The organism is Phormidesmis sp. 146-33 (assembly GCF_052939515.1).
In genome coordinates this window covers 1-57,671 of record NZ_JBJPHU010000016.1, presented here as the reverse complement: position 1 = coordinate 57,671, position 57,671 = coordinate 1, and the positions used below count along the sequence as shown (strand labels likewise).

The 57,671-nt window shown below is 48.5% G+C and carries 45 protein-coding genes, 1 tRNA gene and 1 pseudogene; 21 read left to right on the top strand and 26 right to left on the bottom strand.

Going from position 1 to position 57,671, the window contains the following annotated elements; genetic code table 11:
* The first annotated feature begins 315 nt into the window (after positions 1 to 315).
* Positions 316 to 2,526: a phosphoketolase family protein gene (locus ACJ2PR_RS09055; protein WP_446876784.1), complete on the top strand. Its 2,211-nt coding sequence runs from the start codon at positions 316 to 318 to the stop codon at positions 2,524 to 2,526.
* Positions 2,527 to 2,829: 303 nt separating this feature from the next.
* On the opposite strand, the gene ACJ2PR_RS09050 is transcribed toward ACJ2PR_RS09055, so the two are convergent.
* The 12 genes from ACJ2PR_RS09050 to ACJ2PR_RS08995 all read right to left on the bottom strand — a co-directional run bounded on the left by ACJ2PR_RS09050 (position 2,830) and on the right by ACJ2PR_RS08995 (position 21,557).
* Positions 2,830 to 3,690, bottom strand: coding sequence for a restriction endonuclease (locus tag ACJ2PR_RS09050; RefSeq protein ID WP_446856471.1), 861 nt, complete (start codon positions 3,688 to 3,690; stop codon positions 2,830 to 2,832).
* A gap of 161 nt (positions 3,691 to 3,851) precedes the next feature.
* Positions 3,852 to 5,714, bottom strand: a complete 1,863-nt coding sequence (locus tag ACJ2PR_RS09045) for a tetratricopeptide repeat protein (protein ID WP_446876783.1) — start codon at positions 5,712 to 5,714, stop codon at positions 3,852 to 3,854.
* A 210-nt stretch (positions 5,715 to 5,924) separates the two neighbouring features.
* Complete coding sequence (locus tag ACJ2PR_RS09040) at positions 5,925 to 6,950, bottom strand: glutathione S-transferase family protein (protein WP_446876782.1); 1,026 nt, start codon at positions 6,948 to 6,950, stop codon at positions 5,925 to 5,927.
* A gap of 1 nt (position 6,951) precedes the next feature.
* The gene (locus tag ACJ2PR_RS09035; RefSeq protein WP_446876781.1) at positions 6,952 to 7,956 is read right to left on the bottom strand and encodes a glycosyltransferase; all 1,005 of its coding nucleotides are present in this window, start codon (positions 7,954 to 7,956) and stop codon (positions 6,952 to 6,954) included.
* Positions 7,957 to 8,246: 290 nt separating this feature from the next.
* Entirely contained in the window at positions 8,247 to 8,753 is a 507-nt protein-coding gene (locus ACJ2PR_RS09030; protein ID WP_446876780.1) for a chemotaxis protein CheW, read from the bottom strand.
* Positions 8,754 to 8,796: 43 nt separating this feature from the next.
* On the bottom strand, positions 8,797 to 11,964 hold the full coding sequence (locus ACJ2PR_RS09025) for a response regulator (RefSeq protein ID WP_446876779.1): 3,168 nt from the start codon (positions 11,962 to 11,964) through the stop codon (positions 8,797 to 8,799).
* Positions 11,965 to 12,073: 109 nt separating this feature from the next.
* The gene (locus tag ACJ2PR_RS09020; RefSeq protein WP_446876778.1) at positions 12,074 to 16,330 is read right to left on the bottom strand and encodes a GAF domain-containing protein; all 4,257 of its coding nucleotides are present in this window, start codon (positions 16,328 to 16,330) and stop codon (positions 12,074 to 12,076) included.
* A 34-nt stretch (positions 16,331 to 16,364) separates the two neighbouring features.
* Positions 16,365 to 16,961, bottom strand: a complete 597-nt coding sequence (locus ACJ2PR_RS09015) for a chemotaxis protein CheW (RefSeq protein ID WP_446870946.1) — start codon at positions 16,959 to 16,961, stop codon at positions 16,365 to 16,367.
* Between the two features lie 11 nt (positions 16,962 to 16,972).
* Positions 16,973 to 17,335, bottom strand: coding sequence for a response regulator transcription factor (locus ACJ2PR_RS09010; protein WP_446856463.1), 363 nt, complete (start codon positions 17,333 to 17,335; stop codon positions 16,973 to 16,975).
* A gap of 85 nt (positions 17,336 to 17,420) precedes the next feature.
* Positions 17,421 to 18,632, bottom strand: coding sequence for a response regulator (locus ACJ2PR_RS09005; protein ID WP_446876777.1), 1,212 nt, complete (start codon positions 18,630 to 18,632; stop codon positions 17,421 to 17,423).
* 897 nt (positions 18,633 to 19,529) lie between these two features.
* A complete protein-coding gene (locus ACJ2PR_RS09000; protein WP_446856461.1) occupies positions 19,530 to 20,261 on the bottom strand; it encodes a DUF4347 domain-containing protein in 732 nt (243 codons plus the stop codon).
* Positions 20,262 to 21,032: 771 nt separating this feature from the next.
* Positions 21,033 to 21,557 (bottom strand): pentapeptide repeat-containing protein, encoded by a 525-nt coding sequence (locus ACJ2PR_RS08995; RefSeq protein ID WP_446876776.1) that lies wholly within the window; start codon positions 21,555 to 21,557, stop codon positions 21,033 to 21,035.
* Positions 21,558 to 21,656: 99 nt separating this feature from the next.
* Between ACJ2PR_RS08995 and ACJ2PR_RS08990 the strand changes: the two genes are divergently transcribed.
* The 3 genes from ACJ2PR_RS08990 (at position 21,657) to ACJ2PR_RS08980 (ending at position 24,711) form a co-directional block, all read left to right on the top strand.
* The gene (locus tag ACJ2PR_RS08990; protein WP_446876775.1) at positions 21,657 to 21,989 is read left to right on the top strand and encodes an arsenosugar biosynthesis-associated peroxidase-like protein; all 333 of its coding nucleotides are present in this window, start codon (positions 21,657 to 21,659) and stop codon (positions 21,987 to 21,989) included.
* A gap of 108 nt (positions 21,990 to 22,097) precedes the next feature.
* On the top strand, positions 22,098 to 23,192 hold the full coding sequence (gene arsS / locus ACJ2PR_RS08985) for an arsenosugar biosynthesis radical SAM (seleno)protein ArsS (RefSeq protein WP_446876803.1): 1,095 nt from the start codon (positions 22,098 to 22,100) through the stop codon (positions 23,190 to 23,192).
* A 154-nt stretch (positions 23,193 to 23,346) separates the two neighbouring features.
* Positions 23,347 to 24,711, top strand: coding sequence for an aminopeptidase P family protein (locus ACJ2PR_RS08980; protein WP_446876774.1), 1,365 nt, complete (start codon positions 23,347 to 23,349; stop codon positions 24,709 to 24,711).
* A gap of 102 nt (positions 24,712 to 24,813) precedes the next feature.
* Here the strand turns inward: ACJ2PR_RS08980 and ACJ2PR_RS08975 are convergent, their stop codons facing one another.
* The 3 genes from ACJ2PR_RS08975 to ACJ2PR_RS08965 form a co-directional block, all read right to left on the bottom strand.
* Entirely contained in the window at positions 24,814 to 25,761 is a 948-nt protein-coding gene (locus ACJ2PR_RS08975) for a bifunctional helix-turn-helix transcriptional regulator/GNAT family N-acetyltransferase (protein WP_446876773.1), read from the bottom strand.
* Between the two features lie 170 nt (positions 25,762 to 25,931).
* Positions 25,932 to 26,675 (bottom strand): SDR family oxidoreductase, encoded by a 744-nt coding sequence (locus ACJ2PR_RS08970; protein ID WP_446876772.1) that lies wholly within the window; start codon positions 26,673 to 26,675, stop codon positions 25,932 to 25,934.
* Between the two features lie 431 nt (positions 26,676 to 27,106).
* Positions 27,107 to 27,307 carry a hypothetical protein gene (locus ACJ2PR_RS08965; RefSeq protein ID WP_446870018.1) on the bottom strand — a complete coding sequence of 67 codons (201 nt, stop codon included), beginning with the start codon at positions 27,305 to 27,307 and terminating at the stop codon, positions 27,107 to 27,109.
* Between the two features lie 190 nt (positions 27,308 to 27,497).
* Here ACJ2PR_RS08965 and ACJ2PR_RS08960 point away from each other — a divergent pair, with 190 nt between their 5' ends.
* Positions 27,498 to 28,343 (top strand): alpha/beta fold hydrolase, encoded by an 846-nt coding sequence (locus ACJ2PR_RS08960; protein ID WP_446870019.1) that lies wholly within the window; start codon positions 27,498 to 27,500, stop codon positions 28,341 to 28,343.
* 63 nt (positions 28,344 to 28,406) lie between these two features.
* Positions 28,407 to 29,270: a peptidoglycan DD-metalloendopeptidase family protein gene (locus ACJ2PR_RS08955; protein ID WP_446876771.1), complete on the top strand. Its 864-nt coding sequence runs from the start codon at positions 28,407 to 28,409 to the stop codon at positions 29,268 to 29,270.
* 94 nt (positions 29,271 to 29,364) lie between these two features.
* On the opposite strand, the gene ACJ2PR_RS08950 is transcribed toward ACJ2PR_RS08955, so the two are convergent.
* Complete coding sequence (locus tag ACJ2PR_RS08950; RefSeq protein WP_446876770.1) at positions 29,365 to 30,372, bottom strand: 1-acyl-sn-glycerol-3-phosphate acyltransferase; 1,008 nt, start codon at positions 30,370 to 30,372, stop codon at positions 29,365 to 29,367.
* A gap of 830 nt (positions 30,373 to 31,202) precedes the next feature.
* On the opposite strand from ACJ2PR_RS08950, the gene ACJ2PR_RS08945 reads away from it, so the two are divergent.
* From ACJ2PR_RS08945 to ACJ2PR_RS08930, 4 genes are all read left to right on the top strand, one after another.
* Positions 31,203 to 32,558, top strand: coding sequence for a CmpA/NrtA family ABC transporter substrate-binding protein (locus tag ACJ2PR_RS08945; RefSeq protein WP_446876769.1), 1,356 nt, complete (start codon positions 31,203 to 31,205; stop codon positions 32,556 to 32,558).
* A 112-nt stretch (positions 32,559 to 32,670) separates the two neighbouring features.
* Positions 32,671 to 33,516 (top strand): nitrate ABC transporter permease, encoded by an 846-nt coding sequence (gene ntrB, locus ACJ2PR_RS08940; protein ID WP_446870023.1) that lies wholly within the window; start codon positions 32,671 to 32,673, stop codon positions 33,514 to 33,516.
* Between the two features lie 202 nt (positions 33,517 to 33,718).
* A complete protein-coding gene (locus ACJ2PR_RS08935) occupies positions 33,719 to 35,722 on the top strand; it encodes a nitrate ABC transporter ATP-binding protein (RefSeq protein ID WP_446876768.1) in 2,004 nt (667 codons plus the stop codon).
* A 56-nt stretch (positions 35,723 to 35,778) separates the two neighbouring features.
* Positions 35,779 to 36,618, top strand: coding sequence for a nitrate ABC transporter ATP-binding protein (locus ACJ2PR_RS08930; RefSeq protein ID WP_446856446.1), 840 nt, complete (start codon positions 35,779 to 35,781; stop codon positions 36,616 to 36,618).
* A 201-nt stretch (positions 36,619 to 36,819) separates the two neighbouring features.
* Here the strand turns inward: ACJ2PR_RS08930 and ACJ2PR_RS08925 are convergent, their stop codons facing one another.
* Positions 36,820 to 37,299, bottom strand: coding sequence for an Lrp/AsnC family transcriptional regulator (locus tag ACJ2PR_RS08925; RefSeq protein ID WP_446876767.1), 480 nt, complete (start codon positions 37,297 to 37,299; stop codon positions 36,820 to 36,822).
* 155 nt (positions 37,300 to 37,454) lie between these two features.
* On the opposite strand from ACJ2PR_RS08925, the gene ACJ2PR_RS08920 reads away from it, so the two are divergent.
* Both ACJ2PR_RS08920 and ACJ2PR_RS08915 read left to right on the top strand, forming a co-directional pair.
* Positions 37,455 to 38,225, top strand: coding sequence for a TauD/TfdA dioxygenase family protein (locus tag ACJ2PR_RS08920; RefSeq protein ID WP_446876766.1), 771 nt, complete (start codon positions 37,455 to 37,457; stop codon positions 38,223 to 38,225).
* Positions 38,161 to 38,883, top strand: a complete 723-nt coding sequence (locus tag ACJ2PR_RS08915) for a TMEM175 family protein (protein ID WP_446876765.1) — start codon at positions 38,161 to 38,163, stop codon at positions 38,881 to 38,883. The genes ACJ2PR_RS08920 and ACJ2PR_RS08915 overlap by 65 nt, the downstream gene beginning before the upstream one ends.
* Before the next feature lie 222 nt (positions 38,884 to 39,105).
* Here ACJ2PR_RS08915 and glgA read toward each other — a convergent pair whose 3' ends face one another.
* The gene (gene glgA / locus ACJ2PR_RS08910) at positions 39,106 to 40,524 is read right to left on the bottom strand and encodes a glycogen synthase GlgA (protein WP_446876764.1); all 1,419 of its coding nucleotides are present in this window, start codon (positions 40,522 to 40,524) and stop codon (positions 39,106 to 39,108) included.
* Between the two features lie 228 nt (positions 40,525 to 40,752).
* Entirely contained in the window at positions 40,753 to 41,289 is a 537-nt protein-coding gene (locus ACJ2PR_RS08905; protein WP_446876763.1) for a hypothetical protein, read from the bottom strand.
* A gap of 381 nt (positions 41,290 to 41,670) precedes the next feature.
* On the opposite strand from ACJ2PR_RS08905, the gene ACJ2PR_RS08900 reads away from it, so the two are divergent.
* Both ACJ2PR_RS08900 and ACJ2PR_RS08895 read left to right on the top strand, forming a co-directional pair.
* Entirely contained in the window at positions 41,671 to 42,171 is a 501-nt protein-coding gene (locus tag ACJ2PR_RS08900) for a hypothetical protein (protein WP_446856443.1), read from the top strand.
* Between the two features lie 464 nt (positions 42,172 to 42,635).
* The gene (locus ACJ2PR_RS08895; RefSeq protein ID WP_446876762.1) at positions 42,636 to 43,301 is read left to right on the top strand and encodes a hypothetical protein; all 666 of its coding nucleotides are present in this window, start codon (positions 42,636 to 42,638) and stop codon (positions 43,299 to 43,301) included.
* A gap of 118 nt (positions 43,302 to 43,419) precedes the next feature.
* Here ACJ2PR_RS08895 and ACJ2PR_RS08890 read toward each other — a convergent pair whose 3' ends face one another.
* Together ACJ2PR_RS08890 and ACJ2PR_RS08885 are read right to left on the bottom strand one after the other, a co-directional pair.
* Entirely contained in the window at positions 43,420 to 44,163 is a 744-nt protein-coding gene (locus tag ACJ2PR_RS08890) for a PIG-L deacetylase family protein (protein ID WP_446876761.1), read from the bottom strand.
* 125 nt (positions 44,164 to 44,288) lie between these two features.
* The gene (locus ACJ2PR_RS08885) at positions 44,289 to 45,440 is read right to left on the bottom strand and encodes a glycosyltransferase family 4 protein (RefSeq protein WP_446876760.1); all 1,152 of its coding nucleotides are present in this window, start codon (positions 45,438 to 45,440) and stop codon (positions 44,289 to 44,291) included.
* Between the two features lie 594 nt (positions 45,441 to 46,034).
* Between ACJ2PR_RS08885 and ACJ2PR_RS08880 the strand changes: the two genes are divergently transcribed.
* The 3 genes from ACJ2PR_RS08880 to ACJ2PR_RS08870 all read left to right on the top strand — a co-directional run bounded on the left by ACJ2PR_RS08880 (position 46,035) and on the right by ACJ2PR_RS08870 (position 48,583).
* A complete protein-coding gene (locus tag ACJ2PR_RS08880) occupies positions 46,035 to 46,700 on the top strand; it encodes a TIGR04282 family arsenosugar biosynthesis glycosyltransferase (protein ID WP_446876759.1) in 666 nt (221 codons plus the stop codon).
* Positions 46,701 to 46,773: 73 nt separating this feature from the next.
* On the top strand, positions 46,774 to 47,469 hold the full coding sequence (locus tag ACJ2PR_RS08875) for a TIGR04283 family arsenosugar biosynthesis glycosyltransferase (protein WP_446876758.1): 696 nt from the start codon (positions 46,774 to 46,776) through the stop codon (positions 47,467 to 47,469).
* A 250-nt stretch (positions 47,470 to 47,719) separates the two neighbouring features.
* Complete coding sequence (locus tag ACJ2PR_RS08870) at positions 47,720 to 48,583, top strand: class I SAM-dependent methyltransferase (RefSeq protein WP_446876757.1); 864 nt, start codon at positions 47,720 to 47,722, stop codon at positions 48,581 to 48,583.
* 20 nt (positions 48,584 to 48,603) lie between these two features.
* Here the strand turns inward: ACJ2PR_RS08870 and ACJ2PR_RS08865 are convergent, their stop codons facing one another.
* The 4 genes and pseudogenes from ACJ2PR_RS08865 to ACJ2PR_RS08850 form a co-directional block, all read right to left on the bottom strand.
* A complete protein-coding gene (locus ACJ2PR_RS08865; RefSeq protein ID WP_446876756.1) occupies positions 48,604 to 49,278 on the bottom strand; it encodes a Uma2 family endonuclease in 675 nt (224 codons plus the stop codon).
* Between the two features lie 48 nt (positions 49,279 to 49,326).
* Positions 49,327 to 50,676, bottom strand: coding sequence for a pentapeptide repeat-containing protein (locus ACJ2PR_RS08860; protein WP_446876802.1), 1,350 nt, complete (start codon positions 50,674 to 50,676; stop codon positions 49,327 to 49,329).
* A 23-nt stretch (positions 50,677 to 50,699) separates the two neighbouring features.
* Positions 50,700 to 50,966 carry a hypothetical protein gene (locus ACJ2PR_RS08855; protein WP_446876804.1) on the bottom strand — a complete coding sequence of 89 codons (267 nt, stop codon included), beginning with the start codon at positions 50,964 to 50,966 and terminating at the stop codon, positions 50,700 to 50,702.
* Between the two features lie 244 nt (positions 50,967 to 51,210).
* A pseudogene (locus tag ACJ2PR_RS08850) lies at positions 51,211 to 51,339 on the bottom strand (pentapeptide repeat-containing protein); the annotation flags it as partial.
* A 158-nt stretch (positions 51,340 to 51,497) separates the two neighbouring features.
* On the opposite strand from ACJ2PR_RS08850, the gene ACJ2PR_RS08845 reads away from it, so the two are divergent.
* The 3 genes from ACJ2PR_RS08845 to ACJ2PR_RS08835 all read left to right on the top strand — a co-directional run bounded on the left by ACJ2PR_RS08845 (position 51,498) and on the right by ACJ2PR_RS08835 (position 53,046).
* A complete protein-coding gene (locus ACJ2PR_RS08845) occupies positions 51,498 to 52,208 on the top strand; it encodes an HAD family hydrolase (RefSeq protein ID WP_446856434.1) in 711 nt (236 codons plus the stop codon).
* Positions 52,209 to 52,231: 23 nt separating this feature from the next.
* Positions 52,232 to 52,304: transfer RNA gene (locus tag ACJ2PR_RS08840), tRNA-Ala, on the top strand.
* A 226-nt stretch (positions 52,305 to 52,530) separates the two neighbouring features.
* Positions 52,531 to 53,046 (top strand): hypothetical protein, encoded by a 516-nt coding sequence (locus ACJ2PR_RS08835; RefSeq protein ID WP_446856433.1) that lies wholly within the window; start codon positions 52,531 to 52,533, stop codon positions 53,044 to 53,046.
* 524 nt (positions 53,047 to 53,570) lie between these two features.
* Here ACJ2PR_RS08835 and ACJ2PR_RS08830 read toward each other — a convergent pair.
* Positions 53,571 to 55,451, bottom strand: a complete 1,881-nt coding sequence (locus ACJ2PR_RS08830; RefSeq protein ID WP_446876755.1) for an AAA family ATPase — start codon at positions 55,449 to 55,451, stop codon at positions 53,571 to 53,573.
* A 45-nt stretch (positions 55,452 to 55,496) separates the two neighbouring features.
* Here ACJ2PR_RS08830 and ACJ2PR_RS08825 point away from each other — a divergent pair, with 45 nt between their 5' ends.
* Positions 55,497 to 57,377 carry an ArsA family ATPase gene (locus ACJ2PR_RS08825; RefSeq protein ID WP_446876754.1) on the top strand — a complete coding sequence of 627 codons (1,881 nt, stop codon included), beginning with the start codon at positions 55,497 to 55,499 and terminating at the stop codon, positions 57,375 to 57,377.
* The last annotated feature ends 294 nt before the right edge of the window (positions 57,378 to 57,671 follow it).

Genomic DNA, 57,671 nt, shown 5'->3' with positions numbered 1-57,671 from the left:
AGGGGGAGGGAGAAGAGGGGAGGGAGAAGAGGGGAGAGAGGAGGGAGGAGGGAGGAGCTAGGAGTGTGAAGTTAGTTCTTAGCAAGCCCCAAAAGGTGGAAGCGATCGTTACTCCATGCTAATCGCTATTCTCAAAGTTCTGGTGACTAAACTCTCAACTACCCAACTCAAACGCTCAATCACACCTTTCATCCCTCTTCCCTCCTCCCTCATCCCTTTTTCTAATCCCTTCCATCAGCGACACGATTTCTTTTTTGCACACCCCTCTATGTAGTATGAGTAAGAGTTAACTCACTCATCACAGGTATCTGAAGCATGACCGCAGTCACCCCAAACCCTCAGTCAACCGCTCCCTTCTTTTGTGAAGGCATTCAGTATTTTGGTGAAGCGCTCCCTGGTTTTGAAACGCACGGTAAAGCTGCGGCGATCGTATCCGGCAAAGGGGCGATCGCTGACCCTACTGATCCGACTGCGGCTTATCAAACGTTGTTAGCGGCGGATGCGTTGCGCTATTTGATTTTGCAAGTGACGGCGAGCAAGGCATCGGGGCACCCTGGCGGATTTGCAAGTCAGGTCGAGGCGTACGCAGCCCTGGTCATGCTTGGCTACAAAAATATCATGACCGAAGTGGGCCACCATGCTCCCGGTTTCTACAGTGCGATGTTTTTGGATCGATCGCTTGAAGATATGGGCATTCAAACCGTACAGCAGTTGCGCGATCGCTTTCGAGAAAAGCACGGGCTGTTAGGACATTTGTCGGGCTTTATTCCAGGCATTTTGGCCCCGGCCGGCCCGTTGGGTCAGGGTCAACACTTTGCGATGGCGGCGGCTCTGTTGCATCGTGACAAGCTATTTCCCTTTACGGTGGGCGATGGGGGATTGGGCGAGCCGTATATCGTCAGCGCGATGGCGCATTTTCACACGGCTTATCCGACGGTGACCAATTTCTTGCCCGTTTTGGTGTGGAATGGTTTTTCGCAAGAGCATCACAGTATGGTTTCGACCAAATCCAACGAGGAAATGCTGACTTACTGGCGCGGCAATGGGTTTGAAGAGGTAGTTCTAATTGACGCAAAGGACTATGACGATCGCAATCAGCCCGGAGCCTATGTAGACAGTACGGCGTTTTCGTTCGATCGCCGATTGGAATTCACGCAGGCAGTTTTGGTAGCCACCGATCGCGCAGCAAAATCGGCTCTCGGCGGCAAACTCACCGTTCTGATTATCAAACAACTCAAGGGTGCGGGCGTTCATGCTAGGGGCGCAAAATCCCATAACCTGTATGCTCAACATACGTTAGAGAATGCCGACATTATTTCGGCGCTCAAAGCTCGGGCCCTCTCACCCGCCGCCTGGGATATTGTGCGAACCAACTGCGAACGATCGGGGGGCGGGCCAGCCAGCAAAACGGTCGTCACCGAATCGATCTTACCGTTGCCAGATTTGGGACAACTGCCGCTCGAAGAATTCGCAACTGGAGACTCCAAAGTTTCGACGACAGCAATGGGCTTGTTAGTGGGAGCGGTGGGACAGCGCGATCGTGCGTTTGTCGTCACGAATGCGGATGGGAATGAAGCGTCTGGAATCGCCAACATCAACCAGGCTTTACGAATCATTCACCCTGTCGAAGATGCGCTGTATAACCAGGCTCCCAAAGGACAGGTTTATGAACCATTGAGTGAAGATGCCTGTGCGGGATTGGCGGCCGGTTTGGCACTGATGGGGGGGCGATCGCTCTGGTGTTCGTATGAATCGTTTGCGATCAATGGCGTTCCGATTTGGCAAACGGTGACCCAGGCGATGGCCGAATTGCGCCGTCCGACTCCTTCGACAATTACGCTATTCACGGCTGGGGCCCTCGAACAAGGTCGTAATGGTTGGACTCACCAACGTCCTGAAATCGAAGCCTATTTTGCCAGCATGATGCGAAATGGCAATGTGTTTCCGCTGTTTCCACCGGATGCTAATAGTATTCAGGTGTGCTATGAGTGGGCGTTGTCTACCCAAAATAAGGGCGTTGTGATCACGGCGAGTAAGTCTCCGTTGCCGATTCGCACGACGTTTGAGCAGGCGCGTCAGGCTTTGAAAGAGGGCGCGATCGTCCTTCACGAAACGCCGAATACGGGTAAAAAAGTCGTGTTTGCGGCGATCGGCGATATGACGTTGCTGCCTGTTTTAGAAGCCGCTTCTCAGCTAGAGGCACAAGGCCTGTCGGTGCGAGTCGTTTCGATCGTCAATCCTCGTCGGCTGTACCGTTCTCACGATGTCGCGTGGGATCTGTGTTCTCAACCAGATGGCGAATTTTTGGATGACGCTAAGTTTGAGGCGATGTTTGGTGGAGATGCGCTGATTGGGGTGACGGGAGGCGCAAGTGGAATGCTAGAACCTTTGATGTTGCGGAGTTCTGCCAATCGTGACACCTTTGCTTGGAAGCGGGGCGAGACGACTGCCAGTGCCGGGGAATTGATGGCTGTGAATGGCATTACCGCTGATGCTTTGACCAAACGCGCCCTGGCCCTCGTCTAGTAGTCAGCGAATGGTCGGTTAAAGCAGTCGTGACTGTCAGCCTTGTCAGTTTAACGTGAATTCGATGAGATTTCTCGCTTCGTTGTTCTGAGCTTCTGCCCCAACCCCCCAATTCTGTAGGACTTTGATTTGATCTATTCGATTCAAAGTCCTCCATTGATGGAGAATTTAGGAAATAGTCAAAATCTACTCCCCCTTGTAACTCGAAGCGATCGGAGTCAAAAATCTTGTTGGACTTGCGTTAAAAAAGATGGTTCAACTAGGTGACTGAGGGGTGCGATCGACACCTAGATCTCGGCAAAGTTAGATCTTGGCAAACCAATTTTCATCAACTTCAACAGACTCGATCATGGTTATCTTGACACCGAGACCTAACTCTTTTAATCGTTGAACTAACTGCTCTCCATCTATCAAATCAATGGGCGGCGCACCATCTCGTGTGGCCTCTTTGATAGCATCTCTTGTAAATGTACCAGTCGTGATAAATAAACCTTTATCAGTTCGTCCTTGCATTGCTCCACGAAAATCTCGAATTTGACCCGCTGTTACCGACCCCTGATAACGCTTGCATTGAAAGAGAACGTGAAAGCTCAGAAAGCCATTTATACGAGCAATCCCAACACCATCAATTCCACCGTCACCAGATTTGCCTGTGACCTGTACTTGGATAAACCCAGACTCACGTAATAAACGTTGTGCCAGACGCTCAAATGCAAATGGATCTAGAGACAGCAATGTTTTGTGGAGTTGCTGATGCCATGCAAGCTCTTCTAAAGTTTCTACCGCTCCAACAGTTTCATCTAGTGCATTTGAAGGAGAAACCTTATTTTTGTCAGCATCTCGAACCGCCTTAACAATCTCTTTGGCATCAAGCTCATCGAGATTAATGGAAGTGGAAACCAAAGACCATACACCGCGTGCTGAATTCTGCAAAAGCCCATATTTCTTTAGATAAGTCCGGCTCCAGGCAAGTCGGTATTCAATTTCGCTTTGTGACGTGCTGCCATGCAGGATTTCAAGCACCTTGTCCGATACGTTGAGAATCTGCACTACTTTTTCATAAATTTCCTCAGTTGTACCAGACCCACCCAAAATTTGTAGAGCCTGAATTGTCGGCAAAAGCATTGAGTCAAATGTTGGAACTGAGGAGGCAGATCGCTTCATGCACAAACTGAGTAGATATACAAAAATGCTGCTTTATCAAATATAAATCGCTACTCAGAATACGCAAAAGTTTTGCAATTTCTCAATTTGCGCCATCCAACAACTAATCTCGTAATATTGCCCTAACCTGGAACATAGCCAAATAATGAGTATCCGTTTGCTTAAGAGGTGCGATATTGTTCTAGAAGTTTTGGGATGTGGTCATAGCCGTCAACACCAATTACGTCGATGATCATGGATTTTTGTTCTTCCATTTGTTGATCAAAGGTGGCTCCCATTTGTCCTTGTAAGACGGTGAGTAGTCCGGCAGGTTGTCGCCAATCGCTAGAGCCGAGTTGTTCTAGATGGTACATAGCAAGACTGCCAGAAACGATCGCTTTGTCAAAATTTTTCATCTGATAAAACGCCTCGGTCAACTGAGCTAAATTGAGCGATTGAATATAGAGATCGCCCGTGTAAGTGGCCGACTTGACTCCTTTCTCCAAAAACGGCAGCGATTTTTCGGCTTGCCCCAACGTCACATATGCACTGCCCAAACTGGTGTAGCACAGCGCTTTACTTTGTCCGTCGTTCAGCCGTTCTGAGAGGTCTAGCCCTTGTTCAAGGTAGGCGATCGCTCGTTCGTAGACATCCGGATCAGATTCAAGCTGCTGCGCCAAAAAGACTTCGGCATACCCTAAGTTTGCCAGCGCGTTGGCTTCTCCAAATCGATCGCCCGACTGCCGACTAAACATCAACGCCCGTTGACTGTAGCCGATCGCTTCTGGATAATTCTTCTCAGTGACAGCGATGCGGCTGAGGTGGTTGAGGTTGGCAATCTCACAGGGACGATCGCCCGCTTCTTGAGCAATTTCTCGCGCCACATCGTGCATTTCTTTAGCCAAATCTAACGGGCCCCGAACGCGCTGCGACGATCCTAACAAGGTGAGAATTCGAGCTTTTTCTTGCGTACCGGGCGATCGCTTCAGCGGCTCACTCAAATAATTCATGGCATTGCGAAAATAACCCCCCGTAAACGTGGCAAAAACGGTGCCGTATAGCGGAAAGTAATCGCGTTGGGCAAAGACGCGCAGCCATTGTAAAGTAACTCGAAACGCGCCTTCAGAATAGCGCCCCTGATTGAGGGTATTGAGAAACGTCGATCGACCAAATCCATTCGCCAACTCTGACCAGACAACGCTAAACGTGAGAAATAATGTAATCGCCACTTTAGAGCCGGACTTGGAACTGTAGATGAGATTCTCGACCCAGTGGATCAAACCTTGTTGCAGGGATTGCAGCACGATCATCAACTCGACCCAGGCTGCCAGGGTAATGTCTGACTGACTTGCGGCCCAATCATTGCCGGACTGCTGCTCATAGAGCGCTCGAAAAAGGGATTTGGGAACGCTGCCGATCGCTTGTTTTGACCAGAGTGCCCAGGGGCTGTTTTGTTCAGTGGAACTGCCAAAGCCCATTTGATCGGGGTCATAGATCCAACTGACGAGGTGAGGCTGCAAGGTTCTCCAGGAGTCGAGTCCACGGGTGATACCTTCGGCAATTTGGGTCAGTTCGTCTCTGGTGTCGGGGTCGGAGATGGGCTGTTGGCGCAGGGTGGTGGCCAGTTGTTGGAGTTGGTCAGGTTTGAGGCTTTGGGGATGGTTGGGGTCGGTGACTTTGAGAAAAATGAGCGTGCGTTGAGCGGGTTCGGACTGAGTGAGTTGGTGAATGGCAGTGACGATCGCCGATCTTGCCTGATTTTGAGCTTGCCAGCGGCTCCATTCTCCCTGAATTGTCTGAAGTGCCCTCATGCTGCGGGTGGCTCTCGCCTGTTTTGCCTCGTTTGCCGAATCGCTGGCTTCTTGCTGAGTGGTGGAGAGACGATCGCGCAGGCATTCCTCAAAAATTTCCTCGGTGTCGGGTTCGAGTTCTTGCACCAGCATTTGATAAACCTGCTCTTTGGAGCGAATGTTGCCCTTGAGCGTTAACTGCACGATTTGAGTGATGAAGTCGAGGTAGCGATCGCGGGTAGAGGTCTCTGGCATGGAGGATTGGCGGTTGAGGTAGGGGTATCCTGCGGCAATTTTGAATGCTTTTTATCATAGAAGCTTCTTGCAAAAATCTCCGCTCTACTATTCTAAAAGTTCGCAATAGGCAACAGATTTGGTCTTTGATGTAACAGATGGTAACAAGCTCAAGCGAGAAAGGTGTCTTTGGGGCGTTATTTGAATGCTACTTGAATGTCTACCTGAAGATTAATGAAGCTCGATCGCTCTCCCCAGATTTTCTCGTCCGTGTGGCTCAAGTAAGTGAGTCGAATCGGGATCTAAAGGAATGATGCCGCCTGGATTAAGCGGAAACAAGTTGCCGTAATAGTCTCGTTTGACGCTCTCTAGATCACAAGTTTCAGCCACGCCCCGAAGCTGATAGAGGTCACGCAAATAAAGCCCCAGATTGGGATAGTCTTGAATTCTACGACGGCTGCACTTAAAGAGGCTGTAATACACGACATCAAAGCGAAACAGCGTTGTAAACAAACGAACATCTGCAAGCGTAACGTGATCGCCGCACAGGTAGCGAGTGGTTGCTAAGGCGGTATCAATCTCATCTAAAGTTGTGAATAATTCATTACAGGCAGTGTTATAAGCTTCTTGCGTTTGAGCGAATCCGCAGCGATACACCCCATTATTCACAGCGTTGTAGGTTTTCTCATTCCAGTAATCGATCTTTTCTTGTAACTCAGTCGGATAGAGATCACAGTTGGGATGTTTTGCAAATTCATTGAACGCGGCATTTAGCATGACGATAATTTCTGAACTTTCGTTGTTGACGATCGCGTTCTCTTGACTATCCCAAAGTACCGGAACCGTCGATCGTCCCGTATATCCTGGTTGAGCGAGTTGGTATAATTCGGCCAGCGTGTTGCAGCCTAATTCGGGTTGGTCAAACGTCCAGCCTGCGATCGGGGAGGGAGACACGATCGAGACCGAAATGACATCTTCCAAACCCTTGAGCGCTCTGACGATCAGCGTTCTGTGGGCCCACGGACACCCCAAGCCGACCAGGAGTTTGTAGCGAGCGATCGCGGGTTGATACGAATTGCCTTCCTCAATGCTAACTACGTCGCGAAACTGACTGCTCGGCCGCAAATACTCGCCAGACTTGCCAGGAGGAGCCAGCTTTGACATCATCACTTTCCACATCGTCGTCCAGACAAATCGGCCAAACCAGATAATCAGCTTGGGGGGCAATGTTTTCTTTGTGGGTGGAGATTGGGACATGTCATTTAGCGCGAGGCAGCAATTTCTTCTTCAGCTTACCGAAGATTCTTTGAGCCGAGAGCTTGGCAATTCCTAGATTGGTTAAGTTTTTGATCGGGGATGAAGGGTGTTTTTTGTGATCAAAGAAGTCATTGATTTCGGTCAAAATCACCTGTAATCGCTGAATAATGGTCTCGGTGCGATGGTTTGTAAAGAAGGCTTCCGGAAGCTCGATCGGCTGACTTTCCAACACTTTAAGAATTCGCTGCACGTCATATTCTTTGCTATATCCCGCAATTTTGTGACAATTAAATCCTGGATCGAGATAGTCCGACAATCCGCCGTTGACGCTTGAGAAAACCTGACATCCACAGGCCAGTGCTTCCATCGGTTGTAGCCCAAATCCCTCGCTGACTCTCCGTTGTTGCCAATACTCTGCGGAATCGTAAAGATAAACTTTGGCACGGTTAAATAAACCCGGAAGATCATCTACATAAGAATCTACGACACAGACTCGACAACACTTTTGCAATGCTGGAATTAATTCTTGAACTAAATATTTAGAAGACTTGCGAGATTGTACCAACACATCAATATCACGCGCTAGATGTTGGTTTTGAAACTCGTTTGAGATCTGATTGGGCAAATAGTAAAGCAGTGAATGGGGCGATCGCTGTCCCCAGTATCCAAGTGTGTTGCGACTGACGGAGACGATCGGAATATCGGAAGGCAAAGTGAACCCATATCCTGAGCTGTGAGCATGATAAACCAGGTGATACTGTCTCAATCGAGCCGCAAGCTCGGCCACATCAAATCCCCAGCTAAGAACAAAAATGGCTTCTTCTGAAGCTATCTTTTCGCGCAGCAGATCATCTAGAAAAATGGTTTCTTTTTCTCGCTGTCGATAAGTGACAACCTCGGCATCACAGACTTGTTTCGCCAAATTGAGTGTTTTTAACTCTGCCCACAATCCACCACAGGCAAAATTTTCGTCCGTTCCGGGAAGCAAGAAATAGAGTTTTCTCATAACACTCCTCAACAAAAAACGCCCTTAGATTGGTTCTCTCTACAGGCGCTAATCCTATCGGAGTCTGAGGCTAAATGGTGCGATCTGTGAGAAGTTTACTGGAATTCAACGTGAATTCGACCCCTTGCGGGTCACTCGAAAAGATCCGGCTCTTTCGCTTCGTTGCTCAGATCTTCTGCCCCCCAAGCTGCCAATTCTGAGGGACTTTCAGACAAGAGTTTCGGTTCAAAGTTTTCTCTTGCTCGGAGAGTTGAGAAATCGTTAATCTATCACCAGCAACGCCCAAGATGCTACTTATCAGTGGCTATCACACGGTCTAAAACTCGCTTCATGTCTAATAAAAAGATCGCAACGGTTGCCTTGCCTTGAGGTAAAACAGCTACCCGACTGGCGATGTTTAAGGGATGCCCTTGTCGATAAGGTTCTGGGAGCTTGCGGATTGTGGAAGGCAGTAGCTCCATCAGGTCAGGCGGACTGTCCACTCGAATGGCACAAACCTCTTGCAAAACTTTTGTCACAACCAAAAACTGTCCCGCGTTGGGATGAGGATTGATCTGCTTGAGCGCCAAATGAGAATACAAATTTAGCACCGTGATCGCCTGATGTTTGAGATGCACCAGTTCGACAGCAGTAGAGGAATCGCGCAACTCTAAAGGACAATTCACCACTCTCAAAATGGCATCCATCGGCAATCCTAATCGGTAGCCCGCGATCGTAAAGACCACCACTTTCACCGATTCTGAAGCTACCTCCTCCGACACCACAGCCGTTGACTTATCCAGCAAAGACGATCGCATCACAACTCTCCAGAAAACAATAAAAGCCTAACTTTAGAATTCCCTATGCCTGACTTTTAACGTCCTTCTCAGCGATCAATCCAGCGATCGTGTCTAACAGCACAGGTTCTGTATAGGGTTTGGTCAAATACGCTGAAGCGCCCAACTGCGCCGCCAACTGCTGATGCTTTTCATTGCTTCGAGAGGTCAACATCACGACAGGCGACTGAACGGTAGAGGACTCCTGGTTATAGCGCATCAAAAACTCGAACCCATTCAAACGCGGCATTTCTACATCACAGGTGATGAGTTGAATTTCCTGATGCTGTTGGACTTGAGCGATCGCTTCCAATCCATCCTGCGCCTGTAATACTCGATAGCCAGCCCCTTCTAAAGTCAACGCCAGCGTTTGGCGCACTGTTATGGAGTCATCTACCACCAGCACACATTGAGGAGTCTCAGGAGTCGATCGCGCTAATTCTGGTACTTGATCGGGAATGATTGAGCGTTCTATCTCTGTTTCAATTGCAGCATTCGATCGTGGACTCCTTCCTTGGCTGGACAGTGCGCCGCCGTTAATCGCCAAAATCAACTGCCCATCACCCAAAACGCTGCAACCGTAAATATAACTGGGGGGCGCGATCGCCGTTCCCATCGGACGAATCACCAATTCTTGCTCACCAATGATCCGATCAACCTCTAACCCAAACAGTTCGCCTTGTTGACGAATCAATAGCAGTGGCGAAATGTCACCCGCCAGCACTGGAAAAGACACCTCGCGATCCCGTTCGGAGGGCAAAAGAGACGACCCGTAGTTGACCAACTGTGACAGAGGATAAAGGGGAATCGGACGCGCTGCTTGTGACCAGTGAAACAGGCGGTGACCTGAAATGGTCTCAATTTCTCCGCTTTGAGTCGTGAGAACTTTCTCAACCTCGTCAGACAAAAATCCATATACGCCCTGCTCCACCTGACAAACCAGAAGCCGCGCACTCATCAACGTCAGGGGCAATTGCAGCGAAAAAGTTGTTCCTCGACCGGCTTCCGAATCTACGGTAATGCTGCCTTTGAGCGATCGCAGGCTCGATTTCACCACGTCCAACCCGACTCCGCGCCCCGACAGATCGCTCACCTGATCCGCCGTCGAAAATCCTGGCTCAAACAACAAACTAAGTAGCTCAGACCTGGAGAAATCATCGACGCGATCGGACGACAGCAATTGCAACTCATAGCCCCGCCGACAGATCTTTTGCAAATCTAACCCTTGTCCATCGTCGCGCACGTCTACGATCGTTCGATTGCCTTGCTGGTAGGCGTGAATTTCGACCTGTCCCGTACTGGGCTTTCCTTGCTGACGACGCGATTCTGCGGCTTCGATGCCATGATCAAACGCATTGCGAATTAGGTGCAGCAACGGATCGTAGAGCTTTTCGGCAACCGCTTTATCGACTAAAACTTGAGTGCCTCGAAGCTGCAAATCCACCGTCTTGCCGTGCGTCTCCATCAACTGCCGCAACACTCTGGGAAAGCGGTTGAGAATCGTTCCCACGGGCACCATTCGCACATTCATCAAGTCGTCACGTACATTTGACAATAGCCGACCCTGCTTTTTTAGACTATGGCTGGCTTCTCTGGAGACTAAATCGATCGCGTCTGTTCCATCTTCAAGCCGCACCACCTCCGCCAACGCAGACTGTAACAGCACATGAAACTCACTGTGGCGGTCGAGTTCTAAGCTATCAAATAAGTTTTGGGTGGAATGATTCGCGAGACTGCTTTCAGAACTGGTGTCCAACCTTTCAAACCGCTTTCTTCGCTCCTGTTCGGGGGCAATCAGCATTTGGTCAGACCAGTCTCGCAGCTTCGTCATGGTTTGCTGGTGCTGTCTCAATCCATCCATCAAGTCTTGAAGAATCACCCGCAGCCGCTCATCTTGTAACGCTTGTTGATTGTGATTAATCAGTAGCTCACTGGTGGAATTGTTGAGTGCATCTAAATGCTCCAGAGCCACTCGAATGGTTGAAGATGCCGGGGTTTCTGACTGTGGATTAAGGGCGATCGTGGGTGACGGTTCTTCTTGGCGCAACTGGACAGATGATTCCTGCAACGGCTTGTTAGAAGTCTCTTCTTCCAAAACGTCCCACAGTTCAAACCTCGTCTCTTCTGGTGGGTTCACGACTTCGGGAAAGCTATTCGCAAGTTCTTCTAAGGCTGCGCCGAGTGAAGCAAACTCATCTAACTCAGGAACGGACTGCACCAAAACAACAGCTTTAGAACTAGAAGGTTTGTGAGGTGAAATCGACGGTGGAGTAGGAGAAGGCGCTTTTGTCCAGAGGGGACGATTTAACAAAGCAATCAAACGCTGCCAAGATCCTGTTAGCCGACGTTGGGGAGTGGAGGAACGCGATCGCTGCTGGACTTTTGACTTGACAGCGAACTGTTTTAGCGATGCGGATGGTTCTCCTCCGCTGGTGCGATCGCCCGATAGTACCGCAATCTGTCCCCGTTGAAAATCCGCCAAAGCGACCTGAGCGATTTCAGTCACGCGATCGGGATTGACTTTGAGGGCTGTCAGGGTAGTTTGAGCGATCGCCCCAAAGCCAGAGAGTCCCATTGACTCCGCCAAGCCGACAAACACTTCTGATTGAGTTTGCAGTGTTTGGGTGAGTTTTGCGGGATCTTTTTCAGACAAAACGGCTGACAACTGTTCTAGACGTTCTTGCACGCCTGACTCAAAAATCGATCGGGTAATGTCAAACCCCAACTCAGCCGAACTGGGAATCGCCGCTCCCGGATTAAAGTGGTCGCCCAACTTGGTTTGCAACTGACCAAACACCAAAGTCGCCCGCTCTAAAACCTCGGTATCATTGGGTTCCATTCCCGCCAGGGCGGCCGTTAACGGCATCCGCAAACATTCGTAGCCCTCAAACAGCAGCGCTTCTAACTCGGCATCGATCGCTACTTCAGGCTGATAAAACGTTTTGAACACATCCTCCAGCGTATGGGCCATCGTTTTCATGCTCTCAAATCCCACACTTGCCGCCGCACCTTTGAGCGTATGGGCTGCCCGCATTAGATTATGCACTTTTGCGAGAGAGCGACCCCTTGCGGGTAACTCGGAGAGATCGCGGCTCAAGCTCAACAAATCCTGCTCCATTTCCTGCAAGAGATCCTGCGCCTCAGCTAGAAAATAGGAATAAGCTTGCTTGCGAATGGTAGGGTCGGGAGTCATAGAAGTTTGAGTTCTGAGGTTTGAATTTTGAGCAAAAGTGGGGCCGTTAAGGTTGAGTTTTGAATCCACTGCAAGCAACTCAAAACTCAAAGTTAAACACTCAAAACTTTTAGTTCACCTTAAATTGCCCCACGCTGGTCTGAAGCTGTTGAGCCGTGATCATCAACTCCTGGAACGAAGTCGAAAGTTGACCCGACTGAGCCGTGTTTTTGTTGGCCAGCGTTGCCACATCTGTCATCGCCTGGGTAACAAGCTGTGATTGCTGAGTTTGTACTAATGTTGCTTGCGTGATTCCCTGCACCAATTGACTGATTTTTGCAGTTGCGGCCACAATTTCATTTAACTGTTGACGAGTGTCATTTACCAAAGTGGTGCCGCCGACAACTTGCTGGATTCCCAGATCCATTGCCGTTGCCACTGCGCCCGTTTCGGTTTGGATTTCCTGCACGAGTTTTTCAACTTCTCTGGTCGCATCCGCCGATTGACGAGCCAGCGATCGCACTTCATCCGCCACCACTGAGAAGCCTCTTCCATATTCTCCGGCGCGAGTGGCCTCGATCGAAGCGTTTAATGCTAGCAGTTGCGTTTGGGTTGTAAAGTTGCTGATCAAGCTGACCACTTTTGAGATCTTTTGTGATGATTCACTCAGTCGCTTGATTTTCTTACTCGTTTCCGCAACTGTTTCCCGAATCGATAAAATGTTATCCACCGTCCGGTTCATCGCAGCATCTCCAGATCGAACGGTTTGGTTAGCCTGCTGGACTGCAATTTCAACCTGTTGAGCATTCGCAGCCACGGCTTGAGTGGCACTAACCATTGATTGAATCTGGTCTAACGCTCGTGTGACTTCTTGCAGTTGTTCTTCTGCTTGGTGAGACAGTTTGCCGATCGCGCCTCCACTGATTCGAGAAGTCTGAGCCACTTTGGTCGAAGCAGTTTGCACCTGAGACACAATCTTCCGCAAACTTTGAATCGTGTTGTTGTAGGCATCGGCGATCGTGCCCACTTCATCTTCAGTAATGGGAACGCGCACCGTCAGGTCACCAGAGAATACAGGCTGAATGGCTGCCAGCAGTTGGATCACGCGCTGTTGGAGTTGTTCTTTAGCCGCTTTTTCTCGTGCTGCTGATTTGGTTAATTGTTCTGACTGGACGCGCAACTGTTCGAGAGAATCAACCTGCTCCAGCGCAACCCCTAATTGAATCGAAATCTGGTTCAGCAACGTCACGTCTGCTTCTTCCCAATCGCGAGGGCCCGAATTTTGATAAGCCGCAAAAATGCCCCATAGTTTTTGCTCAACCATCAACGGAACGAGAATATAAGCTCTCGCTTCAAACTTCTCTAAAAGCTCAACGTGGCAAGGATCATGACCCGCTTTGTAAATGTCATCGATCGCGAGACTCTCTCGATTGCGATAGCGTCCGCCTTGATTTTCTCTCAAATAGGTATCTTTGACGTTGGTTCCGACCTCGCTGCCCACCAGTCTTGACCAACCCGCACTGACCGACTCTGCGATAAAACTGCCGCTCCAATCAGGGCTAAACCGATAGACTGCGACACGATCGACCCTCATCAACTGCCGGACATCCTGCGTCGTCACCTGAAAGATTTTGTCAATATCCAACGACTGCCGCGAAAAGTCCACCGATTGACGAATGCGATCGCTGACTCTCGCTAAAGTTCTCTCTCGATCGCTCTGACGTTGAATCTGTCCCAAAAACTCAGTTTGCTGCAAGGCAATTCCCAACTGTGCGCCAATTTGAGCCAGCAGATTAACCTCAGACTCTTCCCACTGGCGAGGAGCCGCATTTTGGTAAGCTGCCAACAATCCCCAAAGCTTTTGCCCCTTAAAAATCGGCACAATCACATAGGCCTTCACCTGAAACTGTTCCAAAATCTCAACGTGACAGGATTGGTGCCCCACTTCGTAGATGTTGTTGACTGCAAAAGACTCGTTGTTGCGGTAGCGCCCGCCTTGAGTTTCTTGCAGGTGAGAATCTTCCCAAACCATCTTGTGGTCAGGGGTGACGAGCTTGACCCAGCCACTTGCAACCGACTCGGCAATATATTCACCACTCCAGTCGTGGTTAAACCGATAGACAGCGACGCGATCGGCTTGCAGCAATTGACGAATCTGCTGAGTGGTTTGCCCAAAAATGGTTTCAATGTCCTGAGACAGTCGAATCTTCTCAATTACAGACTTGCCCACCTGATCAATGACTCGGACAAAGCTGCGCTCTCGTTCTGCCACTTTAGCTAGACGATCGGTTTGGTCTTGCACCTGCCGCACATATTCTGCCTGCTGAAGCGCCACGCCCAACTGAGAGCCGATTTGCGTCATCAGTGCGACTTCTGCCTTTTCCCAGTGACGCGGGCCCGAATTTTGATAGGCCGCCAACAGTCCCCACAGCTTGTTGTCTTGAACGATCGGCACAATAATGTAGGCTCTGGCTTGATACCGCTCCAAAATTGTCAGATAGCAAGCAGAAAATCCGGCTTTGTAGATGTCATTGACGACGCGAAACTTGGTGCCTTTGGCGTACTTGCCGCCCTGGGTATCTTGAAGATAAGTATCGGTCGTCTTGAGACCGCCGCCCAACGTTTTTGCACTACATTCGCTGATATTGTCTTTGAGAATGGGGTTGTCTTCTTGCTCTTGCATCACCGAAGTCCAGCCAGTGGTCACGGATTCTGCTACAAACTCGCCACTCCAATCAGACTCAAAGCGGTAGACTCCCACACGATCGGCTTGCAGGAGTTGACGCACTTCTTGAGTAGCGGTCTTAAAAATGGTATCGATGTCCAGCGTGGTGCGAATCCTCTCAATCACCTCAGACGCAGCCCGCTCTCGCTCTGCAACTTTTGCTAACTGCTGGGACTGACTTTTGACCTGCTGCAACGTTTCTGCCTGCTGCAAGGCCACACCTAGTTGAGTCCCAATCTGCGTCATCAGCCCGACTTCGGAGTCTTGCCAGTTGCGTGGGCCAGAATTTTGATAGGCCGCCAACATGCCCCAGATCCGGTTATTTTGAACGATCGGCACAATGACATAAGCTCTGGCCTGATATCGCTCCAAAATGTCAATGTAGCAAGGGCTAAAACCCTCGTGGTGAATGTCATTCACGGTTCTAAACGTAGAGCCTTTTGAAAAGCGTCCCCCTTGGGTTTGCTGTAAGTAGGTATCTGTCGTTTTTGCACCGCCGCCCAAAATTTTGGCACTACAGTCGCTGATATTTTCTTTGAGCATCGGGTTGTCGATCTGCTCCTGTAGGAGAGAAACCCAGCCACTGGCGACCGACTCCGCAACAAATTCGCCACTCCAATCGGATTCAAATCGATAAATGCCCACGCGATCGGCTTTGAGAAACTGCCGAACTTCTTGAGTGGTGGTTCTAAAAATCGAGTCAATATCGAGCGATCGCCGAATCCGATCCAGAATTTTGAAGCTGGCTTTTTCCTTTTCATCCTGCTGACTCAGCTTGACCAAAAACTCGGACTGTTGCAGATTGATGGTTAGCTCTAAGCAGACCTGATAAAGCAGGTTAATTTCGGCTTCTTGCCAGAGTCGAGTTTTCGCACACTGTTGAACAACCAGCAACCCCCAAGGCTGACCGCCAATGACGATCGGGACGCTCAAATTAGCCTTGACCTGAAGCTTTTCGAGAAACTGATGCTGATAGGGGGTCAGATCAACTCGGTTCACATCCTCAATTACGACTACTTGCTGTCTCACATAGTCTTCTGGCTGGTCAAAACATAGGCAGGTGAGCGTTAAGCGATCACCGATCGCTGGAGTCCACCCGCGCTGGAGCGATTCTGCCACCACCTTGCCCATCTCACCCGTCTCAAACTGGTAGATCATCGCTCGATCGGCTTGCAGCGACTCACGAGCTACCTTTACCACGACTTTGAGTAGCGCTTCTAGATCCGTCACTTGTCGCATTTGAGAAGCGATCGCTAGTAACTGTTTGCGCTGGTATCGGGTGGCTGCGGCAGTTTGTCCCTGGGAGCTTTTGGGTTGAGTGGCCGCAAATTCAGCCACCTGACGAAACAAATTCTGGACGTTGGGTTTGTCTAAAAGTCCTGCCCGTTTGAGTTCTGACTTTAACCCGGTCAGCGCGGTGATCACTTGTTGAATGTCTCGGTGAGAATCCTTTGATCTACCGTTGCCATTACTATTACCGTTACCATTGCTAATTGGCGCAGGTTCAAATTCTTCTGGCTCAGATGGTTCTTGAGTGTGACCGTTACTGTTGCCGTTGGGTTGAGATTCGGAGAGAAATTCTGAGAATTCTTCGAGGGTCGGTTCGGGTGAAAAGAAAGACGACATGTCCAGGGTCGGTTCGTTGCGGCGAGAAGCTACCATGAGAAATTCCTCGATTTAGGATTAGTCAAAATTACTAGTTCAATTGATGAAGGTGCAGACGTGGGTCTTGCAGAATGGCCGTGACCTCCAAAACGGTGCTGCGCTGGTCTTCGGTTGATTGCCGATCTGCCCCGGTCAAATACCCCTTGACAAACGGCAGCAATTTGGGCGAAAACAATTCAGACAGGGGCGGCTGGAGCAATTGGGGGTCATGTGGCTCAATGTCATAAACGTCTGGAACAGCGAGTCCGAGAAATTGCCCATTGACCTGAAGGACGATCGCCATACAGCTTGTCAACCGAGAATTTTGCTTAACCAGGGCATCTAACCCCACCTGATGAGCCAAATCCACCAGCCACAACACTTCACCGCGCCAGTTATAAATCCCTAAAACGCAATCTGGCATGTGAGGAACGGGCAAAACGTCCTGAGTCTGAAGGGTCAGCACCGCTGCAACTTCGTCTACGGGCAGTAATGCGTCTTGATCTGAGCAGAGCCGAAAGCGGAGAAACTTTTGCCCCACTTCGACGATCGCCTCATCCTCAAACAGACCCTCTAACCTCGATAGTCCGCTTTCATGGTTTGTGGCGATCGTCCAATCGGGTGAGAGAGCCTGATCTGACATATCCATCTTGACCCCCTCTACTTGATCAGTTGGCGAATCGTCTTGAGCAACTCCACCGGATCGACAGGTTTGGGAATGTAGGCATTTGCGCCCAGCATGTTGCCCCACATCTTATCGACCTCTGTATCTTTGGTGGAGCAAATCACTACGGGAATCTTGCTCGTATTGGGGTCTGCTTTGAGTTCTCGGCAAAGCTCAAAACCACTTTGACCGGGCAAGATCACATCCAGCACAATCAAATCAGGCTTGGCTCCATTCAACTTAACTTGAGCTTCTTCGCCACTTTGAGCGCTGACGACTGATAAACCTGCACCTTTGAGATAACTCGTCAAAATCTGCATTTCCGTCACGCTGTCTTCAACCACTAAAACCGTGCTCATAAATTCTTTTCCTCTTAAATGGGGTAGGGGGAGTTTTGAGGCTTGGGGTCTGAGTAAAGCCCTTGCACTCAAAGCTTTGTTGCACTTAAACGGCTAAGTATCTTTGAGCGATCGCTAACACTTTTTCAGCATTGACTGGCTTTGCCAGAAACCCAGAGGAGCCAACCATCTTTGCTCGCACTCGATCTATGATTCCGTCATTGCTGGTCAAAATCACGATTGGAATTGTTTTGAATAGAGAAACTCTCCGAATCTGGGCACAGACCTCGTACCCGTTGGCGATCGGCATCACCAGATCCAGAAAAATCAATTGAGGTTTTTGCTCAAGTAAAATCGGCAGCGCCTGAATTGAGTCTTGAATGCCGACAAACCGATAGCCTGCGTCAGTGATAATCTCCTCCATCACCTGACATTCTCGAACGCTATCGTCAATACAGGCAATCATAGGCGCATTAGAGATGGGCACCGAGGAGCCACCAACAGGAGCAGTTGGAATCCCTGAAGGAGGTGGGGTAGGGTGTGGCGATCTCTTCGAGTTACCCGCAAGGGGTCGCGTCCCGATTCCTGGAGTAGACAGATCTGGAATCTTAGTCAGGGCGACCAGCCCTTTGCGATAGAGGGGCACCAACACTCGTGTTAACTGCAACAAATCCTGCTTCATCAACACCGACAGGTCTCTCAGGGTGCGTCGTCCATCAACAAAAGACACCAGCGTTTTGTAGACCTTTTCGGAGGTGTATTGTTGCAGTTGTTCTGCATTTCTCAAGACAGGAGCCAGATTGGGGGAATGGTCTGCCAACCCCAGTGTGCGCCAGGCATTCCAGTTTTGTTGAATTTCTAGGAGTAGCTGTTCTGCATTCAATAGTGCGAGAGACGTATCGAGAACATCTTCAGCGTCAGATTTAAAGGTCACAGGTTTGGTTTCTTCTTGTTGAATGATGTCAAACAAGACTTCTGCAACGGTGCTGCGAATGATAGCCACTGCTTGCTCTGGTGTAATTTGCTGACGCTTAACTAACATTGCCAGGGTGTGATAGTCCTGACAGTGTTCGCAGTTGTCCACTGCGCGAACGCTCGTTGAGACACCAGGGCTGACTTGAGTGTGCTGGGTCAAGTATCGCTGCCAGCGTCTTCTGGGATGAGGGCCACCGCTTGCCCAAACCAAACGCCCCATATACAGGTAAAGGCTCCATTGCTGGGCACTGGTTCTAACATCCAGTCGTCCTGTAAAATGCATCCGGCTTCGGACACCTAAAAGACCACTGGGTGTATCGGTAGATGAATCATCCACTAGCATGTTAACTTTCCCTCGTTGAGCGCCTGACTCATGTCAAAATTTTTTGTTTGTACCTAATAATTCCCAAGTCCGGTGTGGTATCTCTCAGCCTGGGGTTCTGGCGATCGCAATCCTGATTCACGCGAGAGTGGCTATCGATCGAGCATTTGAACAGTGCTTAACAGCTTCAGTGTCTGATCTCTAGTCTTTTACCGATTTTGCCGCATCCATTTAAGAGAAGCGGTGTAAGAGATCATTCGTGAAAGTACTATTCCAGGTTTTAGAAGAACTCCTTGACTTGTGGCGATTTAGCCATTCGATCGAGTTGCATGGGATAGTTACAAAACGGTTGTAGCTGGGAGGTTTGGCGAGTCAAACAATCTTTAAGAAAGAGTGGTTCTGCGTCGCAATAAGCAGTTGGTCTAAATTTGACTTTGAACTTGATATTGAGTCGAGTCTATAGGTTGAATAATATAAAAAAACCACGGAAAACACTGAAGCTAAAAGCGCTCAACCCCTTACGGCAGCAGATCTACTTACGCAAGCCGTCACAGCTTATGAAGATTTAAGAATTAAAAATATGGATAGAATAACGCTTCTCTTTTGCGATGTAAGTTTTGTTTTATTGCAGTGTCTAAGCGCGTTGTACAGAAGTATTTGATATCAAATCAATTTGTGGCGTTGCTGAATCAGGGGATGAATTGCCCCAAAGCGGCGGGAAACCCAAGGTTCAAGGTGAAAGTTTTTCGCTTCGGGAACTAAAGAGGTTCATTGAACTGAAGTCTCTAATTAAGACTCTAAAAAGTTACGAATCGGAGCTTTCAACTCTCGATCGTGCTGATAAAAAAGGGCATTGAGTTTTAAACTAACCCAACACCCTGCATTTATTGATTAACGCAAGCTAAATTTGCTCACGGTCTAACTCAAGTCAAACGAAGCGGCATACGTGGATGTGACATTGGATTCAAAGGCAATCTTGGTCGCGATCGCGCCCGTATTGACTTCTAAAACCCAATCGCCGCCTTGACCCGTACGATCGTTGGAGGCAGCAACGTCTGCTTTGGCGAGGTCACTCAGCTTTTTGGCGAAGGCTGCCCCACCTGCGCCCGCTCCAATCTTGGAACCATAGAGCAGAATATCTGCATCTGGCGCAAAGGAGGTTGCCCACTTTTGGATACTGTTTTGGTAGATATCGAGCGATCGACTGGTCACTTGAGCGGCTCCCAGCGTAAACACTCCTTCATCTCCAAAGGACACAATATGAATCGCAGAAACTTGGGTGGCTTGGGCCAGCACTTGAGTAATCTGAGCAATGCCGTCCCGTTTTGCATCCAGAACAACCACATTGACCCCAGCGATCGCCCCCGCTACCAAACTTTTGTAATTGGGCAGCCGAGGGTCAATAAAGACAATTTGCCCACTCAGGGACTCGGCTGGCGTGGGTAGGGTAGTCGGTGTCTCGACAGGAGTGGGATTAGGTAAGGAAGAACTCGCTCCTAGCGGTGATCCGGTTGAGGCGGATCTTAGAGAGAGCCTGCTCGCCGGGTCTTGGATGGTTCCACTTGTGATCGGGGGCTTTTGAAAAAGCAGTTTTATTTCTCCAGACAAAGCAGCCGATGAGGACGTAGATGTTCCACTTATCCAGTTCATAAGTTTATTTAGGTTTCCTTGATATGACCAAATGAAGCACCCTCAAAACCCCAATGACCGTCGCAAATCCAGCATTCTAAAAAGAGGCTGGCGGAAAATTGACTTTTGTGAAAGAACTGACTCAAATGGTGAGAATTACTTAAGAGATTTCACGCAGAGATGGAACTGGCGATCGCTCAAAGATGCACGGGTTCTGACCATTTGATCAATAGAACTACTTCCTCAACAGATCAATCACCCTCCCAAAGAATACGGAGTTTTTTCCTAACAATGATCGATCCTTACACTGAGAGTTCTGGCAGTCCGGAGTATTTAACACAAAAATTTAAACTTCACAAACTCTTCACAACGCACGATTAATACCTCTCTCGTAAGAGAGAAGACTTCTGTTCTAAAAGTCACCTTAATTTTACCGAAGTTCGTAAAGTAACACCGTGAAGAGACGGTAAAGAAAGGGCTAATACGGAATCGAAAGCTCGATCGCTAAAGGAGCAAAGATTTAATCGCCCGTAATTCTGGCTAGCGGTTTGAACTGTGCCGACCAAAACGAAATCCACCCTGGCTGATTAGGAGGGCGGCTCTGCCCGCGAAGGTCGGTTTGTTTTCATAGCCGTGAATTGATGCGCCGGGGCTATTTAATCCTGAATGTTACCCTACAGAAATTTTTGATTAATTAAAAGTAAAACCAGTGTTTTATAAATAAGATATTTTGATTCTTATCAGCATTTTAATATTACTTAAGCAACCATTCCAAAAAGCACTTGTTTGAGACTACTGTTTGTATTCGCTACCATCAGGCATTCTGGCACCTTTGAGTTGAGCGGAGGTTAAGTTTGCGCCCGTCATTTTTGCTCGAATAAAATTTGCTTTTTGGAGATTTGCTCCACTTAGATTTGCCCCTCTCAAATCTGCACCTTCCAGAATTGCCCCTTGTAAATTTGCGCCCGACAGATCAGCATTCCTGAGATCTGCTCCATACAGATTGGCTTGAGATAGGTTTGCGCTCTGTAGGTTGGCATCTCTTAACTCAACCAGGGCGAGGTTCGATCGCTCCAAATTAACCTTCTCCAGCGTGGCAAAATTGAGTTTCGCACCCTGCAACGCTGCCGAATTGAGGTTTGCGCCCCGCAGATTTACACCGTCTAAAACAAAGCTGTACAAACTGACTCCAGGCAGGTCACATCCCTCGCACTGTCCGGTGTTGAGTAACTTTTGGAGTTGAGGTGAATCTGCTGCCACAGCCGTCGTGAGCGAGAACCCGAACGATAGAAAAATCAGGAGCGGCGACAATTTCATGGCGATCGACAATGGTAGGGTTAAATCGGTTAAAGAGTCGTGACGGGCCGCAACTCGCCTGGATCTTCTACCCTAAAGGATATGCCAAGGAGCAACCCAATGGAGCAATATTACAAACCAGAGCATCTTTCTCATTTTGGTCAGATCGGGGAAGGTAGCCCAGAACTTGCAGAAAAGTTTTTTGCATACTATGAAGCGGTGTTTGCAGAAAGTGCTTTGTCAAAGCGGGAAAAAGCCTTAATTGCTTTAGCAGTCGCCCATACCGTTCAGTGTCCCTATTGCATTGATGCTTATTCTAAAGAATGCCTTCAGCAAGGGTCTGATCTGGAGCAAATGACAGAAGCTGTCCATGTGGCAACGGTGATTCGGGGTGGTTCTTCGCTCATTCATGGGCTGCAAATGCTTGATCATGTCAATCAGGTGGCGATGTGATCGGCGTGTTGAATTAACAGATTTGGGTCATGAATTGTAGACACTTTAGTAGACACTTTAAAAGCTGAGGTCATGGAACTTTCTGAAACGCAGTCTAAAACAAATCTTTTGAGCCATTCTGAAGCGGAATCTGAGACGAGTTCAAAAAGAACCAAGGCAACGTCATTGCACAAAAGACATGCGCCACTAGCATCGACTCAATATCAACACAGCGTATTGGCTGACGTTGATCTATCCCACACCCTACATGAAGGCAACTTTGCTAAAACACTAGGACAACATCCTTTAACGCCTGCCAAATTAGAGATTTTTCAGATCAATATCGGCAAGTTGTGTAATATGACCTGTCGTCATTGTCATGTGGATGCGGGCCCCGATCGTACTCAAGAAAACATGAATCGTGAAACGATCGACCTTTGTCTTCGGGCCCTTGATCTGACTGAGGCTCATACGGTTGATATCACGGGAGGCGCACCCGAACTCAATCCGCACTTTCGCTATCTCGTCGATCAATGTGTCGCACGCGGAAAACAGGTGATCGATCGCTGCAATCTGACTGTGTTGCTGTTACCTCGAATGGAGGATTTGCCTCAGTGGTTGGGCAATCGCGGGGTCGAAATTGTCTGTTCTCTGCCGCATTATCGTCAGCGCAATACCGATGCTCAACGCGGAGACGGTACGTTTGAGAAGTCGATCGCCGCTCTCCATCTTCTCAATGCAGCCGGATATGGACAAGGCGACCCCAAACGCAGACTGACGCTGATGAGCAATCCGGTAGGCGCTTTTTTGGCCAGTAGTCAGACCAAGCTAGAGCAAGAATGGAAGACAGGTTTGCGGAAGAATTATGGCATTGAGTTCGATCGCTTGATTACGCTAAACAATATGCCGATTTCTCGCTATCTAGAATGGCTGGAGCAATCGGGCAACTTGCAGACTTATCTAGAACTGCTGGTGAATTCCTTTAATGCCGCGACGGTGAATGGGTTGATGTGTCGCAATACGATTTCAGTGTCCTGGGATGGGCGGCTTTATGACTGCGATTTTAACCAAATGCTGGATCTGGAGTGTCGATCGAGCGATCGCCCCCCCCACATTCGTGACTTTAATCCCGTCGAACTTGCACAGCGTCAAATTGTAACGGGTCGTCATTGTTTTGGCTGTACGGCTGGGGCGGGAAGTTCTTGTGGCGGGGCCTTGAGTTAAGGTGACTTCAATGATGCGAGTTTATGTTGTGAATTCAATATTGTGAGTTTAATGTTGTGAATTCAATTTGGTTTGGTGTTTAGAGCTTCTGCCTCCCAACTCCCCATTCTGGGAGACTTTGAGTTAATTACAGTTTCAAAGCGTCTTAACCTTCATGACTACACTTACGGATACACTCAAACGTCGTCGTCAACAGCTTGCTCAACTGATGGATCGCCCGATCGTTCTCTGGTCGGGCAGTCACAGTTCTCGTAATTTTCCGGCTAATACGTTTCCGTTTCGGGCGAGTAGTCACTTTCTCTACTTTGCGGGGTTGCCGTTGGAGAATGCGGCGATTCGGTTGGAGGCGGGAAAACTGACGCTGTTTGTGGATGAAGCGAGTCCAGCGAGTGCGCTGTGGCATGGAGCTTCCCCAACACGAGAAGAACTGGCCGCCACGATCGCCGCCGATGCTGCCTATCCCCTTTCAGCGTTAGAAAACCATGTTAAAGAGGCTGCCACAATCGCCGTTCAAGATCCGTTGACTCGACAGGAACAATCTCGCTGGTTAGATCGAGCGATCGCTTCGCCTAAGTCATCTCAAGGAGTAGATCTCGAATTAGCTCAAGCGATCGTTCGTCTCCGCCTCACTCACGACGATGCTGCGCTCGTAGAAATGCGGAAAGCGGCTGCCGTCACCGTAGAAGCTCATCAAGCAGGAATGGCAGCAACCTCTGATGCCAAACTTGAGGCAGACATTCGTGGTGCAATGGAACGGGTGATCATCACTCACAATATGACTTGTGCTTATAGCAGTATTGTCACCGTGCATGGAGAAGTGTTGCACAACGATCACTATCATCATCCGGTGCGATCGGGCGATTTGCTATTAGCCGATGTGGGTGCAGAAACTTCGACAGGCTGGGCATCGGACGTGACGCGAACGTGGCCCGTTTCTGGCAAATTTTCAGCGACTCAGCGCGATTTGTATGACGTTGTTCTGGCTGCTCACGACGCTTGTATTGCCAAAATTCGTCCAGATGTGGAGTATCGAGACATTCACTTACTCGCCTGTGAGACGATCGCTCAGGGACTCGTCGATCTCGGCATTCTCAAAGGGCAACCTGCGGATCTGGTCGAGCTGGATGCTCATGCGCTGTTCTTTCCTCACGGAGTCGGGCACCTGTTGGGCTTGGATGTCCACGATATGGAAGATCTGGGCGATCTGGCAGGATACGAAACCGGGAGAACTCGCAGCCCACGATTTGGATTGGGATATTTGCGGCTCGATCGTCCTCTAAAAGCTGGAATGGTGGTGACGATCGAACCTGGTTTTTACCAAGTTCCCGCAATCTTGCAAGACTCAACCTATCGCGAGACTTATCAGCATGTGGTGAACTGGGAGCGTTTGGCAGAGTTTAGCGACGTGCGCAGCATTCGCATTGAAGACGATGTATTGGTCACAGAAACCGGATCTGAAGTGTTGACGGCTGACCTGGCGAGTGAAGGGGACGCGATCGAACAACTCGTTCAGCCCTAGCTAATTCAGCTATTCAACGGTCAATCTCTCGACCCCAACAAAGAAGGTTGATCCGTTCCGTTGCAACACGGTTGTTAGCCTGCTACGTTTTTTGAAACTACACTAAATGAGTTTAAGTTCCATCTGAATATTGGATCGCTCATACGGTGAAGGTTGCCCAATAGTTCTTTGAAACCCTAGTTTTTGGTAGAGCTTGATAGCAGGTTCTAAGACGGTATTACTTTCTAGAAAGATTGTTTTTGCTCCCAATTCACGCGCTTTTCGGATGGCAGCTTGCCCTAATAGCCAGCCAATCCCTTTACCCTGCGCTTTTTCTGTGACAGCCATCTTCGCAAGCTCGTAGGTATCGCCATCCATTTTGATCAAGGCACAAGTGCCAACAATTTCACGGTCACTCAGCGCCATATAAATGTGTCCACCCGGTTTCAGAATCTTCTCGTCTGGAAAGTTAAGAGATTGATGGTCAGATTCTTCTGGCTTGAAGTATTTCTCAATCCACTCGTAGTTAAGGCGTTTGAAGTCTTCATGAAACTGAGGTACGTAATCAACAATTTCAACATGCTGACATTCACGAGTCTTTCGCACTGCTTGAACACGCTCGAAAAAGCTTTGGTGAGCAAGCAGAAATTCAAACTCTTCGATCGCCTTCCAGAGATCATGCTGAACTTCTAATAAAAGTCCTTCAACCGCTTGCCTCACATCAATGTGCTGCTTCTCAATCTTGGGAATGAGTCTCTTTCCAGCATCGGAGAGTTGAACAACACTAACTCTGGCATCCGTAGGATCTTTTTGAGTCGTTGTCAGTCCGCTCTTACTCATTTCTTTGACAATCTGGCTTACGGAAGGATGTGAGTGCCCAATTATTTGAGCAATCTCAGTAATTGATGCGCTCTGCTTTTGCGACAGAACATAGAAGACTGGAAACCATTTTGGATCTAGCGCGACATCATAGAGTGCATAAATTTTTGCGCCATCTTCCGTCAAGTTTTCACTCAAGCGACGGAGCCGACTACCTAATGCTAGTTTGCCAGTTTGGGAATAAAAATCCATAAACACGTAACCGTTTACGTAAGTGCCTATATATTACCATTATTTTTAGATTAGGGTCGCGAACCAATGACAACTTTGAGCACCGGGAAACAGAATCGGAGCAAAGCACAAAGGTTCTTGTCTGCTGCTCTGGAGTTGTATTAGCACTGATCACCGTTATCTTTAGCGTGCTACCAAGGTAGCCTCTCACCGAGATGAAAGAACCCGCCACTCGGCCCATCGGGTGGAAGAGTGGCTAACTCGATCGCTGTCTTTGCCCCTATCTTTGCATCAAGCATCCCAACAGCGTTCTCTGTCCTTACGACAGCCGCATTGATGTCCGTCTTCACGACACCCGGATGGGCTGAGTTCACCTTGATAGGGGTATCACGAAGGGCGTAAGCAAGATGCACTGTGAATGAGTTTATGGCGATTTTGCTGGTGTCGTAGGCAAAGGCTTTAAGCGAATCCATATCAGTACCGCGTGTGCTGTGCAGGGTAAGCGACCCAAGCCGACTTGACTGGTTCACAATCCGTCCTGCTGGAGACTGCCGAATAAGCGGCAGTAACTTTTGTGTCAGTTCAACCATGCCAAAGAAATTCACTTCAAATGTTTGACGAACTAGCTTGATGGGCACAGTGTCAGCCTGATACTGCCAGTCGATCGCGATGCCAGCGTTGTTGACCAGTGCATCAAGCCGACCGCAAGTTGCATCAATTAGGCGTACAGCGCTATCAAATGTCTCTGGTTGTGTTAGGTCAAGTAGGACAGGGCGCACATCAAATCCGGCATCTGCAAGATTTGCTGCTGCTTGTTGTCCTTTGGTGAGATCAAGTGAGCTTAGAAAGACGGTGTATCCCCGTTGTGCCAGTTGGCGGCAAACTTCAAATCCGATTCCTGTATTGGCTCCGGTGACTAGTGCAGTGTTTTTCATACTGGTGCTAAGGCTCCATCTGCATAGGTTTGATACTAATGCTTTGTCTAAGATGCTGTCTAGCAAACAACCTAGAAATTGTTTGACCTTGAACACTAACTGAAAACCTTCATACACGATCACAATCTGGAAACTTAAGCAGAATTACAATTGGTAAGTTCAGGCGGTAGCAGTTGATCTAGAGGTTGCTGAGAAGATCGTTTTTCCATACCTGCTACCCTCTCACCATTAGAACTAGAATCACCCAATTGTACAGAGCTAGGTTGAGCATTGAAACCTACTTGAGAGTAAAGAGGGAACGAAGTAATCAAAGCAACTTCATCCCTCAAATATTTAAGGGCGCTCCTTCATTGGATAGAAGAAACGCCCGTTTTGGATCAATCATTTAATTTGCGTTCAGAAGCTGAACGATCGCCCTTTCTCAACTCGATCTAGCTCAAACCGACGTTGCTGCGATCGTAGCCACTTCCAGGAGTTGGGTAGTCTTCGCCTTTGGTGTGGTTGGAGAGGTTTGCGACTTCTGCGGGAATGCCCAACTCGGCAGCCGTCCGGCTCAACATGGACTGTTGACGATTTTTGATCATTTGGTGATGACGCACCATCAATGCACGGGATTGATCTTGGACTGACATGGTGAATTCCTCCAGTTCTTTAGCTTTTCTGTACCTGAAACTAATATACCAGAGAAATTCTGTATTGAAAGCTACAAAATGTGAATAAGTCATAGAAATTTGACAAACATTTGATTGATTTTGAGCAATGTTTTGCGGAGCGATGCCCAAAACGATAAGCTCAAAACACTTAAGAAAGGGTTAAGAGAAGATGTCTACTGGCGAAAATTGGTTAGAAATCGGCTCACACGTCTGGTTTTATCGGGAAGTCGAGCCGACTGGACAGAGTAACCGACTGCCCGTTCTCTTGCTGCATGGGTTGGTGTCTCAAAGCTACAGTTGGCGAGAAGTCATGCCCGCTTTGGCAAGTCAGGGATTTCGGTCGATCGCCCCCGATTGGCCCGGCTGTGGATTTTCAGGAAAGCCTGATCGCCGCGATTTTGCCTACACACCGGATGCGTTTCTGACTGCGCTTGCTGATTTTGTTAAAGAAATGGAGTTAGAAAAATTCTCGATCGTCGCTCAGGGCTACCTCGGTTCGGTCGGCATTCAATATGCGCTGCGGCACCCTCAACAGGTCGATCGCCTCGCCATTTTCAACGCCCCGGTTTCTCAAACTGCCAAACTGCCCTGGAAGCTAAGGCAAATGGGCATTCCGCTCGTAGGTGACATGTTGACGCAAGATCCGCTGCTGGTCGATCGCACACTAGAAGGTGGTGGGGGCTATCGGATTGAAGACAATGACTTGGATATTTATCGTCGTCCCTGGCTCAAAAGTTCTGATGCGGGGCGATCGCTGTTGACCACGATTCAAAAGCTCCAACTTAAGGAGACGACGCTAGAAATTGAAACGGGCTTGAGCCAATGGACACAGCCATTACTATTAGCCTGGGGCGATCGTGATCCGTGGTTGCCAAAGAGTGTGGCGGAAGCGATTACGCAATCTACCAAAAACGCAGAATTTGTCGAACTCGAAGAAGTCGGGCACTATCCGCAAGAGGACTGGCCCGAAAAAGTCAGCGAAGTGCTTCAAACCTTTTTGAGAAGGCAAGCTTGACCCTGGGGAAACAATTTCATTCGCGAATTAGACTGGAGGTTGGTAGACGATCGGGAGAAGCAAATGCGGCGATTGACTTTATTGGGAACGGCGATCGGATTACTGCTTAACGGGTTCGCTCTGCCAAGTCAAGCGGCTCCAGACTCAACCTGTCCGACTCCTGCGCTTTCTCGTGTCACTCGCCATCGGGTCAAATCGGGCGAAACGCTGGAAAGTATTGCGCGTCGATACAATCTGATTCCCGCGACGCTGATGGGCATGAACGCAGTTTTGAGAGAAGGCAAAGCGCCGATCGGGGCTGAAATTCTCGTTCCTCCCTACAATGGAATTCGCGCCGAAGTGCCTGCGGGTCAGACGTTGCGAAATCTTGCGGCTAAATATAAAGTGCGTCCCGATCTGTTGTTTGAGGTCAATGGCTGTCAGACTGCGCCCAAAGTGGTGTTTATTCCCGGTGTCAACTGGTCGCCTGTCTCAGAAAGTCGATTGCCTGTCGCCAAAGCTAATCCCAATGTTTTGACCCGCTATCCGCTTTCTGCCAATTCTCCGGTGCTGCTGGGCTATGGGTGGTATCTCCCCGCTGGGCAGGACAAACCTGTGTTTCATAGTGGCATCGATTTGTCGGCGGCGATCGGTTCCCCGGTGCGAGCGGTCGGAGACGGAACGATCGCCTTTGCAGCCCAACAAGGGGCTTACGGAAATCTGGTTGTTATTAACCATCAGCAAGGCTATCAGACTCGTTATGCCCAGTTGGGCGGTATCAAGGTCAAAGTGGGACAAACCGTGAAAAGTGGACAAATGATCGGCACCGTCGGCAGCACGGGCATTCCGAGTTCTAACGGCCCTCACCTGCATTTTGAAGTGCGATCGAACTCCAATTTAGGCTGGGTTGCAGAAGATCCCAATCCCTTTTTGCGTCAGAAACCTTAATTGGACATCAGTTCGATCAAGTTCTTTTCGCTTCTCAAATCTTCGCCCCTTAAATTCTCCATTCTGAGAGACTTTGAACTTCATCAACTACACGTCACGATTTGTCTTTTCTCAGTCGATCGAGTTCTTTTTCTAAGTGCGATCGCATCTGTTCAGCCTGGTGGTATGTGGTCGATCGAATGGATTCATCAGGTTTGAGAGAACGACTCCAGGGACACTCGATCGGCTGTAGGAAATAGCGCAACCGGGTTCTCATCGCCCAAACGCCCATCGACGGAAACAGCACAAACACCAGCAGCAGCGGCGAAACGGGCAACAACGGCATTTTGAGCCAGCGAGCCAGCCTTCTACTATTCAACGTCCACGGATGCAAATATTCGCTACCCAGACAAGCTACCGGGAGAATCGGCACCTGAGCACCCACGCTGAGACGAATAAAACTGGGATCAAACCTGGCTAACTGATAGCGATCGCGCCAACCCTTCGCCAATCCTCGCCAACTTTCGGGAGCGTATAACAAAACGGTGGAGCGATCGCAGGTCTGAACGGCGGTTTCAAAACGCTGCTTTTCTGCTCGAATTCCTCCTAACACCTGTGCCCAACCCGGCGGCAACCACCACACCAGCCAGGGATGGTCAAAGAAAATCGGATGCGCCACTGGCTCGACAAACCAGCCTTTTTTTTGATTGAGCAACACGCCCAGACACAAAAAATCCCACGGAAAACACATGCCTGCATGATTGAGAGCAACAATGACGGGGGCAGAGTCGGGTAGATTCTCAACTTGATGCAGCTCGGCTCGAAAATAACGCTGCGCGATCGGAGTCAAAATTTCCCGCTGAAAGATCTGCTGATAGTGAGGATCAGGATCGCTAATAAAAGAGCGAGGCGATCGACATCCCAACCGCAGCCATCGGATCAGCAACGCCACATAAAATCCGCCCGGAATCAAAAACAGCCCATACTCCAGCCAATTCCAGCCGTCGGGGTCAGGGTGGTAGTGCTGCCAGTGACGGTTAAACAAAATCAGCCAACCGGGAGGATACCAGAGGCAAACCCAATCAAACCAGCCAAACGAATACGCGCTATCTGACTTCTTCACGTTCTAACTCAGTCACTCATATCCTACGGTATCTAATGACATAGCTTGCGATCGGACAAATCCGATACCCCCTTAAGGTATTTTTTGAGAGCGGCGATCTCTTCGAGTTACCCGCAAGGGGTCGCTTCAAGTTGCCTACAAGGGGTCGCAGCGATCGACTTCCAATTCCTATCAGTTTTTTCTGAACTAAAAGAATTTAAGGTATTCATTCTCATCTATTGATCACTAAAGAATTTCAATCAAAAGATGCGGAAAGATTGAGAAGTAGTCAGATGGATCAGTAAGATTTCTAGACACGGAAAAAGCTGCTTCTAACGTTCTAGTGTTAACTTGATCTGCAACCTATTAAAGGTATCAAGTTTCATCTATAAATAACTCTGACTGCTCTCTAGAAGTGTTGAGAATCATTAAGGAAAAGCCTATTTAGAGCAATCATATCCCTTGGTAAATCTCCCATTTATAGAGCTAACCAGAACTGCTTAAATGCAACGATAGGTATTTGCTTATGGATTCAATTTAAGATTTCTTTTGTAATTTGTCTCATTACGCTGGACTTTAGGGGACTTGAGACAGTAATGTTATTTCAAGCGTGTTAGCTAAGTTACTCAAACCAAATAACGGACTTAATAACTACTAACAGCCACCCAAAGATCGATCAGCTTTCAAAGCGATTGATTGCAATTAGGAACGATTTTTTTAATTAAATAAGTTAGCAGATTCTTGATGAAAACTCACGTTCATTCTTGAGACTGTTGCTTGCGATTTCGGCACCCTTTGAAGCGCAAATCAATGGGGATTCGGTTTTCATATCCAAGGCTAAGGAGAGCGTTATGACTCGGTTTGAATCGGTTTCTAGGCGGCGGTTTCTATTAACAGCTGGCGCAACAGCAGCCTCTTCTGTTTTACTAAAAGGCTGTCTGGGCAATCCTCCTGACTCACTTACTAATAGTGGTCAGACTTCTCCGGCTGCAACTCCTGTGGTCAACGTCAAGCCGGGAGAAGAACCAGAAGTCAAAACGGTGAGATTGGGATACATTCCGATCGTCGAGGCGGCTCCTTTAATCATTGCTCAAGAGAAGGGATTTTTCGCTAAATATGGCATGAGCGAAGTCAAGGTTGACAAGCAAGCCAACTGGGGTGCAGCGCGAGATAATGTCAAAATTGGCTCTGGTGGCGGCGGCATTGATGGCGGACAGTGGCAGATGCCCATGCCGTACTTGATCACCGAGGGGCTGATTACTGACAACACCAAAATTGATATGTATGTGTTGTGTCAGTTAAACACCCAAGGGAATGGAATTGCGATCGCTAACAAACACGCAGGTAAGAACATTGGGTTAAAGCTAGACAACCAGGTTGCGCTCTTTAGTCAACTCAAGTCAGCGGGTTCTAGATTCAAAGCAGCCTACACGTTTCCGAGAGCCAATCAGGAGTTTTGGATTCGCTACTGGTTAGCGGCAGGTGGCATCAATCCGGAGACAGACGTAGAGTTGCTCACCGTCCCCGCATCGCAAACCGTCGCAGACATGAAACGAGGGGCAATGGATGCCTTCAGCACAGGCGACCCCTGGCCCTACCGCATTGTTGCAGACAACAATGGATTCATCGCGGCATTGACTGCGGAAATGTGGAAAGCACACCCCGAAGAATATTTTGCAATCCGAAAAGACTGGGCAGACAAGCATCCCAAAGCCACCAAAGCGATTCTGAAAGGAATCATGGAAGCGCAACAGTGGTGTGATAACTTTGACAACCGTAAGGAACTGTCACAGATCCTAGCTCGGCGAGAATATTTTAATGTGCCAGAGACCGTCTTGCTAGAGCCGCTGATGGGTAAATACAACCTGGGCGAACGCACGATCGACGACAAATCGATGGCAGTTCTCTACTGGAAAGACAGCAAGGGCAGCGTTTCTTATCCTTACAAGAGTCATGATTTGTGGTTCTTAACGGAGAGTGTCCGCTGGGGCTTTTTACCCAAAGAGACATTGACGACTGCGAAGGCATTGATCGATCGCGTCAACCGCGAAGACATCTGGAAGGAAGCGGCCAAAGAAGCTGGAATTGCCGCCGCCGACATTCCCACCAGTACTTCTCGCGGCGTAGAAGAATTCTTTGACGGCATCAAGTTTGACCCAGAGAACCCTCAAGCTTATCTAGCCAGCTTAAAAATCAAAAAAGTCTGATCAACCTTGAGTTTCGAGTGATCAACGCCGATCTAAAACTCATCCCTTTCGCAAAGCGTGCCGCCAGCGGCAACCCCTCATTCCTCATCCCTCTTATCCAGGAGTTAATTCCATGACCGTCGCTCAACCCAACACCGTCGCACCTGTTAAGAAGTCACGCGCCGCTAATGCAAAACTCAAAGAACGGATCGAAGATTTTGTTTATCCACTGATTGCGATCGCTGTCTTACTCATCCTTTGGCAACTGTTTTCTTCTCTGCCGGGGGCCACACTTCCCAGTCCGGTGCGAGTTGTGCAAGAAACCTGGGTGCTAATCTTCTGGCCGTTTTACGACAAAGGCGGCACCGATAAAGGACTGGCACTACAGGTATTTGAGAGTTTGAAGCGGGTTGCAGTGGGCTACACACTCGCGGCGATCGTGGGTATTGGCGTTGGCATTCTCGTTGGTTTGAATAAGGGAATGTCGAAAGCACTCGATCCGATCTTTCAGATTTTGAGAACCGTTCCTCCGTTGGCGTGGGTTCCCATTGCATTAGCAGCATTACAACAAAACCAACCTGCTGCCTTGTTTGTCATTTTCATTACATCAATCTGGCCGATTTTGATTAACACTGCTGTTGGCGTTCGTCAGATTCCTAGCGATTACAACAACGTGGCCAAAGTGTTGAACTTGCCCAAGTCAGAGTACTTCTTTAAGATTCTCTTTCCGGCTGCACTGCCTTACATTTTCACCGGGTTGCGGATCTCGATCGGGCTTGCCTGGTTAGCTATCATCGCTGCTGAAATCGTGATGTCTGGCATCGTCGGCATCGGCTTCTTTATCTGGAACGCTTACCAAAACAGCCAAGTCAGCGAAATCATTTTGGCACTGGTCTACATCGGTTTGGTGGGCTGGGCACTCGACAAAATCATGGCGTACATTCAAGACCTGATTTTGCCCCCAAGTCAAAAACAATAGAAATAGAACTCACACTGATTCTTTGTGAAGTTGCATAGATAAGATCCCCCTAGCCCCCTTCAAAAGGGGGAACTGGACTATTATCCCTCCCTTTTTACTAGGCTCTTATCCCTTCCCTTTTTAAGGGGGCTAGGGGGATCTGTTCTGTGTAAGTCGTAAGAAATTCAAAGCTCCTGCCTCTCAAACACTCTTCTTCACCGCTATGTCTAAATTTGTTGCTGTCGAAAACGTTGAAAAAACTTTTCCCCTTGCCAATGGTGGGAGCTATGTTGCTCTCAAGGGAATTGACCTTGAGATTCGTAAAGGTGAATTTATTTCGCTGATTGGTCACTCTGGCTGTGGTAAATCTACGCTACTCAACATGGTGGCAGGTCTGGATTTGCCGACCGATGGAGTCGTCATGCTCGAAGGCGAAGAGATTCTCAAGCCGGGGCCCGACAAAATGGTTGTGTTCCAAAACTATTCGCTGCTGCCTTGGATGAGCGTTCGGCAAAATATTGAACTGGCTGTCAATAACGTGTTGGCTCATCTGTCAGTCGAAGAACGCAAAGAAATTGTTGAACAAAACATTCAAATGGTCGGACTGGGACACGCCGCCGACAAACCACCAGATCAGCTATCGGGCGGGATGAAACAGCGGGTCGCGATCGCACGTGCCTTTGCCACCAAACCCAAACTGATGCTGCTCGACGAACCGTTTGGTGCATTAGATGCGCTGACTCGCGGCAACCTCCAAGAAAAGCTAATGGAGATTTGCGAAGAAAACCATGTGACGACGGTGATGGTGACGCACGATGTGGATGAGGCGATTTTGCTCAGCGATCGCATTGTCATGCTCACCAACGGCCCCGAATCCAAAATCGGTCAAATTCTCGAAGTAGACATTCCTCGCCCTCGCAAGCGCATGGAAGTGATCACCCACCCCAACTACTACAGCTACCGCAGCGAACTGATCTACTTTCTCAATCAGCAAAAGCAAATCAAAAAACTGCGTGCTAGAAAGACCACCGCTGTCGCTCGTCACGGGTTAGAAAAAGTCAATCTAGAAATCGGGTTTGTGCCTTTGACGGCTTGCGCTCCGTTGGCGATCGCTAAAGAAAAAGGCTTCTTTGCTCATCATGGGTTAGATGAAGTCAATCTGGTGCGCGAATCAAGCTGGCGCGGCATTCAGGATGGAATTGCAGGTGGCTACATCGACGCGGCTCAAATGCCTTCAGGAATGCCTGTCTGGTTGACGACTGGGGGAATGGATGGCAAACCGATTCCGATCGTCAGCGCTCTCACCCTCACCCGCAACGGGAACGCGATCACACTCGACAAACGCTTTCAAGAACAGAACGTTTATACGCTGAGTGACCTGAAGCGAATGCTACTAGAAAGCACCGATACCCGTCACATGTTTGGGGTGGTGCATCCTGCGTCAATGCATAATTTATTACTGCGTTACTGGTTGGCGGCCGGGGGAATTGATCCCGATAAAGACGTTTCGATTACCACGCTGCCTCCCGCCCAAATGGTGGCTAACCTGCAATCAGACAGCATTGACGGCTACTGTGTGGGTGAACCCTGGAACATTCGGGCGGCGGTCGAAGAGATTGGCTACACGATCGCCACCGACCTCGAAATCTGGAACGGTCACCCTGGTAAGGTTCTCGGTGTTCGTGAAGATTGGGCCAATGCCTATCCCAACACCCATGTCGCCCTGGTCAAAGCTCTGCTCGAAGCCTGTCGCTACTGCACAGATGCCAACAATCACGAAGAGATTCGTCAAATCCTATCGCGCAGTGAATATCTGGCCTGCGAAGTGGATTACATTCAGCTAGGCGATCCAAATTCAGCCGTGTGTGACCTGCATCCTTCTCCCAAAGAGTACGCGCACCACCAATTTTATGGGCAAGGAGTCAACCGTCCCAGTCGTACCGAGCATCTCTGGCTCATGACTCAATTAGCGCGCTGGGGTGACATTCCTTTCCCACGCAACTGGGTTGAAATTTTGGAGCGCGTTTGCAAAGTGAATGTGTTTAGCGTAGCGGCACGAGAATTGGGCCTCTCTGATCTGACCTACAGCCGAGGTGCGATTCATCTGTTTGATGGGGTGACCTTTAGCGCAGACGACCCGATCGCTTATCTTAACGACCTCAAGATTAAGCACGACATCTACATGGCAGAAATTGCCCTCGATGCCCCCTTGCCTCGCACCGCGTAAACCCCTAGGATGCTCCCAAGACACCCATGCAAACACTTAAGACGAGCGAAACGTTAATGACTACGACAACGCAAGTTCGAGACTCTGTGACACCCAAGACTCAGAAAGATTTTCTGGTCGTGGATAATGTCTCTAAAATCTATCCCACCCGCGACGGCGGCACCTACACTGTCTTAGAAAATGTCAATCTGACGGTTCAGCAAGGTGAATTTATCTGCGTGATTGGTCACTCAGGCTGCGGCAAAAGTACCTTGCTGAATATGGTCAGTGGCTTTGCTCAACCCACCGATGGCGAAGTCAGACTGCAAGGCAAACCGATTACAAAACCGGGGCCCGATCGCATGGTCGTGTTTCAGGGATATGCGCTGTTGCCCTGGCTGTCGGTGTTTGAGAATGTCTATTTGGCCGTTCATTCGGTCTATCCCGACAAGTCCAAAGCTGAGAAGACGATGATTGTCAAAGATCACCTGGCGATGGTGGGTCTGACCGAAGCGGCGGAGAAAAAGCCTCCCCAAATTTCGGGTGGGATGAAACAACGGGTGGCGATCGCCCGCGCCCTTTCGATTCGCCCTGAAGTGTTGATTCTTGACGAACCGTTTGGCGCATTAGATGCGATTACCAAAGAAGAACTGCAAGAAGAACTGCTGAAGATTTGGAATGAACACCGCTGTACCGTTCTAATGATCACGCACGACATTGACGAAGCGCTGTTTCTCGCCGATCGACTGGTGATGATGACCAACGGGCCAGCCGCTGCAATTGGCGAAGTGTTAGAGATTCCGTTTAAGCGTCCTCGCGATCGGGCCCGCATTATGGAAACACCCGAATACTACAAAGTTCGCAACTATGCGCTTGACTTCCTCTATCATCGTTTTGCCCACGACGACACCGAATAAGTCGCCCTCAGTTTTCTACTCCCCCTAAACAACTGCACGATCGAGGTTTTGTGGCCGCGATCGTGCTTTCTTTTCGGGAACCTCTACGTTAATGGATAGGAGTTTTCAAACGAATAAGACAGATCGTTTATGGGTAACAGTCCATTGATCTCTGACTCTGATCTCTAAATCGAGCGATCGCCTCAGTCCAACCTAAATCTCTCACGGCATCGCCTTCGGAAAAATAGCATCATCAATCACTCGTCCACTCACAGGAACTGAAAGCACCACAGAAGTCGTGACGGCTGCGTGAGGAATAAAGTGATCCACGAGTTGCTCTAGGTGGCTGACAGAAGTAACAACTACCTTAACCAAATAATGATCATTCCCAGTTATGCGGTAGCAAGCCTGCACTTCTGGTGACTCTTGTAGCAACGATCGCACCTCCTGGCAGCGATGCCCAAAGGATTTGATCATCACAAATGCAGCGATCGGTAACCCCAGTTTTTCTAGATCTAATTCTGCTCGATAGCAATTAATGATCCCGGACTCCTCCAAACGTCGAACCCGTTCTGCAACCGCTGGAGAAGACAGTCCTACCCGTTGCCCTAATTCCTTAAACGGAATGCGAGCATCTTCTTGCAGAATTGTGAGAATTCGCCAACTTGTTGCATCTAGAATTTTTTGAGCATTCTGAGTCATAACTTTAAGCTAATAGGATTTAAGCTGATAAGGCGAAACTCAAATAATACCTTTTTATTTTAGGGCTATCTCGCTAAACACGTTAAACCTTACATTCATAAAAGCGTACTAACCCTATAAATTAGATACATCTCATCCTTGAATCTAATTTTCTAATGCCTACCTCAGCCCAAATTTTAGTTTGTCCGGTTACGCCATTTCTGGGTGCTGAAATCGCAGGAGTCGATGCTTCGAGCAAACTTGCACTGGATAGTCTAGCTCGACTCAATCAAGCACTCCTTGAACACCAGTTATTAATTTTACGAGACCAGGTTTTAACAGTTGAGCAACAGATTGCCTTTAGTGCCCAATTTGGTGAATTGGAGAGATTTAGTCCACACCCACATTACGTGAACTATCCTGAGATTTTCCCCGTTTCCAATCGTGAAGAGGATGGCTATTTGAATGTAGGGCACTACTGGCATCATGACGGTTCATTTATGGAACCCCCAACTAGTTTGTCACTGTTTTACTTTCTCAAAGCGCCGCTCAAAGGTGGAGATTTTCTGTTTACGAACATGTACCTTGCCTACGAAACTCTGCCAGAGGCTCTCAAACACCAAGTTGAGCATCTGGAGACAATTCACCAAAACGGGGTTGTTCATGCGCTTGTTCGGAGACATCCCATAACAGGGCGCAAAGCACTCTACATCAACATGGGATTAACAGCAGGCATTGTTGGATTCTCCCGTGAAGAGAGCGTCTGGCTGATTCGAGATTTGAACCGTCATCTAAATCGTCCAGAGTTTGTGTATCGCCACAAGCCTGAAATTGGAGATTTAATGATTTGTGACAACGCCTCTGTTGCCCATTTTGCAACTTATGCAGACTCTCAACATCCCCAACTCCAACGCCGCACAACTGTTTGTGGAACAGCCCAATTTTAGAAGCAATATGCCTCAAGTCTCGACCGAAGAAATATCTTTGATGAGTCTCAGCCGCTTTGAGACTTTCAGTGACGGAGTGTTTGCGATCGCCATGACACTGTTGGTGATTGAAATCAAAGTCCCCAATCTATCGCAGACAACCTCTTCAGAAGCGATCACTGAAATGTTGCATGTCGGATCACATCTTCTCAGCTACGTCACGAGTTTTCTCGTCATTGGAGTTATTTGGCTAAATCACCATGCACTGTTTCACTTGCTTAAGCGTATCGACCGTGCGGCACTGGCAATTAATTTAGTTTTACTGATGTGCATTGCGTTTATTCCCTACTCCACAGCGCTAATTGGAGCTTATGCAAATCTTCAGCCTGTTGTCATGTTTTACGGCTTGTCTTTGATGCTCACAGGTCTGGTGTACAATACGCTGTGGTTTTACGTTGTGCATCAGTATCTTTGGAGACACCCTCACACTCATCGTCGATTTATTCGTCGAGCTTCCTTGTGGAGCGTTGGCTACCCCGTGCTTTACCTGCTTGCATCTCTAATGTCTCTGATCAACACAACTTTGAGTCTGGTTCTGTATATTTTGATTCCACTGTTCTACTTGTTTCCTAGCGCGATCGATCGTCAGGTAAACGGATCACCCGATAAATCGTCTTAGTGGGCTTCTCAAAATTGATTCTAATGAGGACTGCTACACATTTCACCCAAAGCAGGAGAAGCTTTCATGGATTTCAACCACAAGGCATTGCTGAATCACAGTATGAATTCTCCTGGACACCCAATGCTGAGAGGAGTCAGACGTTTCAAAGTCCCCCAGAATGGGGGATTTAGGGGGCGAGAGGACACCCTTTACAGATTCATCCCGCAATTCAGCAACGCCTTATTTCGCTAATTCGGCTTGCTTTTGGGGCTGAGGATCTTCGGGGGGCAAGCCGAGAACGGTGCGATACATCTTGTCGTATTCAACAGCCGACTTGTCCCAGCTAAAGTCTGACTTCATGCCTCGTTGTTGAAGTTCATTCCACTGAGGTTTAAATCGAAATCCTTCCCAGGCTCGTACCAGACAGGTGTAGAGATCTAATGGCTCGTAGCGATCGAAGCAATACCCCGTCCCTGTGTGATTTTCGGGATCGTGATGAAACACGGTATCGACTAAACCACCCGTTCGGCGCACGATCGGCACACAGCCATACCGCAACGCCAACATCTGACTAATGCCACAAGGCTCAAATCGAGAGGGCATCAGGAATCCATCTGACCCGGCATAAATCCGGCGGGCTAATGCATCGTTGTAGAGCAAATAAACAGCCATGCGTCCAGGGTAGCGGCCCGCCAGTTGCCACATTTGAGTTTCGTAATAGCGATCGCCCGTCCCCAATAAAATAAATTGAGAATCGGTGTAAGACATAAAGCGATCGAGAATCTGCAATACCAGATCCAACCCCTTCTGCTCGACCAATCGCGTCACCATGCCTAACAGGAATGCTTTGGAATTAACTTCTAGCCCAACTTCTTCTTGTAGCGTGATTTTGTTGAGCGATCGTTTCTCTAACGTTTCCACACCAAAGGTCTGCGTCAGACTCTTATCTACTTCAGGATTATAAGCCTCAGTATCAATGCCATTGAGAACGCCAGACACCTTGCCGCTAATAAAAGACAGCAGTCCCTCTAGCGTTTCTCCATAGGCGGGAGTTTTGATCTGTTCGGCATAGGTGGGCGACACAGTATTAACCCAATTGGCAAACTGCACCGCTGCCGCCATTGTATTGTGACCCTGCATATACCACGGGCACCAAGTCATCTTTTCTAGCTTCCAGCGCCACGGCCCCTGATACGCCAAATTGTGAATTGTGAACACCGTCGAGATGTCGGGATCTTGGTGCATCCACACCGGAATCATGCCCGTATGCCAATCGTGACAATGGATAATTTGAGGCTTCCAATAGTTCCAGGCAAACTCGGCCGCACCGTTCGCAAAAAAGGTGAACCGCCAATCTTCATCATCTCCGCCATAGACGCGACGCGGATCAAATACGGGATGCCCCATTAAATAGAGCGGTACATCAGAACCCGGTAAAACCGTCTCATAAACTGAGAAGCTTTGAAACATGGCATTCCCTTGCCAGACGGGTTCTTTGGGAATCTTGATTTTGTCAGGCAGAAACCCATAGAGGGGCATGAAAATTCGGACATCGTGGCCCATTGCTCTCAAGACTTTGGGCAACGCACCGACAACATCTCCCATGCCGCCGACCTTGGCGATCGGAGCCACTTCCGCAGCAACAAACAAAATTCGCATGTTAACCCTTGGGGTTCCCCTTAGTTGGCAGTTTTTGAGCAGTCAGCGATTCGCTCTTTTGGCGGTTAGCAATTCGCTAAACTAGCACTGCCATCATACCGAGTTAGGGTACGCTCTAAACGGTTTGGGGCGATCGCATTTTTTGAATGAACTCAGCGTCCAGCCAAGCGTCTTTTTGCGGAGGAAGGGATGGCGATCTCTTTGAGTTCCCGCAAGGGGTCGCGCAGATTATTCGTCGTCGTCTCCACCGTCTGAGTCGCCGTCTTCCAGGAAGGTATAGTAGCCTTTGCGTCCGGGCACGTTTGACCAGTGATTGGCCATTTTTCCTTTAGAGAGTTCGGCAAGGACGATCGGTCGAGCCACTTTGAGCGCATCTTTGCTGATGGTTTTGCCATAGAGCGCGTAGAGAATGTCATTAACGCTAAACTCCTCACCCGCTTCGCTTTGCAAAATCATTTTGATCGCATCTCGAATGGTTTTTCCTTGGTAAGCCCGCAAGACTGAGGTGCGAGGGCTAAAGGTGGAACTGGTCGCCGCTGTATCTTCGACCTTGGCGCGAGGAATCCGTCCGCGTCTACGGGGGGTCGCTTGACCGTTGCTATCACTGACGACTGCCGCAGGGGATGCTGCCGAATCGCCCTTTTGTCCGTCTAGCCGTTTTAAGACTTCGATCGCCGCAGTGGTTTCTTGTAGCTCGGTATCGAGTTGTTGTCTGCGAGTTTCTAAATGTTCAATTAAGGTGGTCATTGATTGCGTAAAACTCATTGTTGGATCTGCTCCTAAAACTGTTGGGTTAACAACCACCCTGTTTCTTCCAATCTTTTCGTTTCTCAGTTCAAACGATCTAATAACCTTGAGCACTTAACAAATTATTGGGTCAAGCTTGATCTGAGTTTGATCTATTTAGATTAAAAACATGGAAGTCTAGGGATTGTGATTGTTTATTGTACATCTGTTATGACATATGGCTAACAGAATTAACTGACCTGTGAGGAATGGATCAAAACTAAATCCTCTCTTTGATCCAGTTTGATGTTGAGTTGAACTCGATCGCTGCCGACAAAATACTAGAGGCGATCAGTTCTCATAGGATTTTGGGCTGGTTGTGGGAACGCTGGGATATAAACTTTTATCGCCAGGATGATGATGAAGCGTTCTGTTTGCCAATTTTTGTTGTCTGTTGGGTCGATCGCTGCGATTGCGGCTCCTCACAGTCCAGGGTTAGCTACCGCGTTACCCATGTTAATCTCAACAGGCGAAGGGGCGTTTAGCCTGACGGTGCCTGACACGAGTACGACAAAATCCGCCTATGGGGGACGATTGCGCCTGTACGATGTGCATGTGGCAAAAATGTTTGAGGTGACTCATTTTATGTGTGCCTCTGGTCAACTGTCTCCGGGCACTACCTGGTCATACACCGCAGGCAACGGTTCGATCGAGATGGGCACTTTTTCCATTAGCTGCAAACTTGCGAATGATATTGCGATCGCTTACGGGTTAGCTCGCAAAGAACCCACCTCGATTTACTTTTTCTACGAAGAGGCAGGCGGCGAAACGAAAACATCCAATATTCCAATTTTGGAAATCACGGGCGGCAAGATCGATCGCTGGATGAGCTTTACCCGCAACTTTAAGCCGACTCGCTAACAATTGAGCAACTTCAGTAGATTGCGATGACTATTTTTAGTGGGTCATTTCTCATAACCTCCCTCTGACTCCCTTTAGAAAGGACGGGAACTCAAAGTCACGCTTAATCAGCAGGATTTGTAGAGATTTAGAGGGAGCGAGATTTGGCGATTAATCAAAAAATGTCGATTTGCGATCTACTGGGTTTGAGGGGTGAGTTGGTCGATCGCTTGCCTTGTCCAGCGATTTAATTTTAGAGAGGAAGCGTTTTGTCTTCTTACTACTGTGTGATGATTGAGACAGTTTTTTTAAAAGGTATTCTGGCAATCTTGACTTGACTAATCCTCTTCTGTAAATTCTTGTGTAATATCAATTCTTTGAATAAACGCGACAAAAGCGGCAAAGAGGGACGTTAGACCGAAGCCATGAATCATGTCTAAAGTCCAAGGTGCAAAGTTCACATCAATTCAGGGAGATGGCAAACAATGGCTGCGATGAACCTCAAGCTTCTTACCCAGATTCCGATCGCCAAGCAGTTGATCAGCACCATTCGACAGATTCGGCCGTCGATTCCTCAACTGGTTGGGCTTTCTTATTATCAAAAGGCTTCTTATTGGGCGCTCGATCGTAACCAATGCCCCTGTGATCTCGAATTAGTTGACTATTTGCAGCGATCGCAGATTCAAAACAAAACCATCTTTCACTTTGGCACGGGTGGTCACCACATTGTCGGGTTAGAAAATCAGAAGCTTGCTCAACCAAATGAGGTCATGGGCATTACGGCATCGGCTCCTGAGCATCGTGCTTACATCCAACTGGTGCTAAAAGACACAACCCTGGCGAAGCACTATAAAGTTTTGTTTGCAGATATTTATACGCTGACTCAAAACACATTACCCACTTTTGATCTGGTATCGCTGTTTCATCTATGCGAATTTTATCTTCCTGAGAATGCTGCTTCAGTTCACCAGACTGACGAATCTCTAGTGCAGTTATTTTTAGACAAGCTTACTCCGGATGGCAAACTCGTCTTTTATACTGGCTCATGGGCGTGGCAGCAAGCAGAACCGATCGTTCGCAAGTTTGAATCAGCCGGAAAAATCAAGCAAATTGATCAATACAAAACTCTGGTGATCTACACTGCCTGTTAGATCTCCGTAAGTTATGAATCGTTGAGATTGAAAGTCTGGAGGTTTTCAGAATTGGAGGGCGAGTTCAGACTATCGTTCACGCCGAATTTTGTCCTTTTCTCTGTAAAAGACCAAAACTCTACCAAAAAAACTCATCAGTACTAGTAAATCGCTTGAGAAAACCAGCAGGTAGCGCATGAGTTTGTGAATCGTAGACTGCGATCGCGGCTCTCTTTTTCTCCACCACAGATTGAATGGATAGCCGTTTGGCTCCGACAATTTCTTTGATCTGCAAATCGAGTAATAAGGGCGCTTTCCAAAAAATCCAGACGGGATATTCTCGAACTGTGGCTTGCAGTCCGACTTGTGTCATAGCCGCCTGCACTAATTGATAAGTGGCTTCGTGATCAGGATGACGATCGCGACGATGTGGAACGTAGACCTCTTTAGGTTGGTAATCACGCAGCAGTTGTACGATGTGATTGATCGTCTGTTGACGGTGCGGTTCTGACAACTGATCAAGCGTGCCGTCTGGTTTGTTTAGAAAATGCACATCTGACTTCTCGACTCCCAAAATTGTCAGGGCTGCGATCGCTTCTTGTTGCCGCAGTTTTATCCGCTGCTCACCAATCACACTCAAATCGGCCCCTCCCGACTGGCCATCGGTCAAAAACACCACGCTCACAGACCCTTTGCACTGTCGCTTGAGCGCAATCATCCCCCCACAGCCCAGCGTTTCATCGTCCTGATGGGGAGAAAACACCATTGCCGATCGCTCATCGATCACGATCGGGTGACTTGTCCAATTCACAATATTAGCCACCAAAAAATTTGAATGAAGCGCTTTGAGTTTGTCTCGCAACGCAAAAGGCTGAATGCTCATGGGGTGTCGTGTCGTTGGATTGGGAACTTTGGACTCTGGACTTTAGATCTTGGACTCTCGACACAGCAGTTCAAGTCTTTGATCTCCCGTCTAAAGTCTAAGGTCTCCGCGCAGTCTAAAAGCCTTTAACGCTTGAGAACTTTGCCACACTGAGAAAACGGGTCACGCTGACAGAGAACCTGTTCATACAGTTGAAGACAGTTAGCGGCGATCGCTGACGCTTCAAAGTGACTTTGTGCAAACTGTTTCGCTCGTTCTGACCACTGGTTTAGACGGGCTTCTGAGCGCAACGCATTTGACAACATGATCGCACTCTGCTCAAGATCGGCAGGCAATACCAGTCCCAAATTGTGATGGTGAAAGAGTTCGGCGATATTTAATGTTTCAGCGATCGCGCAGGGCGTGCCAATACACATCGCTTCTGCGATCGAGATGCCAAACATTTCTTGACGAGACATTTGAATATAGAGCGCTGCTTTTTTGAGAACTTGAATCTTTTCTACCCCAAACACAGGAGGATGAAAATAGACGTTTGTGGGCAAGTCTGCTTTGAGGCGAGCGAGCCATGATTTTGTTTTGGGGTCTTCTGTGCCATAGAGGTGAACTTCAACCTGTGGTAACAGACGCGCTAACTCAATCAAGCGATCGATGCCCTTAACTAACACATCAAATCGCCCTAAATAAACCAGTCGAGTTGCTTGAGAATTCCTTTCCCAGGAAGCTTGACTTAATGTAGAGGTATCGATCGGATTGAGCAGCGAGTGAATTGTGCCCTGATAGCCTGGAATGAATGATCGAATCTCGGCTTCTTCTCGCACCGTGGCGGTTGTGATAGCAGCGGCTCCCCGAAACCTGGCTTTCTCAATTAGCCAATTGTAGAAGTACTTCTTAATCCAACTTCGCCCAAACCGTTGAGATAACACCCGCGCATGGGGCGTGATCACATAGGGAATGCCAATCTGTCGTAGCTGTCTAGCTAAACTGGCTTGTTTATGAATAAAAATAGAGTGAAAATGGACAATATCAGGAGTCTGTAGTTGAAACTCTTGGGAGAGAGCATCTGGCTCATAGTGCCAAAAGTTAGAAGGAAGATAACGAAGATGGAGTTTTGGATTATGGTCAGCGATCGCTTGCGCTGTGCGGTCGGGCTGCTGGTCTAGCACTAGAGTAACGTGATGTCCGAGAGATGCCTGCTCTCTTGCAAGACTCCAAACGGTGTTGTTGCATCCATCTACGGTTGTAATTGAGGGTGAAGCGCCAACGTGCCAAATTTGCATAATCTCAGTCTAGAAGGGTCAAGTTCTTCTAATTCTGCGTTCTCTAATTTTGTGCAGTTATCTTCAATTCTCCTGAGTCTTGAACAGCGCAATGACAGGGAGCAGAGAAGTTTTTAGTAGAGCCACTTTGCTGATCTTTCGGTGATCTAAAGTCACCAGGCAGATACGCAGAACATAAGCCTTACAACATTTGCGCCCTCCTGTAGAGCAGTCTTACTCTAGTCCGCGATCGACAAAAAATAATGTACCCAATGGCGTATTTAAAGTATGCCTGGTGATGTACTCCAGTCGATTCTAACTTTAGTAATTTGTCATTCCCGTTTAGAAGTTAACTGCTTTCAGGTAGTTGATAACTCGCACCCTATTTTTGGATCAAAGCAAACATCTCGCTTACGTTTTCTTTTGGCTTTTTTGCTCAAAAAGATTGGTATTATTGTGATTTCACTAAAATTAATAACCTCAGATTAGTTTATACCAGATTACTCTACAAAAAGTCTAGTGATGCAGGATACAACTCACTCACCTAAAAACAGCCGCTAAGATTGTCGAAGTCCTAATGCTAAACGGTTAATCCTCAACGATCGAGACCAAACGATGTCAAACTCTACTGTCTCACCGTCAGATTCGGAGACTCCCTGCCTGATTATTTTTACGCGCTATCCAGAACCCGGAAAAGCAAAAACTCGTCTGATTCCAGCTTTGGGGCCCCAAGGAGCGGCCGCCTTACATCGACAGATGACCGAGCAAACCTTGACAGAAGTGAGACATTTGCAAACGTTGCGTCCTGTTGCGGTAGAAGTTCGATTTTCTGGGAGCGATCTCTTCGAGTCACCCGCAAGGGGTCGCGATCAAATGCAAGCCTGGTTAGGCAAAGATTTAAGCTATTCTTCTCAGCATTCAGGAGACTTGGGCGATCGTCTCTCTCAAGCATTCCAATCAGCATTCGATCGCAGCGCAAAATCTGTAATCGCCATTGGTACAGACTGTCCTGATTTAGATGCCTCCATTCTCGCGATCGCGTTTGAGAAACTGCAAACTCACGATTTAGTTTTGGGCGCAGCAACCGATGGTGGATACTACTTAATTGGGTTGCGTCACTTTATACCAGATCTATTTGTTGGCATTGCCTGGAGTACTGCGATCGTCCTACAGCAAACGGTTGCGATCGCAGAGAAATTAGGATGTTCGATTGCTTACTTGCCTGTTCTCAGTGATGTCGATCGACCCGAAGATCTCAAGCCAGAACAAAGAGAAACCTGAAAAAATAGAGCAAACCATCGCCAAAAAAGCCTCGCAATTTTAACATCCCAAAAGCCCTGCGCCTTGATTCTCCATGCTCTGTGCAAAAATCTCGATCGTGATTCCGGTTCTAAATGAGGCTAATCAAATCGCTCAAATACTGAAAATTCAACAGCAAGCGAGCGAGATAGAGTTAATCATCGTGGATGGAGGCAGCCGAGATCAGACCGTAGAATTGGCTCACTTGTCAGGGGCGCGAGTGCTGCGATCGACTCCTGGGCGGGCCCATCAAATGAATGTTGGAGCCAACGCCGCTACCGGAAGCATTTTGCTGTTTCTTCACGTCGACACCCGGCTGCCTGCTGGTTTTGACACGATGATTCGTCGGGCGCTCAGTCAACCTGCCACGATCGCGGGAGCCTTTTCGCTCAAAATCGACGCAGATCTCTGGAGTTTGCGTCTGGTGGAATGGGGCGTGAATGGGCGATCTCGCTGGCTACAAATGCCCTACGGCGATCAGGCTATCTTCTTACGCAGCAACACGTTCAAAACGCTAGGCGGATTTCCCAATTTGCCAATTATGGAGGATTTTGAGCTGATGCGACAACTCAGACGATACGGGACGATCGCCCTTCTCCCTGCCGCCGTAATCACTTCAGGACGACGCTGGCAAACTCTGGGCGTTTTGCAAACCACTTTAATGAATCAATGGATAATTCTTGCTTACCTGGTAGGGGTTTCTCCCCAAACAATCGCCCATTGGTATCGGAGCGGACTGAGAAAAAAGTAGAGAACGCCATCAATTAACATTTGAAGTTTCAAAGTGACACTGGCATTTAAAGCGATATCGGTTAGATCTGCTACTAGATTCGCGGTCGATCTTTGAACTCTTCTCTAAGAGCATCGATCCAAAACATTGATATACAGTGAAGAGATATACAGTGAAGATGTTCTAATGAAGCGCGACAAAGACCAAAGACTAAAAACCTCTAAGGCTGCTCAGTCCAAAGTCCCCAGACACCACAACCCCCACTTGTCCTATGGCCGTTCGTAAAGACACCATTTTTGAGCAATATCTCGCCCCGATCGCTCGACTGTTTATCGATGAATCTGCCCTGAGACGATTCTATGAAAGCATCGATTGGCAGTCTGCCAGCGACCAATTTCGCGATCCCCAACTTGCTTATCCCAATTACTACAGCAGCCAACATTTTCACAGCATCGAAGGGGGCTATCTCAACATCAGCGCTGCCGTCTCCTATGATCCGATCACTCAGTACGCCCTGCCGCCTAATGAAACCTGGGTGCGCCAAAGTCTGATCGATAGCATTCAAACTCATCCGCGTCGCATTCTAGATCTCGGCTGTGGGACGGGTTCCACCACGCTGATGCTCAAACAGGCTTTTCCACAAGCCGACGTGATTGGGTTAGAGTTGTCTCCCTACATGCTCGTTGTCGCTGACTACAAAGCCAAACAAGCCGGACTTGAGATCTCTTGGCAACACGGTAAAGCCGAACAAACCCGGTTTCCAGACGGCTCTTTTGATCTGGTGACAGCTTCTCTCCTGTTTCATGAAACGCCACCGATCGTCGCGCAGTCCATTTTGCAGGAAGCCGATCGCTTGCTCACGCCTGGAGGCGAAGTGCTGATTCTGGATGGCAACCAAAAAACGCTGCGTCAAACTGAGTGGCTGACCCAAATCTTTGAAGAACCCTACATTCAATCCTACGCGGCTGGCAATTTGGATGCCTGGATGGAGGCCGCCGGATTTGGTGCGGTGCAAACTCAAGAATTTTGGTGGATTCATCAAGTAACTCGCGGTGTAAAACCGTTACCCAGTGAGCGATTTCAGCCCAAACCATTTACTCAAGAAATCCAAGATGGACAATGGGCAATCAGCTAATTAAAACGTTTTGCACTAGCTCATCCCTCATCCCCATCCCTCATTTCCTGCCGCAACTGCTTCAACATCGAACTGGTGCCCTCTTGCATGGCTTGCTGGACGCGATCGTATATCAGTTGCATGATAGGCAAGTCGGGAAATATAAGACTGGTAGGCGATTCCTGATATTCTCCATCGTTGAGCAGGTTGATCTTAAGCTTGCCTCTGTTGTAGATCCACACCTCTGGTACCTGGATTCCAGCATAAGCTTCTAGTGTGGTTTTTGAGGTGACATCGGCTTCAATGGCTAAGTCGGGCGATGGGTACACGTCCAGATTCATCGACATCATGCACGATCGCACTCGTTTGGCATTTTCTCCGATATAAAAACAGGTGTCGGGTTCGAGTCCGGCTTGCTTTTTCTTGCGTCGAAAGGTCGTTGAGCCAAAATCTTCCCACTCTAAATTTCGAGCATCCAGCAAAATGGTAACGATGCGACCAATGATGCGGTTGGGGCGTTCGTGAGCGGGTAAAGGTGACACAATTTCTAGCACTCCGTTGCTGTAGGCGATGCGGGCACTTCGCTTTTCGCCCAGTTCTTCTAAAATGGCTTCAAATTTCTCCCAGGTAATGTCTGTAATGGTCAAGACGCTGCCGGGTTCAAGCACAATATTTTTGATGGGGACGGTGACTGGCGTTACGATTTGAGTGGTCATGGGTGAAACCTCGATCGCTCGACAAGCTAAAATTCGCAAGCTGGATATCTATACAGGTAATCCTAACGCTTTGGCGATCAGGGGTAATAGAACTTTGGCGGCTTCGGCTAGTTTGGCGGTGTCGGAAAGCGTGGCGATCGTTCCTTTCAAAAAGATCATTGCTTTCTCGCCCAAGTTCTTTTTCTCTGGCTGTTCTGGGTTTTGCCCGACTTCTGCCAGGGTTTTGACTTGTTCCAGAGCGTTCGTTTTGCCTTTTTCTGAGAGTTCAGGATCAGATTCGATCGCCGTTTGCAGTCGCGTTAATAGTTCTTTGATTCCAGGTTCTTCAGTCGTTGTGTTGGGTAATTGATTTAGGGCATTTGTGACAGCACCGCTCATGTTAAGAATGCTGTTTATCATCTGATTGGTTCCAGTGTTGACGAAACTGTTTGCGCCTGTGTTGATGCCTTGATTTTTGTTGTCTGTCATGGTGTTGTCGTTTCCTGTAACGATCGTGAGGTTAGAAAGTAGATTTCCCAGATTTGTGTTTTGAGCCAGCGTCAGAGCGAGATGATTTAATTCCTGGTTATGGCGTTTCTCAGATTCTAATAATTCAGCGTTCTTTTGTGCTTCTAATTTTGCTTGATAAGCGGTATCAAAAGTATGTTCTAGTTTGCCTTTATCGGTTCCTTCTGAAATCTGAAGTGTGACCAAAACATCGTTGCCTTTTTTCTCGATCGCTTGCACTGAGTCAGGCGAGATATCAGGATTTTCTTGCATCAATTTCTGAAAGGCAACGGCAAAAGCTTCTGGATTTACGCCATTTCTCAGCAAAAGTTGCATCGTGGTCATAATTTTGGCGTAGAGTTTCTCAAAGTCTCCGGGCTGAAACACTTTGTCTGGGTCGTGGGGGCGACGTTCTCGGCTGCCGATCGCGTTGGGCTGCTCTAGCAAAAACACATATTGGCAATCGACTTGATCGAGCTTCGTCGTGTGGTCAATGTTCCACGATTCGAGGCAAGCTCCGGTGAGACAGGCCTGGCTAAAGTCAGCGCCTACAGCAAGGGCTTGGGTCAAGTTTGCGTGGTTGAGATTGGCACCTTTGAGATTGGCGTTAGAGAGATCAGCATTCGCATAAGATTTTTTGTAGCCGTTGCGTGTGGTTAACAATTTACGGACATCAGAATTTGCAAGAATTGAAGTTCCAAGTCGGGCACGATCGAGCTTCGTAGCCCCTGACCAACAGACTTGATGTAAAACGGTTCGTTTTTGCCGAGTGTGGTTGAAGTTGGTGCTTTTGAGAATGGCTTGGGTGAAGTCTGCATCGGTGAGGTCAGCCCCACAGAAAGAAGTGCCCCCGATCGCGCCGAGTGTGATGGCGATCGTCCGAATCAAGGCAAATTTTTCATCACTTTTCAAAGCTCGCCAAGCGATATATGCGCTCAGTAACGTGAAAGCGACACCGATAGCACAAGCGTTAGCAACACCGGCAGCATCAGCGTTAGCAACACCGACAGCGCCAGCACCAGCGATACCGACAGCGATAATACTAGCGACAGCGACAGCGACAATACCACTGACAGCACCAGCGATACCGACAGCACCAGCGACACCGATAATACCAGCAAAAGCGTCAGAGCTATTGACAGCGCCAGCGAAAGCAACAGCGCCAGCAACAGCAACAGCGCCAGTGCCAGCGATGAGAACAAATCCCAAGGCTGCTTCTATGCCCTGACGAATCGTAAGAGTAAAGAAGACGATGTATATCAGGAATATAATGCCACCAGCAATAGGATTAAAATTATCACCAGTAAGATGAGTACGAGGAACGAAATAATAAGTTGCCAAATATCCGGCGACATCTGAGAAGAGTCCTGAGAAAGCAGATAGCAACCATGAAAGAATCACCAAACTGACTGCCCAGCGCTTTTGCAGTCCTGCTTTTGCATTCGTAAAATTTGCCTCCCGCAAAATCGCGTTCGCGACGGTTGCCCCTCTGATGTCTGCGTGCGAAAAATTTGCTCCCGTCAGATTTCGCCCTCCAAAGTTACGTCCTCGCAGATTTTGACCAGAGAAATCCATAGGAGAGAGGGCTAAGTGAGTTTACGCACTCAGTATAGAAAAATAAAGACAAATCCGGTAGCTTTTCCTCGAATAGGAGCAAGAGACAAGAGGTTTGAGCCGATCGCTTCTCTCAGACTGGTAAAGTGAGGGTAGCCTTTCTCATCCGCAACGGTTTCATGGTTCTCAAAGCTGTTCTGTTCGATTTTAATGGCGTAATTATCAACGATGAGCCACTTCACGAGAAGCTAATCGAACAGATTTTAGTGGAGGAGAATCTGCGTCCCAGACCCGGCGAATTCAGAGAAATCTGTCTGGGGCGAAGCGATCGCGCCTGCTTAACTGATCTGCTTGCCAGTCGCGGCAGAGTCGTCACCGAGGAATACCTCAATCAACTGATCGCCCGCAAAGCCAAAGCCTACCTTCAGCAGATTGCAGCGCTAGAAAAACTCCCGACCTATCCAGGGCTAGAGGATCTGATTTTTAGCCTAAAAGCAACACCCTGCAAACTGGCGATCGTCAGTGGAGCTATTCGTAGCGAAATTGAATCCGTTCTGACTCGCCTGCAACTTAACCAAAACTTTTCGCTCATCGTTTCTGGAGACGACCTGACCGCCAGCAAGCCCGAACCCGACGGCTACCAACTCGCCGTCGATCGCCTTAATCAGCAGTTTCCCGATCTCAGCTTACAGCCTTCTGAATGTCTGGCAATCGAAGACACCTTTGCCGGAATTGCCGCTGCCAAACGAGCCGGAATCTCAGTCGTCGGAGTTGCCAACAGTTACCCCTTCCACATGCTCCAGCGTTGCGCCAACTGGACGGTTGATTATCTTTCTGACTTAGAACTCGATCGCGTGCAGCAAGTTTACAGCAGCTTAGATGCCAGTTGATAAATGCTAAAATGGCTAGGTGAGGGGAGTTAGCTCAGTTGGTAGAGCGCTGCGATCGCACCGCAGAGGTCAGGGGTTCGATTCCCCTATTCTCCATTGCTATTCTTGAGCAGACATAGTGCCTGTTCCTTTTGATAAGAATAAACTCCCCCAAATATAGATGAATTCTCTGGTTAAAAAGCAACTAATGGAGGTGGGCGGTGTTTTGTTGTCACTCCAATAATTTTCTAGAAGGATTGACATTAGAGCACCTGCCTCTTTCAAAGCATACGACTTCGCTATCTAAAGTTTTAGTTGGTAATTATTCTCAAGGAACTGAATCATGAATGACCCCAAGAAACCTTTAAGCGACCTTACTTCTCATCCTGACCCAATCACGGGTGAACCGGGTGCCCATCCTGTAGAGACCGGACTCGGTGCTGCTGGTGCAGGGACAATTGGAACGATCGTGGGGGGTGCCGTTGGGGGCCCGATCGGAGCAGTCGTAGGAGCCGCGATCGGAGCGATCGGTGGCGGGCTACTAGGCAAGGAAACGGCTGAGGTCATTGATGCCAGCCTCGAACACGAACACTGGCGCGCTCATCACACTTCTCGCCCTTATATTGAGGCGGGTCGAACCTTTGATGATTACGCCCCCGCTTATCAAACTGGCTACGAGGCGTTCTCTCGACATGGCAACACCGGAAAAACCTTTGACGAGATCGAACCTGAGTTACGAAGCGAATATGGGGAAACTCATGGGAAGACAGGGTTAGCTTGGGATAAAGTAAAGCCCGCTGCTCAAGATGCCTATCGAAAGCTCTATGAAGAACGTGTCGGTAAGCGGCACCCTCTTTAATTTGCACAAATAAGGATCACGAACTAAATAACTTCGTAGGTTGGGTTGAAGCATGAAACCCAACACCCCAGCAATTGTTGGGTTTCGCAAGGCTCTACCCAACCTACAGAAGTCGATGTTATTTAGTTTTCGTTCCTAAGTAGGTAGGTCAAATTAAATATAAAGATGGCTTCGCCTAAAACCCTTGCACAGTTTGAAAACCATCTTCAATTCAATTGTGCCTATCTACTTATGTGCCTATCTACTTAGCAGTTTTCTTGTTTTTGATGGCTCTCCTGATGTTACGACCATAAGCTAACTAATGAATCTTGAACTCTTTATTTAGTAAGGTTTCTAGATCGATTTTTCTGAGGAAGCTATTGGTAACTCTCTTTTTTCACTAAAACACTAAAAGTCCAGGAGAGTCCTGCGTTTTAACTCGCGCAAGCAGATTTTGTTCACGTAGCCCCCCTTGATTCATTGGGCTTATTTAATTCACTCAGAGGCTGGCTTCATACTTCAATTTTCAAATCACAGGTCTCAATTTACTGAAGCGCTTGGCGCTGGCTAATGAGTGCTTGATAAGCGGCGGTAAAGTCAGCCATTGTGATTTGAATGTTGGATGGATTAGTAAATCCCTGGGCACGGTATCGACGAATCGCCTGTAGAGCAGCTTGATTGCTAAGAAGTGCCAGGTCTGCGCCATTCCAGCCTTCTGTCTGGGCAGCAAGATTATTAAGATCCATTTCAAATAAAGGACGATCGCCATTGTGAACCTGCAAAATCGCCAACCGACTGGTTTCATCAGGTAAATCTACTTTGAGTTGCAGATCCAATCGACCTGCTCTCATCAAAGCGGTGTCGATCGCATCTGGTCGATTAGTCGCGCCAATTAATAGAACATTGGGACAGGCTTGCAGTCCATCTAATTCGGTAAGCAACTGACCGACGACGCGATCGCTTACTCCCGAATCCCCGTTAAACTTTCCACGAGCAGGAGCCAGCGTATCAATCTCATCGATAAAGATGACACAGGGAGACGCTTGCCGAGCCTTTGCAAACAATTCTCGAACTTCCTGTTCTGCTACCCCGACCCAACGGCTGAGAAGTTCGGGCCCGTTGACCGCGATAAAATTGGCTCTCGCTTGAGACGCAACGGCTTTGGCCAAGAGCGTTTTACCCGTTCCAGGTGGCCCCCAAAGGAGAATGCCACGGGGCGCTTTTGCGCCTGTTTGTTGATACAGTTCGGGGTAGAGCAATGCGCCCTCAACAGATTCTTGTAAAGTACGCTTGATGAGTTCTAATCCGCCAATTTCGCTCCAGGCAAGGTTTGGTGACTCGATTTCGACCGATCGCAACACCGATGGCTTGATTTCTCTCAGGGCATGTAAGAAGTCCGCTTGTTCCACCGTCATCACATCGGGTAATGGCTCCTTCAGCGAACCAACCTGCCGCCGTAATGCGGTATACGCTGCTTTTTGACAAACGGCTTTCAAGTCCGCACCGACCATTCCAACTGTCAGGTCAGCGATCGCGCCCAGTTCCACTGATTCACTCAGAGGCATAGCACGAGTCAAAATGGTGAGAATTTCTAAGCGTCCGTCGCGATCGGGAACTCGATATTGCACTTCTCGATCAAACCTTCCCGGACGACGCAGCGCAGGATCGAGGTGATCAGGGCGATTGGTCGCGGCTAAAACAATCACGCCTTTGGTCTTGGCAAACCCATCCATCAAACTCAACAACTGAGCCACAACGCGCTTTTCGACTTCGCCTTCGACCTTACTGCGATCGGGCGCAAGACTATCAATCTCATCGATGAAAATTACGCAGGGAGCAGACTTCGCCGCCTTCTCAAAAACGCCTCTCAGACGAGTCTCGGCTTCTCCATAGTATTTGCCCATGATTTCGGGGCCGGCGATCGCGATGTAGCTCACGCCCAAATCTTCTGCCAATGCACGAGCGGTCAGGGTTTTCCCGGTTCCGGGCGGGCCGACGAGCAAAACGCCTCGAATCGGTTCTAATCCCAATTTTGCCAACAGATCAGGACGCTTGAGCGGAATCTCGACCAACTCACGAAGCTCTCGCAAAATTTCTCCCAATCCACCCACATCTTTAAGAGAGGCTGGAGAACTGACCATCTCCTCCAAAGGTGTTGAAGTTTCGTTTGTGGGATGACTGGGAGGGCGGACTCGGCTGACTCCTGTTGGAATATTGCCCTGACGAGGAATGCTGCCGAGATTGCGGCTAATCTGAATGTCTGCTTTCAGTTCTCCTTTCTCTGCTTTCTCCTCCAAAATTTTGGCGAGTTCTAATAATTGCTCAAATCCCTTAAACAAATCACTCATTGGCTCACCGTCGCTACTTGAGACAGAATTTTTTTGCGATCGCAGCCCTCCCCAATCGATTGGGAAAACTACAGCCACAGTGTTCCCACAAACAGTTCCGCATCGTCAACGCAAAACTCCCCTATGAATCAGTTTGACTCTTTGAATCTCGCAATGTTTAGCGGCAAGGGCGGTGTTGGCAAAACCACGATCGCCTGTGGATTTGCACGCAGATGGGCCCAGCAGTTTCCCAATGAGCAAATTCTTCTCTTATCTACCGATCCGGCTCACTCCCTGGGCGATGTGCTGCAACTGCCGATTAGCAATACAGCCGTTTCGCGACAAGATTTACCCAATCTGACCATTAGAGCCTTGGACGCGCCAACCCTTTTAGAAGAATTCAGAACCTCCTATGGCAAAGTGCTGGAGTTGCTGATCGAGCGGGGTAGTTTTGTGCAAAAAGAAGACCTGTCACCCATCTGGGATTTAAGTTGGCCGGGACTAGATGAACTGATGGGCATTTTAGAAATTCAGCGTCTGCTACGAGATCAGCAGGTCGATCGCATCGTTCTCGACATGGCTCCCAGCGGTCACACTTTAAACTTATTCAGTTTGATGGACTTTTTAGACGAATTCCTATTTGCGTTAGAACTCTTTCAAGAAAAACATCATGTCATCAGTCAAAGCTTTACAGGAAGGTACACCGCAGACGAAGCCGATCGCTTTTTGATCGAGATGAGATCTGATTTAGCCAACGGACGACAGTTACTCCAGGACAAAACGCAGACGGCTTGTTTGGTGGTGGCGATCGCTGAGTGGATGAGCCTTTTAGAAACCAAGCGATTTTTGGACGCGCTCAAACTGCTACACATTCCCTTTGGTGGGCTTTTCATCAACCACATCTTGCCCGTTGCCAGCAATCTCGATCAGTTCAGCGAACAACAGCACCTGATCACAAAATTCTTTGACCTAGCGGAATCCGAACCGATCGTCCTCTCCTTTCAGCAGCCTGTTGAACCTGTGGGAGATCAAGCCCTCGATCGGCTAATTAGCCAAATTCAGCCAGCCCAGGTCAAAATTCTCCAGTTAGAATCGCAGCCCACTCATTTTTCTCAACGCCTTTCACCAGGGTTTAGTGACTTCATCACCGAAGGCCGCAAGCTGATTTTAGTTGGCGGCAAAGGAGGGGTGGGCAAAACGACGGTAGCAGCGGCGATCGCATGGGGCATGGCCCAACGACATCCTGATCAAAACATTCGAGTGATCTCGATCGATCCGGCTCACTCTCTGGGAGACGCGCTGGGTACTCAACTAGAACACGCCTCCACACCCCTCACGACTCACTTAAGCGGACAAGAAATCGACTCAAAACAAGTTCTAGAGCAGTTTCGCGAAGAATATCTGTGGGAGCTTGCCGAAATGATGAGTGGCGAGTCTAGCACCTCCGACAGCAGCCTAAAAATCGCCTACAGTCCCGAAGCTTGGCGCAGAATCGTCTCTCAGGCGCTCCCTGGCATCGATGAAATGCTCTCACTCATTACAGTGATGGAACTGCTGGAGTCCAAAGAACAGGACTTGATTGTTCTAGACACGGCTCCTACAGGCCACTTACTGCGTTTCTTAGAAATGCCGACAGCGCTGGGCGATTGGTTGTCCTGGATCTTCAAATTATGGATCAAATATCAAGACGTGCTGGGACGGACAGAATTTATGAATCGGTTACGGAGTCTGCGTCAGCGGGTCATCCAAACCCAAAAGAAACTGCTCAATCCCCAACACACTGAATTTATCGGTGTCTTTCAGAATCAGTCCGCCATCCTCGCCGAAACTGAGAGACTGACCGCATCCTTAATCAAGCTGAAAATCACTCAACGCTACCTGGTCAACAACCGCGCTGAGACAGTCGATCAGAATTTAATCAAACGGTTTCCCAAACAAGCGATCGTCCATTTACCCCAATTACCCCGCTCGATCGCGCCAGTAGAACAGATTTCAGGAGTCGCCAATTTACTATTCTCAGCCTGAAGTTACTCACGACCTGGCAAGCTCGGACTTCTTCAAATGTGAACTTTCATAAAAGGAGGGACGATCGTAGCTCCTATCCAAAACAGCCTACAGCCCTGATGAGGGACTGTTTTCGGGGTAGCTCTTAAGGCAACACCCAGTGACCTTTCTACAAACATTGTGAAAACTCTTTACAAAGCTTAAGAAATGCCCTAATGTATGAGGTGTGGAAAACACCACAACATACATCTCAAAAATCAGTAATTATTCACCATGACGACAACACTACAGAGACGCGAAAGCGCCAACCTGTGG

Excerpts from the sequence above, each read along its gene's own strand:
- ACJ2PR_RS09055 (WP_446876784.1), top strand. The coding sequence starts at position 316 with ATGACCGCAGTCACCCCAAACCCTCAGTCAACCGCTCCCTTCTTTTGT.
- ACJ2PR_RS09050 (WP_446856471.1), bottom strand. The coding sequence starts at position 3,690 with ATGAAGCGATCTGCCTCCTCAGTTCCAACATTTGACTCAATGCTTTTG.
- ACJ2PR_RS09045 (WP_446876783.1), bottom strand. The coding sequence starts at position 5,714 with ATGCCAGAGACCTCTACCCGCGATCGCTACCTCGACTTCATCACTCAA.
- ACJ2PR_RS09040 (WP_446876782.1), bottom strand. The coding sequence starts at position 6,950 with ATGTCCCAATCTCCACCCACAAAGAAAACATTGCCCCCCAAGCTGATT.
- ACJ2PR_RS09035 (WP_446876781.1), bottom strand. The coding sequence starts at position 7,956 with ATGAGAAAACTCTATTTCTTGCTTCCCGGAACGGACGAAAATTTTGCC.
- ACJ2PR_RS09030 (WP_446876780.1), bottom strand. The coding sequence starts at position 8,753 with ATGCGATCGTCTTTGCTGGATAAGTCAACGGCTGTGGTGTCGGAGGAG.
- ACJ2PR_RS09025 (WP_446876779.1), bottom strand. The coding sequence starts at position 11,964 with ATGACTCCCGACCCTACCATTCGCAAGCAAGCTTATTCCTATTTTCTA.
- ACJ2PR_RS09020 (WP_446876778.1), bottom strand. The coding sequence starts at position 16,330 with ATGGTAGCTTCTCGCCGCAACGAACCGACCCTGGACATGTCGTCTTTC.
- ACJ2PR_RS09015 (WP_446870946.1), bottom strand. The coding sequence starts at position 16,961 with ATGGATATGTCAGATCAGGCTCTCTCACCCGATTGGACGATCGCCACA.
- ACJ2PR_RS09010 (WP_446856463.1), bottom strand. The coding sequence starts at position 17,335 with ATGAGCACGGTTTTAGTGGTTGAAGACAGCGTGACGGAAATGCAGATT.
- ACJ2PR_RS09005 (WP_446876777.1), bottom strand. The coding sequence starts at position 18,632 with ATGCTAGTGGATGATTCATCTACCGATACACCCAGTGGTCTTTTAGGT.
- ACJ2PR_RS09000 (WP_446856461.1), bottom strand. The coding sequence starts at position 20,261 with ATGAACTGGATAAGTGGAACATCTACGTCCTCATCGGCTGCTTTGTCT.
- ACJ2PR_RS08995 (WP_446876776.1), bottom strand. The coding sequence starts at position 21,557 with ATGAAATTGTCGCCGCTCCTGATTTTTCTATCGTTCGGGTTCTCGCTC.
- ACJ2PR_RS08990 (WP_446876775.1), top strand. The coding sequence starts at position 21,657 with ATGGAGCAATATTACAAACCAGAGCATCTTTCTCATTTTGGTCAGATC.
- ACJ2PR_RS08980 (WP_446876774.1), top strand. The coding sequence starts at position 23,347 with ATGACTACACTTACGGATACACTCAAACGTCGTCGTCAACAGCTTGCT.
- ACJ2PR_RS08975 (WP_446876773.1), bottom strand. The coding sequence starts at position 25,761 with ATGGATTTTTATTCCCAAACTGGCAAACTAGCATTAGGTAGTCGGCTC.
- ACJ2PR_RS08970 (WP_446876772.1), bottom strand. The coding sequence starts at position 26,675 with ATGAAAAACACTGCACTAGTCACCGGAGCCAATACAGGAATCGGATTT.
- ACJ2PR_RS08965 (WP_446870018.1), bottom strand. The coding sequence starts at position 27,307 with ATGTCAGTCCAAGATCAATCCCGTGCATTGATGGTGCGTCATCACCAA.
- ACJ2PR_RS08960 (WP_446870019.1), top strand. The coding sequence starts at position 27,498 with ATGTCTACTGGCGAAAATTGGTTAGAAATCGGCTCACACGTCTGGTTT.
- ACJ2PR_RS08955 (WP_446876771.1), top strand. The coding sequence starts at position 28,407 with ATGCGGCGATTGACTTTATTGGGAACGGCGATCGGATTACTGCTTAAC.
- ACJ2PR_RS08945 (WP_446876769.1), top strand. The coding sequence starts at position 31,203 with ATGACTCGGTTTGAATCGGTTTCTAGGCGGCGGTTTCTATTAACAGCT.
- ntrB (WP_446870023.1), top strand. The coding sequence starts at position 32,671 with ATGACCGTCGCTCAACCCAACACCGTCGCACCTGTTAAGAAGTCACGC.
- ACJ2PR_RS08935 (WP_446876768.1), top strand. The coding sequence starts at position 33,719 with ATGTCTAAATTTGTTGCTGTCGAAAACGTTGAAAAAACTTTTCCCCTT.
- ACJ2PR_RS08930 (WP_446856446.1), top strand. The coding sequence starts at position 35,779 with ATGACTACGACAACGCAAGTTCGAGACTCTGTGACACCCAAGACTCAG.
- ACJ2PR_RS08925 (WP_446876767.1), bottom strand. The coding sequence starts at position 37,299 with ATGACTCAGAATGCTCAAAAAATTCTAGATGCAACAAGTTGGCGAATT.
- ACJ2PR_RS08920 (WP_446876766.1), top strand. The coding sequence starts at position 37,455 with ATGCCTACCTCAGCCCAAATTTTAGTTTGTCCGGTTACGCCATTTCTG.
- ACJ2PR_RS08915 (WP_446876765.1), top strand. The coding sequence starts at position 38,161 with ATGCAGACTCTCAACATCCCCAACTCCAACGCCGCACAACTGTTTGTG.
- glgA (WP_446876764.1), bottom strand. The coding sequence starts at position 40,524 with ATGCGAATTTTGTTTGTTGCTGCGGAAGTGGCTCCGATCGCCAAGGTC.
- ACJ2PR_RS08905 (WP_446876763.1), bottom strand. The coding sequence starts at position 41,289 with ATGAGTTTTACGCAATCAATGACCACCTTAATTGAACATTTAGAAACT.
- ACJ2PR_RS08900 (WP_446856443.1), top strand. The coding sequence starts at position 41,671 with ATGAAGCGTTCTGTTTGCCAATTTTTGTTGTCTGTTGGGTCGATCGCT.
- ACJ2PR_RS08895 (WP_446876762.1), top strand. The coding sequence starts at position 42,636 with ATGGCTGCGATGAACCTCAAGCTTCTTACCCAGATTCCGATCGCCAAG.
- ACJ2PR_RS08890 (WP_446876761.1), bottom strand. The coding sequence starts at position 44,163 with ATGAGCATTCAGCCTTTTGCGTTGCGAGACAAACTCAAAGCGCTTCAT.
- ACJ2PR_RS08885 (WP_446876760.1), bottom strand. The coding sequence starts at position 45,440 with ATGCAAATTTGGCACGTTGGCGCTTCACCCTCAATTACAACCGTAGAT.
- ACJ2PR_RS08880 (WP_446876759.1), top strand. The coding sequence starts at position 46,035 with ATGTCAAACTCTACTGTCTCACCGTCAGATTCGGAGACTCCCTGCCTG.
- ACJ2PR_RS08875 (WP_446876758.1), top strand. The coding sequence starts at position 46,774 with ATGCTCTGTGCAAAAATCTCGATCGTGATTCCGGTTCTAAATGAGGCT.
- ACJ2PR_RS08870 (WP_446876757.1), top strand. The coding sequence starts at position 47,720 with ATGGCCGTTCGTAAAGACACCATTTTTGAGCAATATCTCGCCCCGATC.
- ACJ2PR_RS08865 (WP_446876756.1), bottom strand. The coding sequence starts at position 49,278 with ATGACCACTCAAATCGTAACGCCAGTCACCGTCCCCATCAAAAATATT.
- ACJ2PR_RS08845 (WP_446856434.1), top strand. The coding sequence starts at position 51,498 with ATGGTTCTCAAAGCTGTTCTGTTCGATTTTAATGGCGTAATTATCAAC.
- ACJ2PR_RS08835 (WP_446856433.1), top strand. The coding sequence starts at position 52,531 with ATGAATGACCCCAAGAAACCTTTAAGCGACCTTACTTCTCATCCTGAC.
- ACJ2PR_RS08825 (WP_446876754.1), top strand. The coding sequence starts at position 55,497 with ATGAATCAGTTTGACTCTTTGAATCTCGCAATGTTTAGCGGCAAGGGC.